Origin of the sequence: Paraburkholderia sp. CNPSo 3076 (assembly GCF_026343935.1) — a bacterium.
GTDB classification, from domain to species: Bacteria; Pseudomonadota; Gammaproteobacteria; order Burkholderiales; family Burkholderiaceae; genus Paraburkholderia; species Paraburkholderia nodosa.
Window position 1 is genome coordinate 1 of record NZ_JAPMAL010000045.1, and the last position, 55,338, is coordinate 55,338.

A 55,338-nucleotide genomic window follows, 5' to 3' on the forward strand; every position below is an offset into this window, starting at 1 on the left:
ATCGTGCGGGTAGGTGAGCACCGGTTGCCCGGTGCCAGAGGAGTGTGGAGCGTGCGTCATGACGATGCGGTCCAGAGAGGCGACATCGCAACGATACCCGAGCAAGCGCTCAGACGGCACGCCCCAGGCGCGCGGTGGACGGGCACGGCGGCGCGGCAACGCCGCACACGCGAGCGCCGCTCAATCGCGGCCCGGCTGGAGCGCCTTGATGGTATCGGCCGGCAGCTCAGGCGCGGTGTTCGAGATCTGCTGGGCGATGAGACGCGCCGAGCCGAGCGAAAGCGCCCAGCCTGCCGGCCCGTGGCCTGCGTTGACGTAGAGGCGCGGATGGCTCACGCTACCGACCGCCGGCAGGCCGTCGGCGGAGAGCAGCTTCATGCCCTCCCACGCGAGCGAGGCCGAAATGCGCGCGGCGCCCGGCGCCCAGTCGCGCGACGCCTCGCCGAGCAGCGCGAGGGCGTCTTCGGTGAGCGCCTCGGGCAGCGCGTCGTCGACTTCCTGCGCGCGCAGCAGCACGGCGGCGCCCGATATGCGCAGCCGGTGATTCATGCGCGCGATGGCGATGCGCTTGCCGGCATCGACGATCGTGGTCTGCGGCACGCATTCCTCGTGCGCCACCGGCGAATTGAGCGTGTGCATGCGCAGCGGATAGAACGGCATCTTGAGGCCGAGCGGCGTGAGAAGCCGCGGCGTTTGCGCGCCCGCGGCGACCACGACGGCGTCGCCCGAGATCACCTCGACGTCGCGCGAGCGGCCCGCTTCGTGCGCAGGCGGCGCGAGTTCCACGGCCGCGCGCCGGTCTTCCAGGCGGATCGCGCTGACCTCGCGGCTCATCTCGAACTGCACGCCGCCCTGGGCGTCGAGCACCTGCTTGAGCAGCTTCACGAAGAGCGGGCAGTTGGCTACCCGGCCGGTCTCGAAGCGCACGCCGCCCGCAAACGGCGGATCGGCGGGGATGGCATGGTCGAAAGCCACGCATTCCGCGGGCGAAAGCGCGTGGTGCGGCGTCTCGAAGCGGCGCAGCAGCTCGAGGGCCGGTTGCGTGAGCGACCATTCGTCGTTGCCGCGCACGAGGTAGAGCAGGCCGTCGCGCTGCTCGTAATCGAGCTGGAAGCGCGCGTCGATGTCGGCGAGCACCGCTTGCGCCGAGTCGATGAGCGGGCGCAGCAGCGCATAGCGCTCGGCGAACGCCTCGGAGCCGTGCAGCGTGGCAAGGCGCTTGGCGAAACCGTGCGCCTGGCCGCGCCAGCCTGTCTTGCTGATCACGCCGCCGGACGACTGACGGCCATTGCGCAGGAAGGTGGGGCCGAACCAGACGTCGAGCGGCGTGGGCAGCGCAATGCCGCTATGCCCGTAGGTCGCGCCTTGCGCGACAGTGGCGTGGCGTTCGATCACGCAGACGCGATGCCCGGCCGCGCGCAGCTGCCAGGCGGTAGCGATGCCGGCGATTCCGCCGCCGATGACGATGACATCCATGACGATACGATCTGCAGGCAGGTGGCGCTCGCTCGGGTGAGGGCGTCCTGCCGAAGGTGGGGCGTGCAGCGCGCCGAAGCCATGCCCGGGTGCGCCGATCAGACGAAACGCGCAATCATAGCAGCGAAAGCGTCCGCATCGCCATGCGCGAGGCCGGCTTGCCACACGCGTTGCGCATGGCCGCCGGGGCGGTCAGGGCAAGCCTTCCGGGTTATAATCGCGGTCTCCCTTCGCCTGACCGTCGCCATCCCCCGCGCGACGCATCGCCACCTTGCGACGTGTTTCGCGCGAGGCGAAGCCGTGACGCAACTCTGACGCAACCTCGACGCAACGCCCCAGTCCATGGCCCACTTCTCGTGTTTCCCCGGCGCTTCGGCCCTTTCCGACTTCCGTCAGACCCGCCTGCTCGAGACGCTTCAGCGTATCGACGCGAACATCGTCGGCGTGTACGGCCAGTATCTGCATTTCGTCAATTCGGCTACGCAGCTCTCCGCTGACGACAGCGCGAAGATCGAAGCGCTGATGCACTACGGCGCGCCGTTCGCGGCACCGCAGGAGCGCGGCAGCGCGCTCACGTTCCTCGTCGTGCCGCGCTTCGGCACCGTGTCGCCGTGGGCGAGCAAGGCCACGGACATCGCGCACCATTGCGGCCTCGAGCAGGTGCGCCGTATCGAGCGCGGCGTCGAATACACCGTGGTGCTCAAGTCGGGCCTGCTCGGCGGCAAGAAGACGCTTTCGGATGAGGCGCACGCCGCTGTCGCCGCGGCGCTGCACGACCGCATGACGGAGAGCGTGGCGCCGTCGCGCGACGCGGCGCTGCATCTGTTCGACGAACTGCCGGCCCGCCCGATGCAGACGGTCGACGTGCTCGGCCACGGCCGGGCGGCGCTGGAGGCGGCCAACGGCGAGCTGGGGCTCGCGCTCGCCGACGATGAAATCGACTACCTCGTCGAAAACTTCAAGAAGCTCGAGCGCAACCCGACCGACGTCGAGCTGATGATGTTCGCGCAGGCCAACAGCGAGCACTGCCGCCACAAGATCTTCAACGCGAGCTGGACGATCGACGGCCAGGATCAGGATATGTCGCTCTTCGCGATGATCCGCAACACCGAGAAGATCAGCCCGCAGGGTACGATCGTCGCGTACTCGGACAACTCGTCGATCATGGAAGGCGCGGTCGCGGAGCGCTGGTTCCCGCGCAGGGACAACGCCGACGGCACGCAGGGCGAGCCGGGTGAACGTTATGGCCGCCACACCGAACTCACGCACACGCTAATGAAGGTGGAGACGCACAACCACCCCACGGCGATCTCGCCGTTCGCGGGCGCGGCAACGGGCTCGGGCGGCGAAATCCGCGACGAAGGCGCGACGGGCCGCGGCGCGCGTCCGAAGGCCGGCCTCACGGGCTTCACGGTTTCGAACCTCGATCTGCCCGACGCGCGCGAAGCATGGGAAGACGCCCGCGACGCGGCCGTGCCGCTCGCGCTGCGCAACCCCGCCGACACGCAGGGCGCCTACGGCCGCCCGGACCGTATCGCGTCGCCGCTGCAGATCATGATCGACGGCCCGCTCGGTGGCGCCGCGTTCAACAACGAATTCGGCCGGCCGAACCTCGGCGGCTATTTCCGTACCTACGAGCAGAACGTGGCGGGCACCGTGCGCGGCTATCACAAGCCGATCATGATCGCGGGCGGCCTCGGCAACATCAGCGCGCAGCACACGCACAAGCACGACCTGCCGGCCGGCACGCTGCTGATCCAGATCGGCGGTCCGGGCATGCGCATCGGCATGGGCGGCGGCGCGGCCAGCTCGATGGCCACCGGCACCAACACCGCCGAACTCGACTTCGACTCGGTCCAGCGCGGCAACCCGGAAATCGAGCGTCGCGCGCAGGAAGTCATCAACTCGTGCTGGCAACTGGGCGAGCGCAACCCGATCCTGAGCATTCACGACGTGGGCGCAGGCGGCCTTTCCAACGCCTTCCCGGAACTCGTCGACGGCGCGGACAAGGGCGCGCGCTTCGAACTGCGCAAGGTGCAGCTCGAAGAGTCGGGTCTTTCGCCGCGCGAAATCTGGTCGAACGAATCGCAGGAACGCTACGTTCTCGCGATCGCACCCGCCGATCTGGCGGAGTTCCAGGCGATCTGCGAGCGTGAGCGCTGCCCGTTCGCCGTCGTGGGCGTCGCGACCGACGCGCGCGACCTGAAGCTCATCGACGCCGACGAGCACGCGCTCGCGGCCAACGGCGGCCACCAGCCCGTCGACATGCCGATGGACATCCTGCTCGGCAAGCCGCCGCGCATGCACCGCAATGTCGAGCATGCGAGCATGCCGCTCGCGCCGGTCGAAGTCACGGGCGTCTCGCTCGACGAAGTCGCGAAGAGCGTGCTGCGCCACCCGACCGTGGGCAGCAAGTCGTTCCTCATCACCATCGGCGACCGCTCGGTGGGTGGCACGACGGTGCGCGACCAGATGGTCGGCCCATGGCAGGTGCCGGTGGCCGACTGCGCGATCACCGCGCTCGACTACGCCGGCTACAAGGGCGAAGCGATGACGATGGGCGAGCGCACGCCGCTCGCCGTGATCGATGCGCCCGCATCGGGCCGCATGGCCGTGGGCGAGGCGATCACCAACATCGCCAGCGCTCCGATCCTCTCGCTCGACAAGCTCAAGCTCTCCGCGAACTGGATGGCCGCGTGCGGCGCACCGGGCGAGGACGCCGCGCTGTACGACACCGTGAAGGCGATCGGCATGGAGTTGTGCCCGGCGCTGGGCATCGGCATTCCGGTAGGCAAGGATTCGCTCTCCATGCGCACGAAGTGGAATGAGGAAGGCGTGGCAAAGGAAGTGGTCGCGCCGGTCTCGCTCATCATCTCGGCGTTCGCGCCGGTCGACGATGTGCGCCGCCATCTCACGCCGCAACTGCGCCGCGTCGACGAAGTGGGCGAATCGGTGCTGATCGCGATCGATCTGGGCCGCGGCAAGAACCGCATGGGCGGCAGCATTTTCGCGCAGGTCACGCAGCAGGTCGGCGACGCGGTGCCCGACGTGGATAGCGCCGAAGACCTCAAGCAGTTCTTCACGGCCATCCAGCAACTGAACGCGAACGAGCAACTGCTCGCGTACCACGACCGCTCGGACGGCGGCCTGTGGGCGACGGTCTGCGAAATGGCCTTCGCGGGCCGCACGGGCGTGTCGCTGAACGTGGACATGCTCGCGCTCGACAGCGAGCACGAGTCCGACTACGGCGACGCCAAGGACTGGGCGAAGCAAACGAGCGGCCGCCGCGAAGACCGCACGCTGCGCGCGCTCTTCTCCGAAGAACTCGGCGCCGTGATCCAGGTGCCCGCACAGCAGCGCGACGTCGTGATGGGCGTGCTGCGTCAGCATGGCCTCTCGGTATGCTCGCACGTGATCGGCACGCTGAATCCGCGCGACTCGATCGAAATCTACCGTGACGCCAAGCGCATCTACGAAGCGCCGCGTGCGGAACTGCAACGCGTGTGGAGCGAAGTGAGCTGGCGCATTGCGCGTCTGCGCGACAACCCCGCGTGCGCCGATTCCGAATACGACGCGCTGCTCGACGCCGGCGATCCGGGCATGCAACCGCATCTCACCTTCGATCCGGCCGAGGACGTCGCCGCGCCGTTCATCGGCAAGGGCGCGCGTCCGCGCGTGGCGATCCTGCGCGAACAGGGCGTGAACTCGCACCTCGAAACCGCGTACGCGTTCGACCGCGCCGGCTTCGACGCGCACGACGTCCACATGAGCGACCTGCTCGAAGGCCGCGCCACGCTCGCCGACTTCGCGGGCGCGGTGGCCTGCGGCGGCTTCTCGTACGGCGACGTGCTGGGCGCGGGCGAAGGCTGGGCCAAGACGATCCGCTTCAATGCGAAGCTCGCGGACATGTTCGCGGCGTTCTTCGCGCGCGAGGACACGTTTGCGCTCGGCATCTGCAACGGCTGCCAGATGATGTCGAGCCTCGCCTCGATGATCCCGGGCGCCGAAGCCTGGCCGAAGTTCACGCGCAACAAGTCCGAGCAGTTCGAAGCGCGCTTCTCGCTGGTGGAAGTGCAGGGCTCGCCGTCGATCTTCTTCAACGGCATGGAAGGCTCGCGCATTCCGGTGGCGGTCGCGCACGGCGAAGGCTTCGCGGACTTCGCGCAGCAGGGCGACATCTCGAAGGTTGCGGTGGCGATGCGCTACGTCGACCATCGCGCCCAGGCGACCGAAGCCTACCCGTTCAATCCGAACGGCTCGCCGCAAGGCATCACCTCGGTCACGACGCCCGACGGCCGCTTCACCGTGCTGATGCCGCACACCGAGCGCGTGCAGCGCACGGTGACGATGAGCTGGCACCCCGAAGCCTGGGGCGAGGCAAGCCCGTGGATGCGTGCGTTCCAGAACGCGCGCAAGTGGGTGGGCTAACGCGCCTCGCGGACGGTTGACGCCAGGGCACGCCAAAGGCGACTTGCCTTGGTGGAAAACCCCGGTCATGCCTCGATTGCGAGTGCGGGCCGGGGTTTTTGTCTTTTGGGCGTTGATCGGCGCGGTCTTGCGGCGAATAGCAGCGTTAATCGCCGCATTTTTTGCGGTGATTGGGTTGTGCATGCGGCGAATACGTCTCATAATCGCCGCATGAATAGCGGCGAATACTCCTACATCTGGCAAGCCGGCGACTGGCCTCAGTGGCGCTTCGATCTGGCGGCGCTGGCCGAGCCCATGGCCGAGGTCAGCCGCGCCCAGGGCTTGCTGGTGGGCAGGCTGGCCGATGTCGGCCTGGCGCTGCGCGATCAGGCGAGCCTCGCGGCCCTGACGGAGGACGTGCTCAAGACCAGCGAGATCGAGGGCGAGCAACTCGACGTCGCCTCCGTGCGTTCGTCGATCGCGCGGCGCATGGGCGTGGACATCGGTGCGCTCGCGCCGGTGGACCGCCACGTGGAAGGCGTGGTGGAGATGGTGCTCGACGCGACCACCAATAGCCGCGCGCCGGTCACGCGCGAGCGCCTGTTCGGCTGGCACGCCGCACTGTTTCCTACGGGCTACGCGGGCCTGTCGCGGATCAACGTCGGTGCATGGCGCGACGATGCGAGCGGACCCATGCAGGTGATCTCGGGGCCGATCGGCCGTCAACGCGTGCATTTCGAGGCGCCGCCCGCGAACCGGCTGGAAGCCGAAACGCGGGGCTTTCTCGACTGGCTCAACGGCCCGGCGCAAGAGCCGCCGCTGATCAAGGCCGCTCTCGGCCACTTGTGGTTCGTCACGCTGCACCCGTTCGACGACGGCAACGGCCGCGTGGCAAGGGCCATCGGCGACTTGCTGCTCGCGCGCGCGGACGGCAGTGCGCAGCGCTTTTACAGCCTCTCCGCGCAGATTCAGCGGGAGCGCAAAGGCTATTACGACATTCTCGAGCGCACGCAGCGCGGCTCGACGGATGTCACGCTATGGCTCGCGTGGTTCTTCGACGCGCTGCATCGCGCCGTCGATCAGGCGCAAATCACGCTGGACGCCGTGCTCGCCAAGGCGCGCTTCTGGCGCGAGTGGGCCACGACGCCGTTCAACGAGCGCCAGGTCAAGCTCCTGAACCGCTTGCTCGACGGCTTCGACGGCAAGCTCACGAGCGGCAAATGGGCGGCCATCGCCAAATGCTCGTCCGATACGGCATTACGCGACATCAACGACCTGGTGACGCTCGGCGTGCTGCGCAAGGCGGAGGGGGGCGGCCGCAGCACGAGCTACGAGCTCAACGCGTAGCCGCAAACAAAAACCCCGCGCCTTCGAAGGTCGCGGGGTTTTTAGAACAGCGAAAGCGGCAAATGCGCGGCAAACGAGCCGCCATGCAACCTTACTGAATCTTCGCTTGCTTGCGCAGGTTCTCTTCGAACGCCTGCAGCTTTTCCTGCTGGATCTGCTGGACGATCTGCGGGCGCACCTGTTCGAGCGGCGGCGGCGTGACCGGGCGGATGTCGTCCACGCGGATGATGTGCCAGCCGAACTGCGTGTGCACCGGCGTATCGGTCATCTGGCCTTTTTGCAGATGCGTGGCCGCGGTCGCGAATTCCGGCACATAAGCCTTCGGATCGGACCAGTCGAGGTCGCCGCCGTTCTTGGCCGAGCCCGGGTCCTTCGAGTACTGCTTCGCGAGGTCTTCGAAGCTGGCGCCAGCCTTGATCTTCGCGATCAGGTCCTTGGCCTGCTGCTCGTTGTCCACGAGGATGTGATGCAGGTGGTATTCGCTGCCGCCCGCATCCTTGGTCAACTGGTCGTAGCGCGCCTTGACTTCGGCGTCGCTCGGCTGGTTGTTCTTCACGAAGTTTTCGATCAACGCGCGCAGCACGACGGTTTGCTGTGCCACGGCGATTTGCGCCTTCACGTCCGGCTTGTTCGGAATGCCTTCGCGAATGGCTTCCTGCATGAGGATTTCCCGATTCACGAGCTCTTCACGCACGGCCATCTGAAGCTGCGGCGAATCCTGCTGGCCTTGATGCACGAGCTGGTCGATCAGCGCATCGGCGCGCGCTTTGGGAATCGGCGTGCCGTTCACGACGGCGATGTTCTGCGCAAAGGCGGGAGCCGCCGCAAACGCAGCCAGCAACACCCAAAGATGGGTTTTCTTCAAGGTCATCGGAAAGTCCTAACGGGGCGAACCAAAATGGCGAACAAAAGGATCAAGCAGGTCGGAATCTAACGTGGGCTACCGGGGCAGCGCCGCGGCTTCTTCGGGCGTGAGCGCCGTGATCGCGAGTGCGTGGATGCCGCGCTGCATGGCCTCGGCCAGCGCATCATACACCATGCGGTGCCTTGCCACGCGGGCTTTCCCCGCGAATGCGCCCGCAACGATCGTGACATGATAGTGACCGCCGGCAGCGGCGCCCGCGTGTCCAGCGTGCTGCGCGCTGTCGTCGCGCACGTCGATGGAAACGGGGGCGAGCGCCGCGGTCAGGCGCGTTTCGATGAGCGCCATGCGCTCGGCGGGGCTGGCGTTGAGAAAGACGTCGCTCATTCTTCTTCCTTCATGTAACGCGAAAGCCACAGGCTCTGGCCGACGATGAACACCACGAGGATGCCGGTCGCGCCGAACAGCTTGAAGTCGACCCACGCGTCGGTAGAAAAGTGAAAGGCCACGAAGAGATTGAGAATGCCGAGCAGCGCGAAGAAGATCGACCAGACGAAGTTCAGTTGCGTCCAGATGCGCGGCGGCAGGGTGATCTGTTTGCCCATCATCGCTTCGATGAGGTTCTTGCCGAATGCCACTTGCGAAACGAGCAGCACGACCGAGAACGCCCAGTAGAGCACGGTGGGTTTCCACTTGATGAAGGTCTCGTCGTGCAGCATCAGCGTGGCGCCGCCGAACACGACGACGATGCCGAGCGAAAGCCACAGCATCGGGTCGACCTTGCGGTGACGGAATGCGACCCACGCGATCTGCACGAGCGTAGCTCCAATCGCCACGGCCGTAGCCGTAAAGATGCCCCACAGCTTGAAGGCGACGAAAAAGAGGATGATCGGGAACAGATCAAACAGGAATTTCATTATCGGCCTGAGAGTTGACGAATTGAGCCCGGCAAAAGAGGGCACGACGCTGTCAAGGCCGCATTGCGCCCCGCGCGGGGCGCGGGGCTACCTTGCCAACGTTCACTTGGGCTCGAATTGTAGCGCAGCCGAATTGATGCAATACCGAAGGCCCGTCGGGGCCGGACCATCCTCGAACACGTGGCCGAGGTGCGCGCCGCAGTTCTTGCAGCGCACCTCGATGCGCAACATGCCGTGCGTGCGGTCGGTTTTCTCCTCGATCACCTCGCCGTTGATCGGGCGGAAGTAGCTCGGCCAGCCACAGCCCGCGTCGAATTTCGTGTCGGACTCGAAGAGCGGCGTGCCGCAACACACACAGTCATAGACGCCCCGATCGAAGTGGTCCCAGTACTTGCCCGTGAACGCGCGCTCGGTCGCGGCGTGGCGCGTGACCTGATACTGCGCGTCGTCGAGCTGCTCCCGCCATTGCTCGTCGGCTTTGTAGCCCGGGTAGGCGGTGGAGTTATGGTCGTCCTGGCTCATGTTGGGTTCCTGTCGGGTGGGAAACAAGGATCACGTAGATGGGGGCGCGCTCACGAAGAGCAACTGACTTCGAGCGAACTCGCCCAGTCGGGCGGCAGCCCTGCGTACGACGCGTTTTCGGGCTGCTCGTCGAATGGCCGCTCCAGCACCTTGGCGAGCCGCTCGACTTCGCTGAAGTCCTTTTGCGCGGCGCGCTCGATCGCCGTTTGCGCAAGGTGATTGCGCAGCACGTATTTCGGATTGGTGCGGTTCATCGCTGCTGCGCGCGCGGCGTCGTCGCGTGATTCGTGCGCGAGGCGCGCGCGGTAGTCGGCGGCCCAGGCGTCGAAGGCGGCTCGATCGAGAAAGAGATCGCGCACCGGCGTGTCGCCGCTCGCGTCATGCTTCGAGACGCCCGCGAGGTGGCGATATGTGAGCGTGAAATCGGCACGGTTCGCATGCATGATTTCGAACAGCTTGTTCGCGAGCGCGTCGTCGCCTTCGCGCTCGTGTTCGAGGCCGAGCTTCGCGCGCATGCGCGCTTCGAGCGCGGGCGCGAAGTGCCCCTTGAAGCGTTCGAGCACACCTTGCGCGTCGGCCACCACGCGTTCGCCGCGCTTCTTTTCGTCGGCGATCTCGTAGTGCGCGCCGAACAGCGGCACGAGCGCCTGCGCGAGGCAGAAGAGATTCCAGTACGCGATCTGCGGCTGCATGCGGTACGCGTAGCGGCCCTGCGAATCCGAATGATTGCAGATGTGGTTGGCGTCGAAGCCGTCCATGAAGCCGAACGGACCGTAGTCGATCGTGAGGCCGAGGATCGACATGTTGTCGGTGTTCATCACGCCGTGGCAGAAGCCCACGGCCTGCCACTCGACCATCAGCGCCGCCGTGCTGCGCACCGCTTCGTCGAGCAGGGCGAGGTACGGGTCGTCGGCGTCGCGCAGTTGCGGATAGAAGCGCGCGATCACGTGGTCGGCGAGCGCGCGCAGCGCGTCCACGTCGTCGTGAGAATAGAAGTGCTCGAAGTGGCCGAAGCGTACGAAGCTCGGCGACACGCGCGTAACGACCGCAGCCGTTTCCATGTCTTCGCGACGCACGGGCTGGTCGGAGCCGATTACCGTGAGTGCGCGCGTGGTCGGAATGCCAAGATGATGCATGGCCTCCGAGCACAGAAATTCGCGGATCGACGAGCGCAGCACCGCGCGGCCGTCGCCCATGCGCGAGTAGGGCGTGCGGCCCGCGCCTTTGAGCTGAATCTCGTTGCGCGTGCCATCGTGCTCGACCTCGCCGAGCGTGAGCGCGCGGCCGTCGCCGAGTTGGCCCGCCCACACGCCGAACTGGTGGCCGGAGTAGACCGTTGCGTACGACATGGCCGAAGGCGAGCGCTCGCGCGTGAAATTCCCGCTGAAGAACCCGGCGAACGCGGGATCGGCGACAGCGGACGCATCGAGCCCGAGTTGCGCGGCCATGGCGTTCGAGAAGCCGACAACGTAAGGCGCAGGCAGCGGCGCGCCGGGCAGTCGCGTGTAAAAGCGGGCGCCGAGTGCGGCAAAGGCGTCGTCGCGCGGCACGATCAATGCGCGTTCGAAGTCGGCGAGCGGACCGGTGGCGGGCGTGTGCGTAGCGGACGAGCCGCCTTGGGAGTCGGGAGTGCCTGGTGAAAACGACATATTGAGGGCCTGTTGAATACTCGATATTGTAAGTCCGCACCCGCCGGCGTGCTGGGGCGCGTTCGAAGCTTGCCGGCGCGCCAGCGACAGACGAGAACGTAGTACGCGAAAGACAACGACACCGAACGCCGATCAAACGCGAAGGAGACCGCTACCGATGAGTGCGCCGCTGCTGGGACAGATGATGGATGTGCCGCTCACGCTCCCGTCGTTGATCGCGCATGCGGCGCGCCATCATGGCAGCGCGCAGATCGTCTCGCGCCGCGTCGAGGGCGATATTCATCGTTACACGTACCGCGAGTGCGAGGTGCGCTCGAAGCAGCTTGCCCAGGCGCTGGTGGCGCTGGGCGTGGCGCCGGGCGAGCGCGTCGGCACGCTGGCCTGGAACGGCTACCGGCACCTCGAAGCCTATTTCGGCGTGACGGGCTTCGGCGCCGTGTGCCACACCGTCAATCCGCGGCTCTTTCCCGAGCAGGTCGCGTGGATCGTCAATCACGCCGACGACCGCTACGTGCTGTTCGACACCACGTTCGCCGCGCTCGTCGACGCACTCGCGCCGCAATGCCCGAACGTGCGCGGCTGGGTCGCGCTGTGCGACGAGTCGCACCGGCCGGCAATGCGCACGGAAGTGCTCTGCTACGAAACGCTGCTCGCCGCGCAGGACGGCAACTACGTGTGGCCCGAACTCGACGAGCGCAGCGCCTCGAACCTTTGCTACACGTCCGGCACCACGGGCAACCCGAAAGGCGCGCTCTACACGCACCGCTCTTCCGTGCTGCATGCGTATGGCGCGTCGCTGCCCGACGCAATGGGGCTTTCCGCGCGCGATGCCATTATGCCGGTCGTGCCGATGTTCCATGTGAACGCATGGGGCATTCCGCATGCGGCGCCGCTCACGGGCGCGAAACTCGTGCTGCCCGGCAAGGATCTCGACGGCAAGTCGCTCTACGAACTCATGGAAGCGGAAGGCGTCACCACCTCGGCCGGCGTGCCCACGGTCTGGCTCGGCTTGCTGGCGTATGTGCGCGGAGCCGGCGTGCGTTTTACCACGCTCCGGCGCACCGTGGTCGGCGGCTCGGCGTGCCCACCGGCGATACAACGCGCCTTCGAGGACGACTACGGCGTGCAGACCATCCACGCGTGGGGCATGACGGAAATGTCGCCGCTCGGCACGCTCTCGAGGCTCAACTGGGAGCAGTCGGAGCGCCCGCGCGAAGCGCAGCAGGCGCTGCTCGAAAAGCAGGGGCGCGTGATTTTCGGCGTGGACATGAAGATCGTGGGCGAAGACGGGCGGGAATTGCCGTGGGATGGCGTGACGTTCGGCGACCTGCACGTGCGCGGGCCGTGGGTGATCGACCGTTATTTCCGCCAGGAAAGCGGCTCGCCGCTCGTGGACGGCTGGTTCCCCACGGGCGACGTCGCCACGATCGACCCCGACGGTTTCCTGCACATCACCGACCGCAGCAAGGACGTGATCAAGTCGGGCGGCGAGTGGATCAGTTCGATCGACCTGGAAAACATCGCAGTGGCGCATCCGGCCATCGCGGAGGCCGCGTGCATTGCCTGCGCGCACCCGCGCTGGACCGAGCGGCCGCTCATCGTCGCGGTCAAGAAGCCCGGCGCCGCGGTCACGCGTGAAGAACTGCTCGCGTACTTCGAAGGCAAGATCGCGAAATGGTGGCTGCCCGACGACGCCGTGTTCGTCGACGAATTGCCGCACACGGCAACGGGCAAGCTGCAAAAGCTCAAGCTGCGCGAGCAGTTCCGCGCATACGTGCTGCCGACTGCGCTCGCGGTGGAGGGGTGTCCGTTCGACCCGGCGCAAGACGCCGCGAAGCCCGGGTAGGCCGCCCCGAGCCACCCGCGCAGCCGCGCAAGGTTCTCCGGCGCAGCCATCTGGCTGCGTTTTTTTTCTTCCGACTTTTGCCCGCCGACCCGCCAGATTCGTACGGTCAGTACAAACCCTGGCGTCCGCGGCGCAGCAAAAAATTGAACGAACGTTCTTTTTTGGGTATTCTGCCTGCTGACCGGGAATGTCGGACAATGATGCCGACGACGCACATCGCGGCCCGCAAGCATGGAGGCAGGCAAATGGCAGTGGACTACACGACTCGCGACGGCGTCGCCGTCATCACGCTCAATAATCCGCCCGTCAACGGCCTCGGGCATTCGACCCGCGCAGGCATTGTCGAGGGCCTCGCGCGCGCCGCGAGCGATCCGGCCGTTGCGGCCATCGTGATCACCGGCGCCGGCAAGGCGTTCTCGGGCGGCGCGGACATCACCGAGTTCAACACGCCCAAGGCGATGCAGGAGCCCACGCTCCACACCGTCATCAAGGAAGTCGAAAAGAGCGCGAAGCCGGTCGTGGCCGCGATCCACAGCGTGGCCATGGGCGGCGGTCTCGAACTGGCGCTCGGCGCGCACTACCGGGTCGCCGCTGCCGGCGCGCAGATCGCGCTGCCCGAAGTGAAGCTCGGCATTCTGCCGGGTGCGGGCGGCACGCAGCGTCTGCCGCGTGCGATCGGCCTTGAAGCCGCGCTCAACATGATCGTCACGGGCGCGCCGGTGATGAGCGAAAAGCTCGTGAATTCGGGGCTCTTCGACGCCATGACGCAAGGCGATCTGCTCGACGAGGCGATCGCATTCGCGCGCAAGGCGGCCGACAAACCGGGCCCGCATCCGCTCGTACGCAACCGCAAAATCGAACATGCGAACGCCGAAGGCTTCCTGCAGTTCTCGCGCAACTCCGTTGGCGCGATAGCGAAGAACTACCCCGCGCCGGTCAAGTGCGTCGACGCCATCGCGGCGGGTGTGAAGCAGGGCTTCGAAAAGGGCCTCGCCTTTGAGCGCGAATGCTTCCTCGAACTCGTGCAGACGCCGGAAAGCCGCGCGCTGCGCCACGCGTTCTTCGGCGAGCGCGCTGCGAGCAAGATTCCCGATGTGCCGTCGAGCACGCCCACGCGCGACATCCAGAAGGTCGCGGTGATCGGCGCGGGTACGATGGGCGGCGGCATCACGATGAACTTCCTCAACGCGGGCGTGCCGGTCACGCTGCTGGAAACGAAGCAGGAAGCGCTCGATCGCGGCCTTGCCACGATCCGCAAGAACTACGAAGCGCAGGTCAAGAAGGGCAAGCTCACGCAGGAGAAGGTGGAAGCGCGCATGGCGCTCATCAGCCCGACGCTCTCCTACGACGACCTCAAGCAAGCCGATCTCATCATCGAAGCCGTGTTCGAAGAACTCGGCGTGAAGGAGCAGGTGTTCAAGCGCCTCGACGAAGTCGCCAAGGCTGGCGCGATCCTCGCCTCGAACACCTCGACGCTCGACGTCGACAAGATCGCGGCGTTCACGAAGCGTCCGCAGGATGTGGTGGGTCTGCACTTCTTCAGTCCTGCCAATGTAATGAAGCTGCTCGAAGTCGTGCGCGGCAAGGAAACGGGCAAGGACGTGCTCGCCACCGTCATGCAGGTCGCGAAGAAGATCCGCAAGACGGCCGTGGTTTCGGGCGTGTGCGACGGCTTCATTGGCAACCGCATGATCGAACAGTACGTGCGTCAGGCGCTCTACATGCTCGAAGAGGGCGCGCTGCCCGCGCAAGTGGACCGGGCGATCGAGAAGTTCGGCTTCGCGATGGGTCCGTTCCGCATGAGCGACCTGGCCGGCAACGATATTGGCTGGGCTATTCGCAAGCGCCGTTATCAGGAACACCCGGACATGAAGTACTCGAAGATCGCCGACCGTCTGTGCGAGACCGGCCGCTTCGGGCAGAAGACCGGCGCGGGCTGGTACGACTACAAGGCGGGCGAGCGCAACGCGCTGCCTTCGAAACTCGTCGACGAGATGATCGTGGCGTACTCGAAGGAAGCCGGTGTGGAGCGCCGCAAGATCAGCGACGAGGAAATCGTCGAGCGTCTCGTGTTCTCGCTCGTCAACGAAGGCGCGAAGATTCTCGAGGAGGGCATCGCTTCGAAGGCGTCAGACGTCGACATGGTCTATCTCACGGGCTACGGCTTCCCGCTGTGGCGTGGCGGCCCGATGCTGTATGCCGACACGGTCGGCCTCTACAACGTCGAGCGCGCCATTCGCCGCTACGCGCAGCAGCGCAATGGCGAGGCGTGGGAAGTCGCGCCTTCGATTGTCGATCTGGCTGCCACGGGCGGTACGTTTAACTAAGCATCATTCACGGACGCAACAGCGGACGAACAGGCGAACGAACATCATGAGAAGCGCAGACGACGTGCTCCTGCTGATCGACCTGCAATACGACTTCATGCCCGGCGGCGCGCTTGCCGTCGCGCATGGCGATGAAGTCGTGCCGGTCGCGAACCGGCTCGCGCAGGGCTTCAGCCACGTGGTGCTCACGCAGGATTGGCACCCGGCACAGCACGTATCGTTTGCGGCCAACCACGCGGGACGCGCGCCGTTCGAGACGACGGCGCTGCCCTACGGCGAGCAGGTGTTATGGCCCGTGCATTGCGTGCAGGGCACCGAAGGGGCTGCGCTGCATCGCGACCTGAACGTGCCGCACGCGCGCGCGGTGATCCGCAAGGGTCATCACGCCGACGTGGACAGCTACTCCGCGTTTCTCGAAGCCGACCGCAAGACGCCCACGGGCCTCGCGGGTTATCTGCGCGACGTGGGCGTGAAGCGCGTGTACTGCTGCGGCCTCGCGACCGACTATTGCGTGGCGTGGTCGGCGCTCGACGCGTGCGCCGCGGGCTTCGAAACCGTGCTGATCGAAGACGCCTCGCGCGCCATCGACCTGAACGGCTCGCTTGCCGCCGCGTGGCAGCAGTTGCTTGCCGCCGGTGTGAAGCGCGCGCAATCGGCTGAGGTGCTGGCATTGTCCGCCTGAACGTCCAATCAAAGACATCCTCTGGATTCAATATTCGTAGTGGGAGACATCGCATGACTGACGCCGTAATCGTATCGACCGCCCGCACGGGCCTCGCCAAATCCTGGAAGGGCGCCTTCAACATGACGCACGGCGCCACGCTCGGCGGGCACGTGACGCAAGCCGCCGTCGAGCGCGCGAAGATCGACCCCGCGCGCGTGGAAGACGTGATCATGGGCTGCGCGAACCCCGAAGGCGCCACGGGCGCGAATATCGCGCGCCAGATCGCGCTGCGCGCGGGCCTGCCCGTGAGCGTGCCGGGCATGACCGTGAACCGCTTCTGTTCATCCGGACTCCAGACGATCGCACTCGCTGCGCAACGCGTGATCGCGGGCGAAGGCGACGTGTTCGTCGCGGGCGGGGTGGAATCGATCTCGTGCGTGCAGAACGAGATGAACCGCCACATGGTGGCCGAAGGCTGGCTCAACCAGCACAAGCCCGAAATCTACTGGAGCATGCTGCAAACGGCCGAGACGGTCGCGAAGCGCTATGAAATCTCGAAGGAGCGCCAGGACGAGTACGGCGTGCAGTCGCAGTTGCGCGCGGCGGCCGCGCAGGCAGCGGGTCTCTTCAACGACGAAATCGTGCCGATGACGGTGCTCGCCGGGGTTGCCGACAAGGCGACGGGGCAGCTCGTCACGAAGGAAGTGACGATCGCAGCCGACGAAGGCATTCGCGCCGACACCACGCTCGAAGGCGTTGCGAAGATCCGCACGGCGATGCCGGGCGGCGTCATCACGGCCGGTAACGCGAGCCAGTTCTCGGACGGTGCGAGCGCCTGTGTCGTCATGAACGCGAAAGTCGCGGAGCGCGAAGGCCTGCAGCCGCTCGGCATCTTCCGCGGCTTCGCCGTGGCGGGCTGCGAGCCGGACGAGATGGGCATCGGTCCCGTGTTCGCCGTGCCCAAGCTGCTCAAGCAGACGGGCCTGAAGGTCGAGGACATCGGCCTGTGGGAGCTGAACGAAGCGTTCGCGGTGCAGGTGCTGTATTGCCGCGACAAGCTCGGCATTCCCGCCGACCGCCTGAACGTGAACGGCGGCGCGATTGCCGTCGGTCACCCGTATGGCGTGTCGGGCGCTCGCCTCACGGGCCACGCGCTCATCGAAGGCAAGCGCCGCGGCGCGAAGTTCGTCGTGGTGACGATGTGCATCGGCGGCGGGCAGGGCGCTGCGGGCCTCTTCGAAGTCGTCTGACGCCGGGGCGCGGCAGTGGGCATGTCCGCTGCCGCACTCACGATTTCACCGCTTTCCCGCTGCTATACGCGCGCCGGGCCGCCCTCGCGCTCGAGTCGCTGCGGGTATCATGACGGCTGTCGGCGCGCGCACGGTGCGGCGCCTGTTCCCATGCAGACTGAAAGAGGTGAGTTCGTGATTCGTCATATCGTGATGTGGAAGCTCAAGGAGTCGGCAGAAGGCGCGACGCGTGCCGAGAACGTCGTGAAGTTCAAGGCGCTGCTCGAAGCCTGCCGCGATCTCGTGCCGGGCACGCTGCACCTCGAAGTCGGCGTGGCCGGCCCGGGCCTCGCTTCCACGTTCGACCTCGTGCTCGTTTCCGACTTCGCCGATCAGGCCGCGCTCGACGGCTATCAGGACCACCCCGAGCATCTCGTCGTGAAGCAGTTCGCGAAGCTCGTGGTCGAGTCGCGCCAGTGCGTGGATTACGTGGTCTGAAACGCATCATGACCGGTACCGCAGATCAATCGCAGGGCGGCGGCGCGCCAAAAGGCGAAGACGCTCAACAAGCGCAACCATCGCTCACGATCATCGAGAGTCCCTTCGTCGAGCATCTCGGCGCGCAACTCGTGAGCGCGCGTGACGGCGCGAGCGAAGTCGTGCTGCCGCTCGCCGAGCGGCATCTGAATACGTGGGACGTCGCGCACGGCGGCGTCACGATGACGCTCGCCGACATCGCGCTCGCCATGGCGGCGCGCAGCGTCGCCGCCGACGGCGTGGGCGTCGTCACCGTCGAAATGAAAGTGAACTTCATGCAGCCGGGGCGCGGCGAATTGCGCGCCACCGGCCGCGTGCTGCACCGTTCCACCACGATGGCCTATTGCGAAGGCGAGATTCGCGACAGCGAAGGCCATTTCGTCGCCAAGGCGCTCGGCACCTTCAAGTACATGCGCCGGCTTGCAGTGGGCCGCGACGTGACGCGTCAGCGTCTGCGCAGCGACCCCAGCGCGCGGCCAGGGCCGAGCGACGGTTAAACGCGCAATCGGGCGCGTGCGACGGCTTTGCTCGTGCGCGCCCGATTGCTGTTCTCTCGCGCGGCAGGCGTGCAACGCCTCGCCGCGCCCAACGAAGCAACACGGACGCCATGACCCAGACCAATCGCCAGATCCTGCTCGCTTCGCGCCCGGAAGGCGCCGCGAGCATCGATAACTTCCACCTCGTCAAAACGCCGCTCGCACCGCTCGAAGAGGGCCAGCTGCGCGTGCGCAACCACTACCTCTCGCTCGATCCGTACATGCGCGGGCGGATGAACGACAGCAAGTCGTATGCGGCGCCGCAGCCGCTCGACTCGGTGATGATCGGCGGCACGGTGGGCGAGGTGGTCGAGTCGCGCAACGCGAAGTTCAAGGTCGGCGACAAGGTCGTGGGCATGTTCGGCTGGCAGGAGTTCGGCACCTCGGACGGCAGTGACCTGCGGGTCGTCGATACGACGCATGTGCCGCTTTCCGCGTACCTCGGACCGGTGGGCATGCCGGGCGTCACCGCGTGGTACGGCCTGAATCGCATCATCGAGCCGAAGGCGGGGCAAACCGTCGTCGTGAGCGCGGCGAGCGGCGCGGTGGGTAGCGTGGTTGGCCAGCTTGCGAAGCGCGCGGGTTGCCGCGCGGTGGGTATCGCGGGCGGCGCAGAAAAATGCCGCTATGTCGTGGATACGCTCGGCTTCGACGCATGCGTCGATTACAAGGCCGGCAATCTCTATCCGGACCTCAAGGCCGCGACGCCGGACGGCGTGGACGGCTACTTCGAGAACGTGGGCGGCGCGGTGCTCGACGCTACGCTCGCGCGCATGAACGCGTTCGGCCGCATCGCGCTGTGCGGGATGATCGCCGGTTACGACGGCGAGCCGATGCCGCTCAGGTATCCGCAACTGCTGCTCACGCAGCGCCTGCTCGTGCAGGGCTTCATCGTGAGCGAGCACATGGAAGTGTGGCCGCAGGCGCTTACCGAACTGGGTACGCTGGTCGCGAAGCAGCAGCTCGCGTATCGTGAGACCGTGGCCGACGGGCTCGAGAACGCGCCCAGCGCGTTCCTCGGCATGCTCAAAGGCCAGAACTTCGGTAAGCAGCTCGTCAAGCTGATCTAACGGTTTCACTGTCAGTGCAAGCGCCCGGAAAGGGCGCTTCGCTTTTCCGTGCTCAGTATTCACAGCAACTTTCACCCCAGGATTCGCAATGTCCGAACCGTTTGAGTTCGACGGCCGCGTCGCCGTCATCACGGGCGCGGCAAGCGGCTTTGGCCGCGCGTTCGCGCAGCAGGCCGCAGCGCTCGGCATGAAGCTCGTGCTCGCCGATGTCGATCAGACGCTGCTCGACGAAACCGTCACTGCATTGCGCGAAGGCGGCGCGCAGGCCATCGGCGTGCGCACCGACGTGCGCGATGCGACGCAGGTCGACGCACTCGCGAAGGCCGCGCTCGACACCTATGGCAAAGTCCATCTGCTCTTCAACAACGCAGGCGTCGGCACCGGCGGCTTCGTGTGGGAAAGCAGCGCGCAGGACTGGGACTGGGTGTTCGGCGTGAACGTGATGGGCGTGGCCAACGGCGTGCGCAGCTTCACGCCAGCCATGCTCGCGCAGGGCGAGCGCGCGCATATCGTCAACACGGCTTCGGTGGCTGGGCTGCTTTCGCCGCCCGCCATGGGCGTGTACAACGCGTCCAAGCATGCCGTCGTCTCGCTCACCGAGACGCTCTATCACGACCTGAAGAACGTGACCGACAAGGTGAGCTGCTCGCTGCTGTGTCCGGCCTTCGTGTCGACCGGCATTGCGAACGCCGAGCGCAGCCGCCCCGACGATCTGCGCAACCAGGCGCCGCCCACGCGCTCGCAGCAAGCCGCCGATCTGCAGTTGCAGCGCGCGGTGCGTTCCGGCAAGCTCACGCCCGACGACGTCGCGAAGGCGACGTTCGACGCCGTGCGGGAAGGGCGCTTCTATATCCTCACGCATCCGCAGATTCTTCCTTCGGTGAAGCTGCGTCATGAGGACATCGAAACATTGCGCAACCCGACCGATCCGCTCTCGCTCAAACCTGAAGTCAAGAAAGCGCCGCAATAAACGCGGCGCACGGGGCCCGTGCCATGCCACTCACCGCGAAGATCGCACTCGTGCTCGACATGGCCGCCCGCACGGGCCGCGCGCCTTACCACGAGCAGACGGCGCGGGAGGCGCGCGCCGAGTATGAAAAGAGCGCGTCGGTGCTCGAAATCCCGTCTGCGCCGATGCATGGCGTGGAAGACCTGCAGGTGCCCATGCGTGACGGCGCGACGATCCGCGCGCGCCTTTATCTGCCGGTCGAGCCGCACTGGGCGGAACCGTTGCCCGTGCTCGTCTACTATCACGGCGGCGGCTTCACGATCGGCAGCGTCGACACGCACGCTGCGCTGTGCCGCATGTTCGCGCGCGACGCGCGCTGCGCCGTGTTTTCCGTGGATTATCGGCTCGCGCCCGAACATCGTTTCCCGACCGCGGTGCATGATGCCTTCGACGCCTACGCGTGGCTCCACGCGCACGCGGCCGAATACGCGCTCGACGCCTCGCGCTTCGCCGTGGGCGGCGACAGTGCGGGCGGCACGCTCGCCACGGTCTGCGCGGTGCTGGCGCGCGACGCGGGTATCGCGCCGGTGCTGCAGCTGCTGTTCTATCCGGCGGTGAGCGCGCATCAGCAGAGCGAATCGCACCAGCGTCTTGCCGATGGCCACTTGCTGACCGCGCCGACGATCCAGTGGTTCTTCGACCACTACGTGCGTAACGACTCGGACCGCGACGACTGGCGCTTCGCGCCGCTCGACGGCACGCGCGGCGAGCCCGATTTTCGCGGCGTCGCGCCCGCATGGATCGGCGTGGCCGAATTCGATCCGCTCGTGGACGAAGGCGAGGCCTACGCGCAAAAGCTGCGCGAAGTCGGCAACGAGGTCACGCTCGTGCGTTACGACGGCGTGATTCACGAGTTCATCAAGATGGGCGCGTTCATCGACGAGGCGCGGCGCGCACAGCAGCAGGCCGCCCACGCGCTGCGCGTGGCGTTCGGCACGGGCGACTGAAACGCGCTCAGCCTCTTTCGACGGTGTAGGTCTCGTGGCGCTCGAAGGCGCCCGGGCGGACGACGCGATGCGCGCCGTCGTCGTCGCTGCGCTCGAGCGCTTCCACATCCAGCAGGGTGCCGCGCAGCGTGACGCGCAGCGCCGTGGTGCCGCGCGTCCCATAGTCGGGCGTTTCGATGAATGCCGCGGAAAGCGCGCGTTCGCGTTCGAGCGAAATGCCCGTGGCGGGCAATTCGCGGTCGGGCGCGACCTGCGGGTCGCGCATCATGTCCACGAGCCGCGCGAGTGGGACTTGCGCGTCGCCCGTCGCGAGCTGCGCGAGTTCCGCGCGCTTGCGTACGAGCTTGGGCCACGGCGTGTCGAGCACGGCATTCGAAATGCCGTGCGTGCCTTCGGGCAGCAAGGCCGGCGCACGGTCCGTGCGATTGCAGTACCACGCCAGCTCGCGCCGCGTCCAGTCGCCGACGATCAGATTGAAGCCGTTGTAGAGATCGCCCGAGCGCGCGATCTCGTCGAGATAGCCGAGCGGCGTATCGGGGAGACCTTGCGCGCCGGTCAGCCAGCGCGAGACGAGCGTGCCGCGAGTGGGCGCGTCGGGGCGCATGTCGTTCGGCGCGCGATAGTTCGTGAGCGCGGCGAAGCGGCCGCCGCGCGTCATGCCGAGCCACGTGCCGCCGCCCACGAGATCGCGGCCCGCCAGCACGCCCGTTGCCGAACTGCCCGGCGACGTGACGTCGTCCGCGGCGTTCCACCAGTGCAGCGGGTCGGCGGTGCGGCGCAGGAACTCGTCGCGGTTGGCCGCGAGCGTGAAAAGCGTGCCGCCGCTCGCGCGTGGACGCCAGTCGAACACGATCAGGCACATGGAGTTGGCCCTTGCAGGGTCGGGTCTGGGGCCGCGCCCACGCAACGCGAGGCGCCAGGCGCCTCGCGCGCGGTGGACGCGGTGCGCAGCGTCAAATTTCGGCCGGCAACGCGTACGGCAGCGGCAACACGCGCAGCGCGGGACCGTCCGCAGCGCCGAGATGCACGCTGCCCGTTTCGAGCGCGGCAAGCTTGATCTCGGCGAGCAGATCGACACCGCCCTCGGGCGCGGCGGCGGCGTTCACGACCATGCCGCACGGCTGGCTCGGGTCGTCCGAATGAAAGAGTTCGGCGCCCGCATGCGCGGCGTCCAGATTCGCGGCCACATTGGCGAGCGCGGTGCGGCGCTTGATCGTGCCGCGATACTGGCTGCGCGCGACGATTTCCTGGCCAGGGTAGCAGCCCTTGCGGAAGTTCACGCCGCCCAGCACGTCGTAGTTGACCATCTGCGGCACGAACTGCTCGCTCACGGCTTGCGTGATGCGCGGCTCGCCCGCGCGAATGTCGAGCCAGTCCCACACCGCCGGCGACACGCGTTTCACCAAACCGTCGAGCTTCGCGAGGCGCTCCTGCACCGCTTCTTTCGGGCCGACCCACAGATAACGCAGCACGCCGGCCGCATCGGGCACGCGGATCAGCGTGCCTGCGGGGTCGTCCACCTTCACGTGCACGCCGTCGGGCAGCGCGTCGAACACGCTCGCGAGCGCGCCGCGCACGTCGCCGGCGAGGCCCACCACGAGCAGCTTGTCGCTGTCGTCGGTGAGCTTGGCCTTGGCGCGCAGCACGAACATCGACAGGCGTTTTTGCACTGATGCCTGCACGTCCTTCGAGATCAGGAGACGGATCGTGTCACCGGTCTTCCAGGTCAGGAACGAGGCGAGCAGACGGCCCTTGGGCGAGCAGTAGCCCGCGAGGCGCGCGCCGGCCACGTCGAGATGCTGGACGTCGTTGGTGAGCTGGCTGTGCAGGAAGGTCGCGGCGTCGTCGCCATTGGCGTCGATCACGCCGAACTGCGGCAGGATCGCGTAGGCGCCGCCTTTCAGAACGGCGTCGAAGTCGGCCGTGGATTCAGGAACGGAAAGCGTGGAAGCGGGATCGAGCGGTGAGTTCATGGATTCGGGGAACAGTCAATCCTGACTTTAGCGAGGGCAAGCAGTTATTATATGAGGTCCCCCTGAGTCGTGTTTCCATGTCCCTTCTGAAGAAATGCCTTGTTGCCGGCGCCGCGCTAGTCGTGATTGGCGCCGCCGCGGCAGGCGGTGTATGGCGCTGGGCCACCACGCCGCTCGAACTGGCCGCCCCGCAGCTCGACGTCACCATCAAGCCGCACAGCACCGTGCGCAGCGTCACCCTGCAATTGCGGCGCGGCGGCGTGCCTGTGCAGACGCAACTTTTCGTGCTCATGACGCGCGTGCTCGGCTTGCAGAGTCAGCTCAAATCGGGCAACTACGAGTTCAAGGCGGGCATCACGCCCTATGACGTGCTGCAGAAGATGGCGCTCGGCGACGTGAACGAGTCTGTCGCCACCATCATCGAAGGCTGGACCTTCAAGCACATGCGCGCCGAACTCGACGCGAACCCCGCGCTGCGCCACGACACGGCCGGCATGAGCGACGCCGGGCTGCTCGCGGCGATCGGCGCGCCGCCCGCGCCGAACGGCAGCGGCGAAGGGTTGTTTTTCCCCGACACCTATCTGTTCGACAAGGGCTCGAGCGATCTCGACGTGTACCGGCGCGCCTACCACCTGATGCAGACGCGTCTGAACGAAGCGTGGACCGCGCGTGCGCCCGGCTTGCCGCTGAAATCGCCCTACGAGGCGCTGACGCTCGCGTCGCTCGTCGAAAAGGAGACGGGCCGCGCCGCCGACCGCGCGCTCGTCGCGGCCGTGTTCTCGAATCGCCTGAAAGTGGGCATGCCGCTGCAGACCGATCCGGCCGTGATCTACGGTCTGGGCGACAACTACGCGGGGCATTTGCGCAAGCGCGATCTGCAGTCGGACACTCTTTACAATACCTACCTGCGCCTCGGGTTGCCGCCAACGCCCATTGCGCTGCCCGGCGTCGCGGCGATCCAGGCGGCGCTCAATCCGGCATCGACGGCTGCGCTGTACTTCGTGGCGCGCGGCGACGGCGGCAGCGTCTTTTCTGACAATCTTGTCGACCACAACAAGGCCGTCGACAAATACATCCGGGGAAATTAAATGGCGCGGGGCCGATTCATCACGTTCGAGGGCATCGACGGCGCGGGGAAGACCACGCATCTCGCCTGGTTTTGCGATCAGCTCGCCCAGAAACTCGCGCCGACAGGCCGTACGGTCGTCATGACGCGTGAACCCGGCGGCACGCCGCTTGGCGAGTCGATCCGGGAACTCGTGCTGCATCAACCGATGGACCTCGAAACCGAGGCGCTCCTGATGTTCGCGGCGCGCCGCGAGCACCTCGCCAAGGTGATCGAGCCCGCGCTCGCGCGCGGCGACTGGGTGCTGTCCGACCGTTTCAGCGACGCCACCTTCGCCTATCAGGGTGGCGGCCGCGGGCTGCCGCGTGACAAGCTCGAAACGCTGGAGCGCTGGGTGCAGGGCGGTTTCCAGCCGGACCTGACGGTGCTGTTCGACCTGCCGCCGGACACGGCGAGCGAGCGGCGCGGCGCGGCGCGCGAACCCGATCGCTTCGAAAGCGAATCCGACGCGTTCTTCAAGCGCACGCGCACCGAATACCTGCGCCGCGCGGAAGAGGCGCCGTATCGTTTCGCGATCGTCGATTCGTCGCAGGGCATCGATGCGATTCGCAAAAAACTCGAGCATGTGATCGCAGCGCTTTGATTTCAAGGCGATATTTGGCGTTTTTATAGGGCCGCGCGATCTGCATGTGAATTCTGCGGAAGGCCGCTTAACCGATTGATTCCGAAGATGATCTATCCCTGGCAAACCGACGACTGGCAACGCCTGCAGCAACTGCGCAGCCACTGGCCGCATGCGCTGCTGCTGCATGGGCAGGCGGGCATCGGCAAGCTCCAGTTCGCGCAGCATCTCGCGCAGGGGCTGCTCTGCGAAGCGCCGCAGGCGGGCGGCGAGCCGTGCGGCGCCTGTGCGGCATGCAACTGGTTCGTCCAGGGCAATCATCCGGATTACCGCATCGTCGTGCCCGAGGCCTTGGCGGGCGAGATCGGCCAGGCCGGCGACGATGACGCCAAAGCCGAAAAGGCGGACAAGGCCGACGGCGAAGAGGGCAAGAAGGGCCGCGCGCCAAGCAAGGAAATCCGCATCGAGCAGGTGCGTGCGCTGCTCGGCTTCACGGGCGTGGGCTCGCACCGCGGCGGCCTGCGCGTGGTCGTGCTGTATCCGGCCGAGGCGCTCAACGTCGCCGCCGCGAACGCGCTGCTGAAGACGCTCGAAGAACCGCCCGCGGGCGTGGTATTCCTCGTGGTGTCGGCGCGCATCGACCGCCTGCTGCCGACCATCATCAGCCGTTGCCGTCAGTGGCCCATGGGCACGCCCGCGCCTGAAGCCGCCGCGGCCTGGCTTGCACAGCAGGGCGTGGCCGACGCGCCGGCGCTGCTCGCGGAAGCCGGCGGCGCGCCCCTCGCGGCGCTCGCGCTCGCGCACGACGAAAACCGCACGCTGCGCGACTGGACCCTGGCCCAGCTCGCGGCAGGCCCTGCCTGCGACGCCTTCTCCTGCGGCGAAACGCTGCAGAAGCTGCCGGTGCCGCTCGTGCTCGGCTGGCTGCAGCGCTGGGTCTACGATCTGCTCGCCGAGCGCACGGCGGGCCGCCCGCGCTACTTTCCGCAGGCCGCCGGCGGCCTCGCGCGCTGCGCCGCGAAGCTCGACGCTGCGGCGCTGGCGCGCTACCTGAAGACGGTCACGCGCCAGCGCGCCGTGGAAAACCATCCGCTGAATGCGCGCCTCGTGTTCGAGGAACTCTTTCTCGGCTATCGTGAACTGTTCGCCTGACGTGCACGCCGACGTCCACGATCAGACCCGAATCCTCCATCGCAGGACCACCCATGTTTGTCGATTCACATTGCCACATTAATTTCGAGGGCCTCGGCGACCGCCTCCCGCAGGTGCTCGAGAACATGCGCGCGAACGCCGTCACGCACGCGCTATGCGTATCGGTGGACCTCGAAACGCTGCCTTCGGTGCTCGATATCGCGAGCCGCTACGAGAACGTCTATGCGTCGGTCGGTGTGCATCCCGACCACGAGCACATGCGCGAGCCGACGGTGGCCGAGCTGGTCGAGCTGGCTGAGCACCCGAAAGTGGTGGCGATCGGTGAAACGGGACTCGATTACTATCGCCTGGGCGAGCGCACGATCGCCGACATGGAATGGCAGCGCGAGCGCTTTCGCACGCACATTCGCGCGGCGCACGCCACGGGCAAGCCGCTCATCGTCCATACGCGAGCCGCTTCGGACGACACTCTCCGCATCATGGAAGAAGAGCGCGCGGGCGAACCGGGCGGCGTGATGCATTGCTTCACGGAGCCGTGGGCGATTGCCGAGCGCGCGCTCGCGCAGAATTTTTACATCTCGCTTTCAGGCATCGTGACGTTCAAGAGCGCGACCGATGTCCAGGAGGTGTCGCGCCGCGTGCCGATCGAGCGCCTTTTGATCGAAACCGATTCGCCGTACCTCGCGCCAGTGCCATTTCGTGGCAAACCCAATGAACCTGCGTACGTGAGCCATGTCGGAAGATTCATTGCGCAGCAACGCGGATTGCCGGACGCCGAACTTGGCGCTGTCACCACGCAGAACTTTTTCCGGCTCTTCAAGATCCAGCCGCAGGCCTGAATCGCGAACCGCATGCTGTCAATGGTGTTAAATATCAACGAGATAGCAGATAACGTTAAGGCTTGACATGAACTTGAAACCGCTCCCGCACGCCGCCAACCCTGTGCGCCGTACTGCCGCCGCGCTCGTGCTCGGCGTCGCCGCCACCCTGTTCGGCGCCCCGGCGCATGCCGCTCCGCTCGACTCGCTCATCAAGAGCGTCAAGTTCGACGACGACAAGGGCGTGCAAAAAGCGCTCGCGGGAGGCATGGACCCGAACGCCACCGACGACCAGGGCATGCCGCTCCTCGTGCTCGCCGCGCGCGAGAAGTCCGACAAGGTCGGGGCGCTGCTGCTCGACAACCCGAAAACGAACATCGCCGCCGAAGACCGCGCTGGCGAAAACGCGCTGATGCTCGCCTCGCTCAACGGCGACGTGGACTTCGTGAAGCTCCTCATCACCAAGGGCGCCGAGGTCAACAAGAAGGGCTGGACGCCGCTGCACTACGCCGCCGCGAACGGCAACGACGACGTCGCGAAGCTGCTGATCGGCTATTCGGCCGACGTCAACGCGCTGTCGCCCAACGGCACGACGCCGCTCATGATGGCCGCGCGCGGCGACCATCTCACGACGCTCCAGATGCTGCTCGAGCACGGCGCGACGCTTGGCGCGAAGAACCAGATCGGCATGACGGCGCTCGATTTCGCGCGCCAGTACAAGGCGCCGGACGCGATCAAGGACCTCACGGCGCGCATGACCCAGGCTGGCCTCTCCACGGCGAGCCCGGCAGCGCCGCAAAACAGTGCAAAATAATGGGGATGAAGACGGCCGCACTGGACCAACGCGGCCGCCCGGCGGCGCTAGATGCGCCGCTCCCCACGACAACTCAAGGAGAACCATGCTGCGGGTTCTGATCTGTGCGGGCGCGATGGCGTTGCCGCTCTCCGCTTTCGCATTCACGGCAAGCGACCTCAACCGGCTCTGCACGAAGACCGATGTGGCTTCGCGCAGCGCGTGCGCTGCCTATATCGAAGGTGCCGCGGACGGCATCTTTAACACCATCGACGCCATCGGCGGCACTACCGGGCCGCGCGTGGGTCAATACTTCTGCCTGCCGCCCGATGCGCGCTCGGCGCAACTCACCGACGCGGTGCGCAAGTACATTGCCGACAACCCGAACGTGGCCGGCTACAACGCCAGTACCGCCATTTCGCTCGGGCTCGGCAAGGCGTTTCCCTGCAAGACCGGCAACGGCAGTTGAAGCCGGCGGGTTCAAGTCGTAACCAGTAGTCCGTAGTTAGATATCGCTACAAACACGACGCGGCGACTACTACCGCCGCGCCGTTCATCATCGAGGCCGCAGCGAGGCCAGCTGTCACCATCGCCGTGGCCGTCCGCGGGCCTGCGCCCGTGCCGTTTCCAAGCGTCGCCCTTTGCTCAGGATGCTCAGGAGGAACTGGCCGCAGATGCCGACACTCGACGATCTCTCCCGTTTCACCGACGCGCCGCTGCAGGACTGGCTCGGCACGTTGCTCGTGAGCGCGCTCGCGCTCGTTTTCGCGTTCGCCCTGCACTGGGGCGGCGGCCGCGTCTTGCTGCGCATCGCACGCCCGTATCCGCGCGTCAGCGTGTTCCTGCGCTATATCCGCAAGCCTGCGCTCGCCGTGCTCGCGATCCTCGCGATCGAATTCGTCTGGTGGCAGGCGCCCGATACGCTCCGGCACATCAGCGGTCTGCGCGAGCTGTGCGCGTTCGCGCTGATCGGCGCGATCACCTGGCTTTCGGTGCGCTGCGCGGCGGCGATCGGCGAGGCCATCATCGCCGCCCATCCGCTCGACATCGCCGACAACCTCCAGGCCCGCCGCATCCACACTCAGGCCCGCGTGCTCGCGCGTACGGTGATGGTGCTCATCATCATCGTGGGTGTGGGCGCGGCGCTCATGACCTTCCCGAACGTGAGGCAGATCGGCGCGAGCCTGCTGGCTTCGGCCGGTGTTGCCGGTCTCGTTGCCGGTATCGCGGCACGCCCCGTGCTAGGGAATCTGATTGCCGGTTTGCAGATCGCGCTCTCGCAGCCGATCCGGCTCGACGACGTGGTCGTGATCCAGGGCGAGTGGGGGCGCATCGAGGAAATTACCGGCACCTATGTTTCGGTGCGGATCTGGGACCAGCGGCGGCTCATCGTGCCGCTGCAATGGTTCATCGAGAATCCGTTCGCGAACTGGACGCGCAGCAGCTCGCAGATCATCGGCACGGTGTTTCTGTGGCTCGATTACCGCATGCCGCTCGCGCCGCTGCGCGAGGCGCTCGCGCGCATCGTCGACGGCGCGCCCGAATGGGACCGCCGCGTGCAGGTTTTACAGGTCACCGACGCCAACGAGCGCGCGATGCAGGTGCGCGTGCTGGTGAGTTCGCGCGACTCCGGCCTGAACTTCGATTTGCGCTGCCGTGTGCGCGAAGGGCTGCTCGATTTCGTCAACGAGCACTATCCGCAGTTCCTGCCTCGCGCGCGCGCCGAAGTTTCGGCGGAGCTCGAAAGCAGCACCGGAGAACTGCCGTCCTTCGTGCGGCGCCCGGCGCGGCAGGCGGCGGCGAGCACGGCGGCACATACTGAGGCGGATCCCGTGACGGGCACGCGCGTGCCGGGGGACGGCGAGGAGCTGGAGACGCACCGGCAGGTGCGGCCGGCGTCCGAAGCGGCTAAGGGAGCGGACGCAGCGCAAGCCAATGACGCCCGCGAGCCGGCGACTGAAAGCCGCCGCGACAATCGTTGATAACCGCTGATAGCGGTCGTGAGGGAAAGGAGGAGGAACAGCAAGATGGGCAGACTGATAGTCGTCTCGAACCGCGTGGCGACGCCGACGGAGACCAAGGGCTCGGCAGGCGGCCTCGCGGTCGGCGTATTCGGCGCGCTGAAGGACGCGGGCGGCGTGTGGTTCGGCTGGAGCGGCGACGTGGTGAGCGAGACGGTGGCGAACGCGGGGCCGACGCTCGTCGAAGAAGGCCACGTCACCTTTGCGACCGTCGGCCTCACGCGCAAGGACTACGATCAGTACTACCGCGGATTCTCGAACGCCACGCTCTGGCCGGTCTTCCACTACCGCAACGACCTCGCGCGCTACGAGCGCGACGAATATGCGGGCTACCGCCGCGTGAACGCGTGGCTCGCGCACAAGCTCATGAAGCTGATCCACCCGGACGACAACATCTGGGTCCACGACTATCACCTGATTCCGTTCGCCGAGGCGCTGCGCTCGGAGGGCGTGCGCAACCGCATCGGTTTCTTCCTGCATATTCCGTTTCCTTCGCCGCAGGTGCTGCAGACCATTCCGCCGCACGACGAACTCGTCAGGTCGCTGTGCTGTTATGACCTGCTAGGCTTCCAGACGCAGAACGATCAGCAGGCGTTCCACGACTACATCGCGCGCGAGGCGCGCGGCAACGTCAGCGAGCGTGTCGGCAATCCGGAGCACGGCGAGGTCGAGGCGTATGGCCGCAAGCTGCGCACGGGGGTCTATCGCATCGGCGTGTTTCCGGACGAGATCGCCGAGCAGGCCGCGCGTTATGAAAGCCGCCAGCACGTGCTCGACCTCAAGCAGAGTCTGGAAGGGCGCAAGCTCATCATGAGCGTGGACCGGCTCGACTATTCGAAGGGTCTCGTCGAGCGTTTCCATGCGTTCGAGCAGTTGCTGGAAACGTCGCCCGAATGGCGCGGCAAGGTCACGCTCGTGCAGATCGCGCCGCCGACACGCTCGGATGTCGCGAGCTACAAGGTGATACGCGAGGAGCTGGAGCGGGAGGCCGGGCGCATCAACGGCCGCTACTCGGGCCTCGATTACACGCCGATCCGCTATCTGAGCCAACAGTACGACCGCTGGAAGCTGATGTCGCTCTTTCGCGAGTCGCAGATCGGCTACGTGACGCCGCTGCACGACGGCATGAACCTCGTCGCCAAGGAGTATGTGGCCGCGCAGAATCCAAACGATCCGGGCGTGCTCGTGCTGTCGATCTTCGCGGGCGCGGCGGCCGAACTCTCGGGCGCATTGCTCGTGAATCCTCATGATGCGACCGGCATGTCGGAGGCGCTGGAGCGCGCGCTCTCGATGCCGCTCGAAGAGCGCCAGGCGCGCTACCAGACCAACATGGAGGCCCTCAGACGCAACGATCTCGGCGTGTGGCGAGACACCTTCCTGCGCGATCTCGCGGCGGTGACCCAGCCGCGCTGATCGATACCGGCCACAGGCGGTTCGCGCGCTGGCACGATTGCGTATGATGCGTGGCTGATCCAGGCACCCGCCGAGCAACTGCCATGCAACCCCGCGCACCTCCATGCTGACTACGCTCGCCATCGCCAACTACCGCTCGCTGCGCGAGCTCATCGTGCCGCTCGGTGCGCTCAATGTCGTGACCGGTCCGAACGGCAGTGGCAAGTCGAATCTCTATCGCGCGTTGCGCCTGCTCGCGCTCACCGCGCGCGGCGGCGTGATTCCGTCGCTGGCGCGCGAAGGCGGCCTGCAATCCACGCTGTGGGCGGGCCCGGAGCGCTTCTCGCGCGCGGTCGCGGCGGGGGAATACGCGGTACAGGGCACGGTGCGCAAGGATGCGGTGAGCCTGCGCCTGGGCTTCGCGGGCGACGCCTTCGGTTACGCGATCGATCTGGGATTGCCGCTGCTTTCGTCCACTTCGCAGTTTTCGCTCGACCCGGTGATCAAGCGCGAGTGCATCTGGAGCGGGCCGACCCTGCGGCCCTCGGCGTTGCTCGTGGACCGCCAGGGGCCGATGATCCGCATCCGCGACGCCTCGGGCGAGTGGACGACACTCGCGCAGCCCGTGGCGAGCTTCGACAGCATGATGACCGAGTACGCCGACCCGCGTGGCGCGCCCGAAATGATCGCCGTGCGCGAGCAAATTCGCTCGTGGCGCTTCTACGACCACTTCCGCACCGACGAGCACGCGAGCGCGCGCCAGGTGCAGATCGGCACGCATTCGCCAGTGCTCGCCGACAACGGCGCAAACCTCGCTGCCGCGCTGCAGACGATCCGCGAGATCGGCGACGGCGAGGCGCTCGATACTGCGATCGGCGACGCCTTTCCGGGCGCGCGCGTCGAAATCGTGAATCACGAAGGCCGCTTCGAGGTGGCGCTGCGCCAGGAGGGGCTATTGCGGCCGCTGCGCGGCGCGGAACTCTCGGACGGGACCTTGCGCTACCTGCTGCTCGCGGCCGCGCTGCTGAGCCCGCGGCCGCCCGGCCTGCTGGTGCTCGACGAGCCCGAGACGAGCCTGCATCCGGACCTGCTGCCGTCGCTCGCGCGGCTCATCGCGCGGGCGTCGCGGCACTCGCAGGTCATCGTCGTCTCGCACGCGGCTCGGCTCGTGGCGGCGCTGGAGCGCGAGGCCGGCAGCCAGTCGGTCGTGCTCGAACGGCGCCTCGGCGCAACCGGGTTCGCCGATCCGGACACGCTCGAGGTGCCGGCCTGGAAATGGCCCGCCAGGTAGGCCGGTAGGGCAAACGCAGGGGTTGTTTCGGCATGTAACACCGTATAGAAATTGAAAGACTGGCGGCGCGCGCGCCCGGCTTGCCGAATAATGGGACAACTGCTGCGTCGCCGATGGCCGCCCGGACCTGGCTTAGAATGACCGGCACCGCAAGAACGGGCAACGCGGCCCCGTTTCCTGGAGACACTCGATGAGAATTGCGCAGATCGCCCCACTGACCGAATCGGTCCCGCCGAAGCTCTATGGCGGCACCGAGCGCGCTGTGTCGTATATCACCGAAGCGCTGGTCGAACTCGGGCACGACGTCACGCTGTTCGCGAGCGGCGATTCGCTCACGAGCGCGAAGCTCGAGCCCGTGTGGCCCCGCGCGCTGCGGCTCGACCCCGGCATCCGCGACCGCATTGCACCGCACATGCTCCTCATGGAGATGGTGCGCCGCCAGGCCGACCAGTTCGACGTGTTGCATTTCCATATGGACTACTACTCGTTTTCGGTGTTCAAGCGCCAGGAAACGCCGTTCGTGACGACGCTGCATGGCCGTCTCGACCTGCCCGAGCAGCAGCCGGTCTTCGATACGTTCAACACCGCGCCCGTCATCTCGATCTCGAATGCACAGCGCCAGCCCATGCCGCAGGCGCGCTGGCTGCGCACCGTATACCACGGCCTGCCCGAGACGCTTTACACGCCGCAGCCCGTCGAGCCGCGCTATCTTGCGTTTCTCGGCCGTATTTCGCCTGAAAAACGCGTCGACACGGCGATACGCATTGCCGGGCGCTGCGGGTTGCCCATCCGGATCGCCGCGAAGGTCGACGAAGCCGACCGCGAGTATTTCGAGCGCGACATCAAGCCGTTGCTTGCGCTGCCGCACGTCGAGTACGTGGGCGAGATCAACGACAGCCAGAAGGCCGAATTCCTCTCCGGCGCCCATGCGCTGCTGTTCCCGATCGACTGGCCGGAGCCGTTCGGCCTCGTGATGATCGAGGCGATGGCGTGCGGCACGCCAGTGATCGCGTTCAATCGTGGTGCGGTGCCGGAGGTGGTGGAGGAGGGCGTGACGGGCTTTATCGTCGAGGACGAGATCGGCGCCGTGGCGGCGGTGAACCGCATCGCGCGCGTTCCGCGCGCCGGCGTGCGGCGCCGCTTCGAAGAGCGTTTCACCTCGCACCGCATGGCACAGGAGTACGTGCAGGCGTATGAGGCGGTGATTCGCGCGAACAAGCGCTCGCGCTTCAAGGTGATCGATACGTCCGCGACCTGAGCGCGCGGACGTTCGCGCTGCGCTTAGAGGTCGAGTTTCGTGATCTTCGTGCCGCCGAGCGAGAGGTCGCCGATCAGCCCGCTATTGGTGAGCACGAAGACCTGCACGGGCTTGGTCGCCGTGGTGGTATCGATCGAGCCGTTCGCGCCGACCTTCACGAGCGCGACCGATGCGTCGCCGCCTGCCGACCAGCCGCTCGAATTGCGGAATTTCGCCAGCGCGTCTTCGGTCATGAAGAGATAGATGACGGACTTCGACTGCACGCCTAGCGTTGCGCCGACCGAAGCCGACGACGTGCTGTAGAAGCCAACCGTGCTGCCGCCCACGCGCAGCGCGCCGTCGCCGTGTTCGCCGCCGACGCCGATGCCCGCCTGGATCACACGCGGAAACACGAGAATGCCGCGAGCCTTGCCGACCAGCTCGCGCGAGCCCGGCACGGTCTGATAGAGGCGCGACAGGGTGGCGTCGACGTCGGAGTTGATCGACTGGGCGCGCGATGCATTGGTCGCGGCACTGGGTGCCTGGCTGCCGGTGGTGGTGCAGCCCGAGAGTGCCGCGACGCCGACGGCGATTGCGACAGAAGCCTTCAAAAGCATGCGAGATGCGGTCATCTTGTTCTCCGTTCTTGTTGCCGGGCGCCGCGATGTCACGGCGTCCTGTCGTTATACCCGAACGTCCCGACCCGCACTTTGAGGCTGCGCAGCACAAACGCTGCGCGCTGGAGCCTGCACGAGAAGCGCTAGCGCTCCGGCACTGGCTTGGCCGTGGGCCGCCGCAGGGCGCGCTTCACGCCGCCGATCAGCACGCCGATCGCGAGCAGCACTGCAGCGGGCACGACCCAGTAACCGACGAACGCGTGCCACAGGTAGCCCGCGAGCGTCGTGCGCCGCACGGCGTATTCGTCGCGCGCTTCCCGCTGCCGCTGCGCGTTCGCCGCAAGTACCCCGGCGGGGCAGCCGGCTGCACGCGCGGTTTCGGGCGTGCCGTGGCAGCGCAACGGGGCGCCGGCGTCGCGCTCGGCGTCGGTGAAGGTCCAGGTGGTCAGCGCGCGCTGCAAATCCGCGCGGTTATACGCCATCTCGTCCTGAACCTCGCGCACCACGACGATCATCACCGGCACGAGCCAGAAGGTGATCACCATGAGCCAGCGGCGAAACCAGCGGTTCTTGTGTCTCCATGCCATCTGCGCCTCCGTTCGATGCCATTGGCATCAACGTCAACGCGGCAGCCCGATGGCTAATGTGTGATTTTTCGGGGAGGGGCCGCCGCTGCAGCCATCATAGGAGAAAAACGGCACGTCCGAATGCGGGGGAATACGAAAACCCGCGCAAATCCGCACGATTTCGCATACTTCGGCGATGATTCGCACAATCGACGACACAGGCGCGCGGAGATCGAACAACCGTTGCAGCGCACAAAACCGGCGCATAAAAAACGCGCCACAGCAAACGTTGCGGCGCGCCGATCCTGCCGGTGCAAAAGGGTGCGGGAGGGTGCCCGAACCCCTTCGCTCAGCTCTTCGTCGAGAGGCAGGTCTTCATGAATGCCTTGCGGTCGTCGCCCTTCTTGTCGCCGGCCTGGGCGTTGCACGCCTTCATGCGCTCCTGCTGGGTCATGGTCGGAGCGGGAGCGCCGGTAGCCGAAAGGCACTGCTTCATGAATGCCTTGCGATCGTCGCCTTTCTTGTCGCCGGCCTGGGCGTTGCATGCCTTCATCTTGTTCTGCTGGCTGTTCGCCGCCGGCGCGGAAGCGGGTGCGGCGGTCTGTGCGAACGCCGGCGCGGCCAGCGCGCCGCCCAGCACGATTGCAGCAATGACGGATTGCATCTTCATCGTTCACTCCCTTGACTTTGGACGTTCTCAGTTGACGTGCGGCCCGCCGTGAATGGCCGGTGCGACTCTCGCGCGCCGCCATTATGGCAAAGCCGCCATTAAAACGACGCAGCAATGTGTTCGGTTGACGCGCGCGCTGCTGCACAATGTTCGCTATCGGCCGTCGACGCTGTCCGGCGCGGCCGCAACAGCACGGAGAACGCGGATGCATTACCTCTTGATGTACGAACTCGCAGACGACTACCTCGAACGCCGTCCCGAACACCGTCGCGCGCATCTGGAGCTGGCATGGGCCGCCGTCGAACGCGGCGAGTTGCTGCTAGCGGGGGCGATTGCCGATCCCGTCGACAATGCGCTGCTGCTTTTTCAGGGGGACAGCCCGGCCGCGGCCGAAGCGTTCGCGCGCGCCGACCCGTATGTGCTCTCGGGGCTCGTGAAGCATTGGCGCGTGCGGCCCTGGCAAACGGTAGTGGGCGAAGCGGCGTCGAATCCGGTGCGATAGAGCGCGAGGGCAGCGGTTGTGAGAGCGGCGGCACGTCCGGCGCGGCCTGGATCTACGCGTCGTCAGCCGCCGCTTGAGCCAACAGGTCGCGCACGGTGTCGTCGCTGACCTGATCGAAGTCGAGATAGAACTGGCCGACGCTGTAGAACGCCTCGGGCATGCGCGCGCAGACGAATTCGTCCACGGTCCCGCCGAGCCGGTCCTGCGAGCCCGCGGGCGCGACCGGCAGCGCCGCGACGATACGCGCGGGGCCCAGCGTGGCGAGCGCGAGCGCCGCTGCCTTGAGCGACGCGCCCGTGGCCATGCCGTCGTCGACGACGACCGCCACACGGCCCGCCACGGCTAGCGGCGCACGCTCGCCGCGATAGCGCGCCTCGCGCCGTCCAAGCTCGATGCGCGCAAGCGCCATGGCACTCTGCAACTGTGCCTCGCTCACGCCGGCGCTGCGCACGAGCGCGCTGTCCACGTACTGTGCGCCGTTCGACGACAGCGCGCCCATGGCGAGTTCCGTCTGCCAGGGCAGGCCGAGCTTGCACACGGGCAAGACATCGAGCGGCACATGCAGCGCCTTCGCGACTTCATAGGCTACCGGCACGCCGCCGCGCGGCAGCGCGAGCACGATGACGTCGCGTCTGTCCGCGTAGGCCGAGAGCGGGCCGGCGAGCAAACGGCCCGCCTCGCGGCGATCGGTAAAGGGGCGTTCCATGAAGAGGTCCTCCCATCTCGTTGCAGGCAAACAGGCAAATGGCCGCGCAACGATGCGTTCAGTTTGCCACTCGCGGGCACATGCTGCTGGTAAAAGAGCCACCCCCCGCAGGCCCCCACGAAGCGGCGCGCGGCGCGAGCGGGGCATGCATGCCACCGCCCGCGTGATCCAATGCGGGGCGGCGCTCATTTGCATACGCGGATTTCTCGTTTGGCGCTGGCGTGTCGCCTCGCTACGATGAAGTCGATCCCGCCACCGACGAGGTCTAGCCATGTCCGAATCCGCCGCCTTCAAGCCGCGCGTCGTCGAACCTGTCGTGCCCGATGCGCCCGACGGCCTCGGGCTCGCCGTCGAACTCTGGCTCGCGCGCCCGGTCGACGGCATTGCGGGCCGGGCGCTGCGCATTCACCTGCGCCACGGCGCGCGCATGGAGCAGGCCGAAACGCTGCGCGATCTGCTCCATGCCGTCGGCACCGCCATCGTGGTGTCCTGACGGTCCTGGCGCTGCTCAGTCGAGCGGAGTGGCAAAGAGCGCGTCAAGCAGATTCGACGAGGACGTGTCGGCGAGGCGCGTGAGCGATTCGACCATGCGCACCTGGCAGTTCACGAGCGGCAGCATGCGAATGCGCCGCGACTCGCCGAATTCCGCATGCGCGATCACGCCCACGCCCACGCCCTGCGCAATGGCCGTTTGCAACGCCTCGCGGCCGTCCACGTAGAGCACGGGCTGGACCTGCAGTCCTTTACGCACGAGTTCGGCTTCGAGCAACTGCTGCGTGACCGAATGCGTTTCGCGAAACACCATCGGCTCGAGCACGAGCTCCTCGTAAGTCATACGGCGCTTTTTCGCGGCGGGACTCTCGGCGGGCACGACCGCGACGAGCGGTTCCTCGCGCAGCACGCGCGCCTGCAGCCGGCTGTGCACCTGGCGCGCGGCCGTGATCGCGGCGTCGGCTTCGCTCGCGAGGACGCGGCGCATGCATTCGGTCGCGTTCGCAATCGAGAGCTTGATCACCACCCCCGGATAGCGCCGCCTGAACGCGCCGATCAGCTTGATGGCGAGGTCGGGCGCGTCGGCGGCGAGGGCAAGTTCGCCCGATTCGAGCGCCCCCGCCGCTTCGAGCAGCCGCCGCGCGTCGCGTTCGCACCCCACCATCTGGCGCGTCACCGCGAAGAGTCGTCGCCCCAGTTCCGTAAGTTCGACACCGCGAGGCCCGCGCTCGAACAGTTTGACCCCGAAATCCTGTTCGAGCCGCCGCACATGGTCCGATACGGCCGGCTGCGTGAGTGAGAGCGCCTGCGCGGCGCGTGAGAACCCGCCATGTTCGGCGACTGCGTGAAAGGCCCGCAACTGCGCGTATTGCATGTCGAAGCGCTCCGGCAACAGGGGGGAAACTGGGGATAAGTTCAACTTATATCGACATCGATTATATCGATTTTACCGATGGAGAGCGCTGCGTTAATGTGTCGGAATTGACAGTCCCGACGCCACTGGAGCCCGCATGACCACCCCCGCCGAGCCGTATCTCCTGACCCCAGGACCGCTTACCACTGCGGCTTCGACCAAGGCCGCGATGCAGCGCGACTGGGGCTCGTGGGACGCCGACTTCCGTGCCATGACCGCGCAATTGCGCGCTGCGCTGCTTCAGGTCGCGGGCGACGAGCAGGGTGAATACGACTGCGTGCCGTTGCAGGGCAGCGGCAGCTATTGCGTCGAGGCGATGCTCGGCAGTTTCGTGCCGCGCGACGGCCACGCGCTCGTGCTCGCCAACGGCGCGTATGGCAAGCGCATCGCCACGACGCTGCGCTACCTGGGCCGCCAGCACACCGTGCACGACACCGGCGACTACCTGCCGCCGCGCGCCGAAGACGTCGAGCAACTGCTGATCGCGAACCCGGACATCACGCATGTCGTCGCCGTCCACTGCGAGACCAGCTCGGGCATTCTGAACCCGATCGAAGAGATCGCGGCCGTGACGGCCCGCCAGGGGCGGCGCCTACTGGTCGACTCGATGAGCGCGTTCGGCGCGGTGCCGCTCGACGTGCGCACGCTGCCTTGCGACGCATTCGTCTCCTCGGCCAACAAGTGCATCGAGGGCGTGCCGGGCTTCGGCTTCGTGATCGCGAAAAAAGAAGTCCTGAACAACGCAAAGGGCGTGAGCCACTCGCTCGCGCTCGATATCTACGACCAGTGGGACGTCATGAATCGCACCGGCCAATGGCGCTTCACGCCGCCCACGCACGCGGTGGCCGCGTTCATCGAGGCGCTGCGCTTGCACGCGCTCGAAGGCGGCCAGCCGGGGCGCCTCGCGCGCTATGCGCGCAACCGCGACGTGCTCGTCGAGGGCATGCGCGAGCTGGGTTTCGAGCCGCTGCTGACCGAAGCATGGCGCTCGCCCATCATCGTCACGTTCTTTTCCCCGGCCGATCCCGCATTCGACTTCGCGCGCTTCTACGAACTGATGAAGACGCAGGGTTTCATCATCTATCCGGGCAAGCTGACAAGCGTGGAGAGCTTTCGCGTCGGCTGCATCGGCGCGCTCGACGAGACGGTCATGCGCCGCGTCGTGGCCGCGTGCGGCGAAGCGCTGCGCACGCTCGGCGTGGCAAGCGCCGCGCCCGCGCCGCTCGACCTCGGCGCACGCGAAGCGCTTGCCGCTTGATGCTCGCATACCGCCGTCAAGACGCCACATCATCGACTTTTTAGCAGGACGCATGCAATGAAACACGTCAAGGCAGTGATCTTCGACTGGGCCGGCACCGTGGTCGACTACGGCTCGCGCGCGCCAATGGGCGCCTTCGTCGAGACCTTCGAGCAATTCGGCGTGCCGATCACGATCGACGAGGCGCGCGGGCCGATGGGCATGGCCAAGCGTCCGCACATCGCGGCGCTGATGGCGCTGCCGCGCGTCGCGGCGGCATGGGAAGCGCGCTACGGCCACGCGCCGGGCGAAGCCGATATCGACGCCGTGTACGACGTCTTTGTGCCGAAGAACGTTGCCGTGGCCGCGCAGTACAGCGACGTGATTCCGGGCGTGGCGGCCGTGACCGCCGCGCTGCGCGCCGATGGCGTACGCATCGGCACGACCACGGGCTACACGCGCGAGATCATCGACCAGATCGTGCCAGGCGCGAAGGCTCAGGGTTTCGAACCGGACAGCATTGTTTGCACAGGCGACACGCCCGAGGGCCGGCCTTCGCCGTACATGATCTATCGCACGCTGCCGCAACTCGGCGTGTGGCTTGCGCGCGACGCGATCAAGGTGGACGACACCGAAGTCGGCATCGAGGAGGGCATCAACGGCGGGACGTGGGCGGTGGGCGTCGCGGTGAGCGGCAACGCGTTCGGCCTGTCCGAGGACGAAGTCCGCGCGCTCGCGCCCGACGAATTCGCGCGCCGCCGCGCCGCCGCGGCGGAACGCCTGCGCGCGGCGGGCGCGCACTATGTGATCGACAGCGTCGCCGATCTGCTGCCCGTGGTGAACGAGATCGAAGCGCGGCTTGCCCGCGGAGAGCGGCCCTGAGCCCACCTGAAGGGAACTGAGCGGTACGTTGCGAAAATCGCGCAGCCGGCCTCGCCGCTTGCGTTACGATGGGCGCCCCAGCCACTCGCCGCCGCCCATGAAGACGTTTGTGCTTTTCGTCGTGACCGCGTTCGCCGAGATCATCGGCTGCTACCTGCCTTACCGCTGGCTGCGCGAAGGCGCGAGCGCCTGGCTCCTCGTGCCCGCCGCGGCCTCGCTCGCGCTCTTCGCGTGGCTGCTCACGCTCCATCCCACGGCCGCCGGGCGCACCTATGCGGCCTACGGCGGCGTCTATGTCTGCGTGGCGATTCTCTGGCTCTGGGCCGTCGAGGCGATCCGGCCGAGCCCTTGGGACTGGGCCGGCATCGGCTTCACGCTCGCCGGCATGGCGCTCATCATGTTCCAGCCGCGCTGAGCGGGCTCGTGTGCGTCCTTCATGTCCTCGATGCCCGCGTCGAACAGAAAGCGCGCGCGCCTCGGAAACCATCGAGATCGGCGAACTCTGGAACCTGAAGGTGACGGTGGTGCCTGGGCCCGCGACCGTCGACGCCTGATTGCCAGGGCGCTCAATGGGGTGAGCGCCGGCACCGTGATCCCGTTCACGATCCGCCTGCGCGAAAGCGATCGCGCGGTGGGGAGCACGCGCTTCTGGAAGGTCGACCGGGAGAACCGCAAGCTGGAGATCGGCTCCACGTGGCTCGCGGCCTCGGCGCAGCGCACCATCGTGAACACGTAGGTGAAGTTCCTGATGCTGAGTTACGCCTTCGAAACGCTCGGCTGCGTCCGCGTGCAGTTCACGACCGACGTGCTCAACGCGAAGTCGCGCGCCGCGATCCTGCGCCTCGGCGCAAAAGAAGAGGGTGTGGTGCGGCGCGAACGCATCATGCCGGACGGCCGCAAGCGCGACTCCGTGCGCTTTAGCATCATCGAGGACGAATGGCCCGAGGTGAAGGCGGGCCTGTTGCGCCGGCTGCTGGGCGCCGACTGAGCGCTGCCGCGTCATGGCGGCCGGGAACGCTAGCGCAGGCGCTCGGGTGGCGCTTCAGGCGGCGGATCGCCTGCCGGCACGGGCGGCGGCTCGACGTCCGGCACCACCGGAGGCGATGGCGGCCGACGCGGATTATCGGGCTCCTCGGTCGGCAGATGAGCCTCGGGGCCGCGTCGAACACGGGCGGCGAGAAGGAAATTCGAACGCATAGACCTCTCCGGGATGCGCGAAGCGTGCGCCTGATGTGGCACCGCGGTACTCGGCGCCGCGTTCGCGCGAATCCATTTGCCCGACTGGCCGCAAACGCCGTGCCGGGCTCGGGCCCGGGCCGGTACGCGGGTTGCTGCCTTCTTTTTAAGCAGGGACCACCTTCGCCGTCAGCTCGCTGGGCGTCGCACAAGGCGTGCCCGCCAACAAAGGCGCGCAGGCCCCGCGAACGACGCATTCCTCGAAACACAAACCGCATCACGCGAAGCAGCCGGTAAAGGGCGCGGCAAAAGAAACGACAAACGGCGCAGCGAACGCGTCGGCCGCCAGCGATGCGAGGGAGTAAGACGATGCACGAAAATCGCGCCTTTCATTTTCAACGCCATCTGCGCGAAAGCCGTCTGGCCCAAGGCAAAAGCGGTGTGGAAACTTTCTTCCTGGCCGGGCACGGATGGGTGCCGAACAACGACCGGCTTCCCGTCATCGTCTATCGGCGCGCGCTGGCACCGGGCCCCCATGACCTTGCAAGGGCGTTCAACGAGCGCTTCGAGGCGAACGGCTGGCCGGTGCAATGGCTCGACGGCGTGTTCGACTATCACCATTTCCACTCCACGGCGCACGAGGTGCTCGGCGTGTTCGCGGGCACGGCCGAGCTGATTCTCGGCGGCCCGGGCGGGCGCGTGCTGCGCGTGCATGCCGGCGACGCGCTGCTGCTGCCGGCCGGCACGGGCCATTGCCTGCTTTCGCTGGCCGGCGGCTTCCGCGTGGCGGGCGGCTATCCGCGCGGGCAGCAGTGGGACATCCGCCGCGACGTTCTGACGTCGGCGGAGTTGCGCGCCATGCAGGCGCTCCCGTATCCCGCTAGCGATCCCCTTTACGGCGAACGCGGCCCGCTGATCGAGCACTGGCTCGCGCAAGCTTGAGTGCGCCAGGCACAGCGCTTGCATTCGTGCGGTATTCACCGTGCATTCGCACAAAGGAAGGGGATACCATGACGACACAATCGAATCGCCCACTGGATTTGTGTGACCTCGCTTGCCGCCGCGGAACTGCGCTCGTTGTCGCGTTTGGGTGCGTGTTCGGCTGTGCACTGGGCGTGCCGTCTGCCGCGCTCGCGCAAGGGGCTCCGCAATCGATCGCCGTGCAGCGCATGGCGACGGTGCAGTCGGGCACCGGCTTTCGCGCCTCGAAGCTCGTGGGCTCCGATGTCTACGACAATAGCGGCAGCAAGATCGGCGCGATCGACGACATCGTGCTCGAGTCGCCTAACCAGGGCGCCTTCGCGATTCTCTCCGTGGGCGGCTTCCTCGGTTTGGGCAAGCATCTCGTGGCCGTGCCGTTCAACGACCTGCGCATCGACCGCAAACAGATCGTGCTGCAGGCCGACAAGGACCAACTGAAGGCCATGCCCGAGTTCAATTACGCGCACGAATGACGCGCTCGTACGCGAGCGTGATTGCCGGACGTCAAGACGGCCAGTGCCTGAGTCTAAAGTCTTATTGCGCGCCCCTCGTCCACACACCATAGTGGATGGATGCCTCGTGTGAGGCGTCTGAAGCGGGGAGCGATTCAATGGCGAAGAAAGACGAAGTCAAGGCCGCGAGCGCAGCCGCGCCGACGGAAAAACTCAGCGAAAAGGCCTATCAAAAGGAACTCGAGCGCCTGCATGGCGAACTCGTTCGCTTGCAGGAGTGGGTGGTCCAGAAGCGCCTCAGGGTATGCATCCTGTTCGAAGGCCGTGACGGCGCAGGCAAGGGCGGCACGATCAAGGCGCTCACCGAACGGGTCAGCCCGCGCGTGTTTCGCGTCTTCGCGCTGCCCGCGCCCACGGAGCGCGAGAAGTCGCAAATGTACTTCCAGCGCTACCTGCCGCTGTTGCCCGCCGCGGGCGAGATCGTGGTGTTCGACCGCAGCTGGTACAACCGTGCGGGCGTCGAGCGCGTGATGGGTTTTTGCACGCCGGAACAGGCGAAGGAATTCCTGCGCGGGGTGCCGCTCATCGAGCGCGCCATCATCGACTCGGGCACGATCCTCATCAAGTTCTGGCTCGAAGTGAGCCAGAAAGAGCAGACCCGGCGCCTCGAAGGTCGCATCAACGATCCGCGCAAGATCTGGAAGCTTTCGCCCATGGACCTCCTGTCGTATAGCCGCTGGTACGACTATTCACGGGCGCGCGACGAAATGTTCGAAATGACGGATACGCCGGAATCCCCATGGTTCGTTGTCCGATCCGACGACAAGAAGCGTGCGCGTCTGAACGTCATCGGCCATATTCTGAACACCATTGCGTACAAAGCGCTGCCGCGCGAGAAGGTCACGCTGCCCGAACGCCAGAAGCCACAAGGCTACCGCGACCCGGACTATCCTTACCGCTACGTGCAGGAGAAGTACTGAGCGGCATTGCGTTCGATCCGGCGCAGCCTGTCGTCGTGCCGGATCAAACCACACTATCATCACGATTGAACGCTCACGAGGGGTAGACCATGGCCGAGCTGCTGCTGGGTAATATCGACGAACACGTCACGGACGCCGAAATCAACGAGTTTCTGGAGCGCTACGGTTTTCCGCCATACGACGCGATTCAGCGTATCGAGGGGGCGGGCCGTCCCGGCGCGCTGCTCACCTTCCACGCCGCGAGCGAGGAGGGGCTGCGCAGGTTGCAGGGCCGCATTAACAACCTGTTCTGGCGCGAGCACACCATCAGCGCCCAGGTCATGCCGCCGCCACGCGAGGAGTAGGCGCCACGCAAACGCACAACAGGGCGCGCACCGCGGCTTCGCCAGCTGCGGTGCGCGCCCTGCATTTTCAGGCGCCGTTTCGACGCGCCCGCTCCCAGGCCGAACAGGCCAGCCTTAATGGAAGATCAAGCCCGGCCTGCCCGTGCTCACGCGCGTGCCCGCCTTGCCCTGGGTAATCGCCACGATATCGGCCAGCGCGCCGATCACCGCATCCTTGCCGGTGTTGCGCGCGAACTCCGCGGCCGCCATGACCTTCGGTCCCATCGACCCGGCCGCGAAGCCCAGTTTCTCCAGTTCGTCGGGATGCGCGCTCGCAATCGCCTTTTGCGACGGCTTGCTCCAGTCGACGTACGTGGCGTTCACGTCGGTGGCGATGATGAGCATATCGGCCTCCAGTTCCTGCGCGAGCAGGGCGGAGCACAGATCCTTGTCGATCACGGCCTCCACCCCGCCCAGCTTGTGGCCTTCGCCGTAGAGCGTCGGAATGCCGCCGCCGCCCGCGCAAATCACGATCGTGCCGCGCTCCAGCAGCCATTTCACGGGGCGGATCTCGAAGATGTGCTTCGGCCGCGGGCTCGCCACGACACGCCGGAACTTGTCGCCGTCCGGGGCGATGGCCCAGCCGCGCTCGGCGGCGAGCGTCTCCGCCTGCTCCTTCGTGTAGACCGGGCCAATCGGCTTGCTCGGATGCTGGAATGCCGGATCGTTCGCGTCCACTTCGACCTGGGTGAGGATGGTCGCGAAGGGCACCTCGTACGGCAGGAGATTGCCGAGTTCCTGCTCGATCATGTAGCCGATCATGCCCTCGGTCTGCGCGCCGAGCACGTCGAGCGGGTAGCCGGGCACGTCCTTGTAGGCCTCTCCCTGCAGCGCGAGCAGGCCGACCTGCGGCCCATTGCCGTGGGCGATCACCAGTTCGTTGCCCTGTGCGATCTGCGCGATCTGGGTGGCCGCGAGGCGCACGTTCTCGCGCTGGTTCTCCGCCGTCATCGGCTCGCCGCGACGCAGCAGCGCGTTCCCGCCAAGCGCAATCACGATTCGCATGTCTGACTCCCAAGGTGATGCGTGTCGGTGAAGCGGGGCGCATGCACCGCGTTGCCGGGTTTGCAACCCGGCCGCGCGGCGCACGCGCGCCGTCAATCGGTACGGTTCAAATGTCGGCGAGCGTCGAAACGAGAATCGCCTTGATCGTGTGCATGCGGTTTTCCGCCTGTTCGAAGGCCAGATTCAGCGGCGACTCGAACACTTCCTCCGTGACCTCGACGCCGCCCTTGAGCTCTGGATACTTGTCTGCGATCTGCTTGCCGATCACCGTGTCGCTGTTGTGGAAGGCGGGCAGGCAGTGCATGAAGCGCGTATGCGGCGTGCCGCTCGCCTTCATGAGCGGCATGTTCACCTGATAGGGCAGCAGCGCCTTGATGCGCTCGCCCCAGGCTTCCATGGGCTCGCCCATCGAGACCCACACGTCGGTGTGCACGAAATCCACGTCCTTGACGGCGGCCTTCGGGTCCTCGGTCAGCAGGATGCGCGCGCCGCTTTCCTCGGCGAACTTCTTGCAGTCCGCCACGAGATCGTCGTGCGGCCAGAGCGACTTCGGCGCCGCGATGCGCACGTCCATGCCGAGCTTCGCGCCGATGAGCAGCAGCGAGTTGCCCATGTTGTTGCGGGCGTCGCCGAGATACGCGTAGCTGATCTGCGTGAGCGGCTTGTCCGAATGCTCGCGCATGGTGAGCACATCGGCGAGCATCTGCGTGGGGTGGTATTCGTCGGTGAGGCCGTTGAACACCGGCACGCCAGCGAACTTAGCCAGTTCCTCGACGATCTCCTGCCTGAAGCCCCGATACTCGATCGCGTCGTACATGCGGCCCAGCACACGCGCCGTGTCCTTCATGCTTTCCTTGTGGCCGATCTGCGAGGAGGTCGGATCGATATAGGTGACGTTCGCGCCCTGGTCGTAGGCCGCGACTTCGAACGCGCAGCGCGTGCGCGTGGAGGTCTTCTCGAAGATCAGCGCAATGTTGACGCCCTTGAGGTGCTGCTGCTCGGTCCCCGTGTACTTGGCGCGCTTGAGGTCGCGCGAGAGGTCGAGCAGATAACGCAGCTCGCGGGTGTTGTGGTGCATCAGACTAAGCAGGCTTCGGTTGCGCAGGTTGAAAGCCATGTCGTTTCTCCGTTGCGAATGCAGTGGGAATGCGGATAGGGGGCGACGCTCAGAGATCGACGGCGTCGCGCACGATCGGGCAAGTCATGCAGTGGCCGCCGCCTCGCCCGCGGCCCAGTTCGCTCGCCGTGATCGTGATGACCTCCACGCCGGCCTTGCGCAGCAGCGTATTCGTATAGGTGTTGCGGTCGTAGCCAATCACGACGCCGGGCTCGACGCACACGACGTTGTTGCCGTCGTCCCATTGCTCGCGCTCGGCCGCGAACGCGTTGCCGCCGGTCTCGACGATGCGCAGGCTCTTCAAACCCAACGCTTCGGCCACAACGTCCACGAAGGGCTTTTCCTCGCGGCGCAGGTCGAGCTTCGAGGGGCTCTTTTCGTCGGGGCGAATCGAGAACGGCACGATCTCGTTGACCACTTCGGGGAAGATCGTCACGAGGTCGCGGTCGCAGAAGCTGAATACCGTGTCCAGGTGCATGGCCGCGCGCGACTTGGGCAGGCCCGCCACGACGATGCGCTCGGCGCCGCCCTTGGCGAAAATGTTCTGCGCGAGACGGCCGATTGCCTGGCGGCTCGTGCGCTCGCCCATGCCGATCAGCACGACGCGGTTGCCGATCGGCATCACGTCGCCGCCTTCGAGCGTGGCCGCGCCATGGTCCTCGTCGGGGTCGCCGTACCACACCTGAAAGTCCTTGCCCGCGAACTCGGGGTGATACCGGTAGATGGCTGTGGTGAGCAGCGTTTCCTGCCGGCGGGCCGGCCAGTACATCGGATTGAGCGAAACGCCGCCGTAGATCCAGCAGGTCGTGTCGCGTGTGAAGGTGCTGTTGGGCAGCGGCGCGAGCACGAAGCTCGAATAGCCCAGATAACGGCGAAATTCCTTGAGGATCTTGCTTTGTTCGGTATCCGGAATATCTTCGGCAACCACGCCGCCAATGAGGAATTCCGCGGTCTTGCGCGGCTCGAGCCCTTCGAGCCAGCTGCGCACCTCGCCGGCGAGCGAAACGCCCACGGTCTCGGGGCGAACCTTGCGATCGAGAATGTACTGGAGCGCTTCGGGGTGTCGCACCGTTTCCGTGAGCAGATTGTGCATCTCGAGAACGTCCACGCCGCGCTCGCGCATCTTCGTCACGAAGTCGAAGTGGTCGCGCTTCGCCTGGCTGACCCAAATCACGTCGTCATAAAGCAGCTCGTCGCAGTTGCTGGGTGTGAGGCGTTGATGCGCGAGACCCGGCGCGCATACCATGACCTTGCGCAGCTTGCCTGCCTCGGAATTGACGCCGAAGGCGACAGTGTCCGTACTCATCATGAGACTCCTCGAATCAGAGGGTGAGAAAGCCCTTGTACAGGCCGAAAGCCGCCAGCAATGCGCCGATCAGCACAGCGGCGAAAACGAACTTCTCGATGTTGGTGAACACGGGCTGGCCGACCTCGCGTTTTGCGCGTGCGAACAGCACGATGCCCGGCGCGTAGAGCAACGCGGAGAGCAGCACGTATTTGAGGCCGCCGGCGTAAATCAGCCAGACCGCATAGATCACGGCGATGCCCGCGATGACGAGGTCCTTGTTGCGCCCGCCGCTGTTGGCTTCATACGTTTCGCCGCGCAGTGCGAGCAGGAATGCGTAGGCTGCCGACCAGAAGTAGGGCAGCAGGATCATCGAGGTCGCGAGATAGATGAGCGAAAGATACGTGCCCTTCGAGAACAGCGTGATGACGAGGAAGATCTGCACCATGCCGTTCGTGAGCCACAGCGCGTTGGCGGGCACGTGCTTCGCGTTTTCCTTGCGCAGGAAGTTTGGCATCGTGTGGTCGCGCGCGGCCGAAAAGATGATTTCGGCGCACAGCAGCACCCACGAGAGCAGCGCGCCCGCGAGTGACACGACGAGCCCCACGCTGATGAGAATCGCGCCCCAGTGGCCGACCACGTTTTCGAGCACGCCCGCCATCGAGGGATTCTGCAGGGCCGCGAGCTTCGGCTGCGTGAGCACGCCGAGCGAAAGGATGTTCACGAGCACGAGCAGGAGCAGCACGCCGACGAAACCGATGACCGTGGCCTTGCCGACATCGCTGCGCTTTTCCGCACGCGCGGAGAAAATGCTCGCGCCTTCAATGCCGATGAACACCCACACCGTCACGAGCATCATGTTGCGGACCTGGTTCGTCACGCTGCCGAGCTTGGGATTCATTTGTCCCCAGAAGTCGGCCGTGAAAGTGCCGGAGCGGAACGCAAACGCGCAGATGACGATGAAGAGGCATAGCGGCACCAGTTTCGCGACCGTAGTGATCTGATTGACGATCGCAGCCTCCTTGATGCCCCGCAGCACGAGAAAGTGCAGCGCCCAGAGCAGCACCGAGGCGCAGATGATGGAGATCGGCGTGTTGCCCTCGCCGAACACCGGGAAGAAGTAGCCGAGCGTGCTGAACAGGAGAACGAAGTAGCCGACGTTGCCGAGCCACGCGCTGATCCAGTAGCCCCAGGCCGAGCCAAAGCCCATGTAGTCGCCGAAGCCGGCTTTCGCGAAGGCGTAGACCCCGCCGTCGAGTTCGGGCTTGCGTATGGCCAGCGACTGGAACACGAACGCCAGCATGAGCATGCCGACCGCGGTGATCGCCCAGCCGATCAGCACCGCGCCGGCGTCGGCGCTCGCCGCCATGTTTTGCGGCAGGGAAAAGATACCGCCGCCCACCATCGAGCCCACGACGAGGGCAGTGAGCGCGCCGAGGCGAAGCCTGTTGGCAGCGGCTGGCGCGGCGGCGCTATCGGGCTTGGCGGCGGGGTGAGGCGTAGACGTCGATTCGGACATGCGCGATCTCCTGTACGAGCCGGCTGGGTTGCAGATCTCGCGCTGCGCGCGAGGCCATCAACATGCTTGTGCCTGAGTCTGCAGCGCGGTTCGCATGCCGCGAGAGCGGAACCCGTGCCGCTACGCGCTCAATCTGATAGGGGGCGCGCAATCTGACAATAAGACCTTGGTCCGATAGGGAGAGGCAAACCGGCGGGAATTAGCCAAATTAAAGGCGTCAGTGGATTGCAGTTTTATGACGGGCCTTATGCCAATTGCGTACGGAATGGGCCGTATTGCCGGACTTTCCCGGTAAAACAGGCGTTACGCGGCGCAAGGTAAATTAGCGGTTCGATCTATTTGTGCAGGACAACCCGGCATGTGAATTTGGATTTATCTTAGATTAAATCGGGAAACAAAATATTGATCGCGCGTAAGTGTTCAATTACCGCTTTTATTCGAAATATTGGAAATAATCACAACGTGACATGTCATTGCACGCGACGTTAGCGGACATCGTCGTCAGCAAACGCGGTTGGAAACCTTCCACTGGTTTCCCTGAATTGTTCGAGGCGCACCGGCTCCGGCACCATTAGGTCAAACGAACCCGCACGAGCTCACGCAACGAGATGAACGAAACTGTTCCCGCATCCGCTCCGGCCTGGACGCCGACACCGCAGCAAGTCGAATCAGCGCGCGTAACCCGGTTCATGAAATGGCTCGGCGAGACGCGCGGTCTCGCGTTCGACGACTACGACGCGCTTTGGCGCTGGTCCGTCGAGGACATCGACGGTTTCTGGAGCGCGCTGTGGGACTGGGCGCAGATTCCCTCGCGCGAGCCGCGCGGCGTGGCGCTCGCCGATGCGGCGATGCCCGGTGCACGCTGGTTTCCGGGTGTCGAATTGAACTACGTCGAGCGGGCCTTTCAGCTCGCGAGCGACGCGCGGCCCGCGATCGTTTCGCGCAGCGAGAGCGGCCCCATGGCGGGGCGCACGCGCGAATTGAGCTGGGCGGAGCTGCGCCGCCAGGTTGCGGCTTGCGCGGCCACGCTGCGGCGCATGGGCGTGACGCGCGGCGACCGCGTGGCGGCTTTCATGCCGAACACGCCCGAAACCGTCGTGGCATTCCTCGCCACGGCGAGCGTGGGCGCGATCTGGTCGGTGTGCTCGCCCGACATGGGGCCGCTCGCGGTGCTCGACCGCTTCCGGCAGATCGAGCCGAAGGTGCTGTTCGCCGTGGACGGCTATCGCTACGGCGGCAAGCCGCACGACCGGCGCGAGCTGATTCACCATCTGCTGCGCGAATTGCCGAGCGTGGCGCACCTCGTGTTCGTCCCGCAGCTCGACCCGGACGCCGACGCGAAGGCGTACCCGCAGGCCACGGCATGGCGCGACGCCATCGCTGGCAACGTCCCGCTGCAGATCGAACACGTGCCGTTCGATCATCCGTTGTGGATCGTCTATTCGTCGGGCACGACGGGCATGCCCAAGGCCATCGTGCATTCGCACGGCGGCATCGTGGTAGAGCACGTGAAGCTCACCGCGCTGCATCTCGACCTGAGCCCGGGTGACCGTTTCCACTGGTACGCCAGCACGAACTGGATCATGTGGAACTGCCAGGTGGGCGGCCTGCTCGCGGGCGCGACGCTCTGCCTCTACGACGGCAACCCCACGTATCCCGACGCGCAGGCGTTGTGGCGCTTCGTGGGCGAGACGGGCGTGACGTTCTTCGGCGCGGGGGCGGCGTACTTCCAGGGGTGCCTGAAGACCGGCGTCGAGCCGCGTGCGGCGGCCGATCTCTCGCGCCTGCGCGCGGTTGGCTCGACCGGCTCGCCGCTGCCGCCTGAAGCGTATGCCTGGATACTCGAGCAGGTGGGGCCTGTCTGGATCGATGCGATTTCGGGCGGCACCGACTTCGCGGGCTGCTTCCTCGCCGGCGTGCCGACCTTGCCGGTTTATCTCGGCGAAATGCAGTGCCGGTGCCTAGGCGCGTGCGTCGAGGCATTCGATGACGCCGGGCACGCGCGCATCGACGAAGTCGGCGAACTCGTGTGCACCGCGCCGATGCCTTCGATGCCGCTTTACTTCTGGCGCGACGAAGCGAACCTGCGCTACCGCGAAAGCTACTTCGACATGTTTCCTGGCATCTGGCGCCACGGCGACTGGCTGCGCATCACGCCCCGCGGCGGCGCGGTCATCTACGGACGCTCGGACGCCACCATCAACCGCCACGGCATCCGCATGGGCACGAGTGAGCTGTATCGCGCGGTGGAGTCGGTGCCCGAGGTGCTCGACAGCCTCGTGGTCGATCTGGAGTACCTGGGGCGCAGCTCGTCAATGCCGCTCTTCGTGGTGTTGCGCCCGGGTGTCGATCTGGGCGACGCGCTCGCGCAGCGCATTCGCGCGCGCGTGCGCGAGGCGCTCTCGGCGCGCCATGTGCCCGATGAGATCCATCAGGTTCAAGCCGTTCCGCGCACGCTATCGGGCAAGAAGATGGAGGTGCCGATCAAGCGGCTTCTGCTCGGGCAGCCGCTCGAGAAGGTGGCCAATCCGGACACCATGGCCAACCCGGAAAGTCTCGCGTGGTTTGCGGCGTTTGCGCGGACGAGGGGCCCGGCCGCGTGATTCTGGCCGCGCCGATTTAAAATGGCGCGCGGACCGACGCCGATGTCCGTCCGTTTCCGCGGCCTTCCATCGTCAATGCATGCCATCGCCTAGCGCCACCGTTCCCATCTCGCTCGTCAACGGCTTTCTCGCCGGCGCGGGCGCCGAGCCCACCGTGATCCGCCGCTATCTCAACGAGGCGGGCATCGCGCTGGAACTGCTCGCCAAGCCGGGTGGCCGTGTGACGGAAGAGCAGTTCTCCACGCTCTACCAGACGCTCGCCATCGAACTCGACGACGAGATGCCCGGCATCTTCAGCCGGCCGCTGCGCAGCGGCACGCTCAAGTTTCTCTGCCTGAGCCTGCTCGATGCGCGCAACCTCGAAACGGCGCTGCATCGCTTCGACCAGTTCTTCCACATCGTGCTCGACGATTTCCGGCTCGAATCGCGCCGTCAGGGGCTGGTGGCCCAGGTGGCATTACGCGCCAACCCGGCGTACGGCGCGATCGGGCCGCTCGGCCAGGAGCTGACGCTCAAGCTCGCGCATGGCGTGTCCTCCTGGCTGATCGGCCAGCGTATTCCGCTCCTGCAAGTCGATTTCGCCTGCGCGCAGCCGCCGCACGCGCTCGATCACCGCTACTTCTTCTCCGGGCCCGTGCGCTTTGGCTGCGAGGCCACGCTGATGCGCTTCAGCGCGGCCTATCTCGACATGCCGATCCGGCAGAGCAAACGCAACCTGCGCGCGTTTCTCGCGCGCTCTCCCGGCGACTGGATCTTCGAGACCTTCAGCGAGCAGCTCGTGAGCCACAACGTGCGTCAGTACCTGGCTACGCAACTGCCCGATCTGCCGACCATCGAAGCGGCGGCCGACAGCCTGCACTGCTCGGTGCGCACGCTGTGCCGGCGCCTCGCCGCGGAGGAGACCACCTTCCAGGCGCTCAAGGACGAACTGCGCCGCGACGTGGCGATCCAGCGCCTCACCGACACCCAGGACACGATCGCGGCCATCGGCGGCGATCTGGGTTTCGACGACCCCAGCGCCTTTCACCGCGCCTTTCGCCACTGGACGGGCAGCACGCCCGGCACTTACCGCCGGCGCGGCTGAGCGGCTGGGCGCCTGAGCGCCGCCCGGCGCAAAGTGCCGACACCCACCCATGATGGGTGGGCACAGCCGCCGACACCGTGGCCAGAATTGTCACCATGTGGTCCGGTTTGGACAATGGTATTGCGGCCCATTGACGCTACGATCCGTCCTGTACTGCCGCAAGGTAGCCACCCAGGTAACCCTGGCCCGGCGGCGCATCCAATTTGACCCCTGAGTGACTGGAAGGACCGATCATGAGCTACAACGCCCCTGTCAAGGACATGCTGTTCGTGCTGAAAGAGCTGGCCGGCATCGACGCCGTCGCAACCCTGCCGGGTTTCGAAGACGCTGGTTTCGACACTGCGCAGGCCGTGCTCGACGAGTGCGCGAAGCTCTCCGGCGAAGTCATCGCGCCGTTGAACGTAGAAGGCGACCGCGCGCCGAGCAGCTGGCGCGACGGCGAGGTCACGGCGACGCCTGGCTTCGCCGGAGCGTTTCGCCAGTATGTCGAGGGCGGCTGGCAGGGGCTGCAGCATCCGTCCGAATTCGGCGGCCAGGCGCTGCCCAAGCTGATCGCTACGCCTTGCATCGAAATGCTTAACGCGGCGAACCTCTCGTTCGCGCTGTGCCCGCTGCTCACCGACGGCGCCATCGAGGCGCTGCTCACCGCGGGCAGCGACGAGCTGAAGGCGCGCTACGTGCCGAAGCTCATCTCCGGCGACTGGACCGGCACGATGAACCTCACCGAGCCGCAGGCCGGCTCCGACCTCGCACTGGTACGCTCGCGCGCCGAACCGCAGGGCGACGGCACGTATAAGGTCTTCGGCACGAAGATCTTCATCACGTGGGGCGAGCACGACATGGCGGAGAACATCGTTCACCTCGTGCTCGCGCGTACGCCCGACGCGCCCGAAGGCGTGAAAGGCATTTCGCTCTTTGTCGTGCCGAAGTTCCTCGTCAACGAAGACGGCTCGCTCGGCGCGCGCAACGACGTGCATTGCGTATCGATCGAACACAAGCTCGGCATCAAGGCGAGCCCGACGGCCGTGCTCCAGTACGGCGATCACGGCGGCGCGATCGGCTACCTCGTGGGCGAGGAGAATCGCGGCCTCGAATACATGTTCATCATGATGAACGCGGCGCGCTTCGGCGTGGGCATGCAGGGCGTGGGCGTGGCGCAGAGCGCGTACCAGAAGGCCGTGGCGTACGCGAAGGAGCGTGTGCAGAGCCGCCCCGTGGACGGCTCGCTCAAGCAGTCGGCGACCATCATCCATCACCCGGACGTGCGCCGCATGCTCGCCTCGATGCGCGCGATGACCGAGGGCGCACGAGCGCTCGCGTATGTCGCCGCCGCCTATAGCGACCATGCTCACTACCACGCCGACCCTGAAGCGCGTGCGCGCAATCTCGCGATCTACGAATTCCTCGTGCCGATCGTGAAGGGCTGGAGCACCGAAATGGTCAACGAGGTGACGAGCCTTGGCGTCCAGGTGCATGGCGGCATGGGCTTCATCGAGGAAACGGGCGCGGCCCAGTACTACCGCGACGCGCGCATTCTCGCCATCTACGAAGGCACCACGGCGATCCAGGCGAACGACCTGGTAGGCCGCAAGACGGTGCGCGACGGCGGCGCGGTTGCGAAGGCGCTGCTTGGCGAGATCGCCCGGACTGCTGAGGAACTGGGTCAGGCCGGCGGCGCTGCGGCGGCATCGATGCGCGAGCAACTGGAGAAGGGCGCACGCGCGCTGGCGAATGTCGTCGATTACGTGGTTGCGAACGTCAAGCGCGACCCGAACGCGGTGTTCGCGGGCAGCGTGCCGTATCTCAAGCTCGCGGGCATCGTGCTGTGCGGCTGGCAGATGGCGCGTGCGTTGCTCGTCTCGCAACGCGAACTCGCGAACGACGCCGAGTTTTACGGCGCGAAGATCGCGATCGCGCAGTTCTACGCCGAGCACATTCTCGCGCAGGCAGGCGGCCTCGAGACGTCGATTCTGTCCGCAAAGGGCGACGCTGGCGTGCTCGCGCTGAGCGAAGTGCAGTTTTGATCGAGCGGCTTAGGGCGCTCAGTTAGCAAGCAAGGAAGAGGATATGTCGTCGAGTGATCTGATTGCACAGTACGGTCCACGCGAGTCGATGGAATACGAGGTGGTGATCGTCGGCGGCGGCCCCGCCGGGCTGTCTGCCGCGATCCGCCTGAAGCAGCTGGCCGCGGAGAAAGGCGCTGAAATCGGCGTCTGCGTGCTGGAGAAAGGCTCGGAAATCGGGGCGCATATCCTCTCGGGCGCGGTCATGGATCCGCGTGCCCTGAACGAGCTGATTCCGGACTGGAAGGAGCAAGGCGCACCGCTGAACGTGCCCGTGACCGAGGACAAGTTCCTTTTTCTTTCCGAAACGGGGGCTAAATCTGTGCCGAACTGGGCGCTGCCCGACAACTTCAAGAACCACGGCAACTATGTCATCAGCCTCGCGAACGTCACGC

The 55,338-nt window shown here is 66.3% G+C and carries 51 protein-coding genes and 1 pseudogene; 35 read left to right on the forward strand and 17 right to left on the reverse strand.

Annotation, left to right across the window (positions count from 1 at the left end; genetic code table 11):
* Nucleotides 1–180: 180 nt before the first annotated feature.
* Nucleotides 181–1,476, reverse strand: coding sequence for an FAD-dependent oxidoreductase (locus M3A49_RS36305; RefSeq protein ID WP_266233177.1), 1,296 nt, complete (start codon nucleotides 1,474–1,476; stop codon nucleotides 181–183).
* Between the two features lie 342 nt (nucleotides 1,477–1,818).
* Between M3A49_RS36305 and purL the strand changes: the two genes are divergently transcribed.
* Nucleotides 1,819–5,904, forward strand: coding sequence for a phosphoribosylformylglycinamidine synthase (gene purL / locus M3A49_RS36310; protein WP_266233178.1), 4,086 nt, complete (start codon nucleotides 1,819–1,821; stop codon nucleotides 5,902–5,904).
* Nucleotides 5,905–6,114: 210 nt separating this feature from the next.
* The gene (locus M3A49_RS36315) at nucleotides 6,115–7,230 is read left to right on the forward strand and encodes a Fic family protein (protein WP_266233179.1); all 1,116 of its coding nucleotides are present in this window, start codon (nucleotides 6,115–6,117) and stop codon (nucleotides 7,228–7,230) included.
* Nucleotides 7,231–7,321: 91 nt separating this feature from the next.
* On the opposite strand, the gene M3A49_RS36320 is transcribed toward M3A49_RS36315, so the two are convergent.
* From M3A49_RS36320 to M3A49_RS36340, 5 genes are all read right to left on the reverse strand, one after another.
* Complete coding sequence (locus M3A49_RS36320; protein ID WP_254314012.1) at nucleotides 7,322–8,101, reverse strand: peptidylprolyl isomerase; 780 nt, start codon at nucleotides 8,099–8,101, stop codon at nucleotides 7,322–7,324.
* A 69-nt stretch (nucleotides 8,102–8,170) separates the two neighbouring features.
* Complete coding sequence (locus M3A49_RS36325; protein ID WP_028206991.1) at nucleotides 8,171–8,479, reverse strand: BolA family protein; 309 nt, start codon at nucleotides 8,477–8,479, stop codon at nucleotides 8,171–8,173.
* Entirely contained in the window at nucleotides 8,476–9,009 is a 534-nt protein-coding gene (locus M3A49_RS36330; protein WP_042269484.1) for a septation protein A, read from the reverse strand. Before M3A49_RS36330 ends, M3A49_RS36325 begins: the two co-directional genes overlap by 4 nt.
* Before the next feature lie 102 nt (nucleotides 9,010–9,111).
* Nucleotides 9,112–9,531, reverse strand: a complete 420-nt coding sequence (gene msrB / locus M3A49_RS36335) for a peptide-methionine (R)-S-oxide reductase MsrB (RefSeq protein ID WP_201696977.1) — start codon at nucleotides 9,529–9,531, stop codon at nucleotides 9,112–9,114.
* A gap of 50 nt (nucleotides 9,532–9,581) precedes the next feature.
* Nucleotides 9,582–11,180, reverse strand: a complete 1,599-nt coding sequence (locus tag M3A49_RS36340) for a protein adenylyltransferase SelO (protein WP_266233181.1) — start codon at nucleotides 11,178–11,180, stop codon at nucleotides 9,582–9,584.
* A gap of 157 nt (nucleotides 11,181–11,337) precedes the next feature.
* On the opposite strand from M3A49_RS36340, the gene M3A49_RS36345 reads away from it, so the two are divergent.
* From M3A49_RS36345 to M3A49_RS36385, 9 genes are all read left to right on the forward strand, one after another.
* On the forward strand, nucleotides 11,338–13,026 hold the full coding sequence (locus M3A49_RS36345; RefSeq protein ID WP_266233182.1) for a 3-(methylthio)propionyl-CoA ligase: 1,689 nt from the start codon (nucleotides 11,338–11,340) through the stop codon (nucleotides 13,024–13,026).
* Between the two features lie 245 nt (nucleotides 13,027–13,271).
* Nucleotides 13,272–15,353, forward strand: a complete 2,082-nt coding sequence (locus M3A49_RS36350; RefSeq protein ID WP_266233183.1) for a 3-hydroxyacyl-CoA dehydrogenase NAD-binding domain-containing protein — start codon at nucleotides 13,272–13,274, stop codon at nucleotides 15,351–15,353.
* Nucleotides 15,354–15,399: 46 nt separating this feature from the next.
* Nucleotides 15,400–16,035 carry a bifunctional nicotinamidase/pyrazinamidase gene (gene pncA, locus M3A49_RS36355; protein ID WP_266233184.1) on the forward strand — a complete coding sequence of 212 codons (636 nt, stop codon included), beginning with the start codon at nucleotides 15,400–15,402 and terminating at the stop codon, nucleotides 16,033–16,035.
* 53 nt (nucleotides 16,036–16,088) lie between these two features.
* Nucleotides 16,089–17,267, forward strand: coding sequence for an acetyl-CoA C-acyltransferase (locus M3A49_RS36360; protein WP_266233185.1), 1,179 nt, complete (start codon nucleotides 16,089–16,091; stop codon nucleotides 17,265–17,267).
* 174 nt (nucleotides 17,268–17,441) lie between these two features.
* Nucleotides 17,442–17,744 (forward strand): Dabb family protein, encoded by a 303-nt coding sequence (locus M3A49_RS36365; protein ID WP_028206999.1) that lies wholly within the window; start codon nucleotides 17,442–17,444, stop codon nucleotides 17,742–17,744.
* 8 nt (nucleotides 17,745–17,752) lie between these two features.
* Complete coding sequence (locus tag M3A49_RS36370) at nucleotides 17,753–18,280, forward strand: PaaI family thioesterase (protein ID WP_266233186.1); 528 nt, start codon at nucleotides 17,753–17,755, stop codon at nucleotides 18,278–18,280.
* Nucleotides 18,281–18,390: 110 nt separating this feature from the next.
* The gene (locus M3A49_RS36375) at nucleotides 18,391–19,389 is read left to right on the forward strand and encodes an NADP-dependent oxidoreductase (protein ID WP_266233187.1); all 999 of its coding nucleotides are present in this window, start codon (nucleotides 18,391–18,393) and stop codon (nucleotides 19,387–19,389) included.
* 88 nt (nucleotides 19,390–19,477) lie between these two features.
* The gene (locus M3A49_RS36380) at nucleotides 19,478–20,359 is read left to right on the forward strand and encodes an SDR family oxidoreductase (RefSeq protein ID WP_266233188.1); all 882 of its coding nucleotides are present in this window, start codon (nucleotides 19,478–19,480) and stop codon (nucleotides 20,357–20,359) included.
* Nucleotides 20,360–20,382: 23 nt separating this feature from the next.
* Nucleotides 20,383–21,345, forward strand: a complete 963-nt coding sequence (locus tag M3A49_RS36385) for an alpha/beta hydrolase (RefSeq protein ID WP_266233189.1) — start codon at nucleotides 20,383–20,385, stop codon at nucleotides 21,343–21,345.
* Between the two features lie 7 nt (nucleotides 21,346–21,352).
* On the opposite strand, the gene M3A49_RS36390 is transcribed toward M3A49_RS36385, so the two are convergent.
* Nucleotides 21,353–22,207 carry an NRDE family protein gene (locus M3A49_RS36390; RefSeq protein WP_266233190.1) on the reverse strand — a complete coding sequence of 285 codons (855 nt, stop codon included), beginning with the start codon at nucleotides 22,205–22,207 and terminating at the stop codon, nucleotides 21,353–21,355.
* Between the two features lie 91 nt (nucleotides 22,208–22,298).
* Nucleotides 22,299–23,318: a YgfZ/GcvT domain-containing protein gene (locus M3A49_RS36395; RefSeq protein WP_028207005.1), complete on the reverse strand. Its 1,020-nt coding sequence runs from the start codon at nucleotides 23,316–23,318 to the stop codon at nucleotides 22,299–22,301.
* A gap of 77 nt (nucleotides 23,319–23,395) precedes the next feature.
* Between M3A49_RS36395 and mltG the strand changes: the two genes are divergently transcribed.
* The 10 genes from mltG to M3A49_RS36445 all read left to right on the forward strand — a co-directional run bounded on the left by mltG (nucleotide 23,396) and on the right by M3A49_RS36445 (nucleotide 33,731).
* Nucleotides 23,396–24,406, forward strand: a complete 1,011-nt coding sequence (gene mltG / locus M3A49_RS36400; RefSeq protein WP_266233191.1) for an endolytic transglycosylase MltG — start codon at nucleotides 23,396–23,398, stop codon at nucleotides 24,404–24,406.
* The gene (gene tmk, locus M3A49_RS36405; protein WP_028207007.1) at nucleotides 24,407–25,027 is read left to right on the forward strand and encodes a dTMP kinase; all 621 of its coding nucleotides are present in this window, start codon (nucleotides 24,407–24,409) and stop codon (nucleotides 25,025–25,027) included.
* A gap of 87 nt (nucleotides 25,028–25,114) precedes the next feature.
* A complete protein-coding gene (locus M3A49_RS36410) occupies nucleotides 25,115–26,158 on the forward strand; it encodes a DNA polymerase III subunit delta' (RefSeq protein WP_266233192.1) in 1,044 nt (347 codons plus the stop codon).
* A gap of 53 nt (nucleotides 26,159–26,211) precedes the next feature.
* Nucleotides 26,212–26,997, forward strand: coding sequence for a TatD family hydrolase (locus M3A49_RS36415; RefSeq protein WP_028207009.1), 786 nt, complete (start codon nucleotides 26,212–26,214; stop codon nucleotides 26,995–26,997).
* Between the two features lie 67 nt (nucleotides 26,998–27,064).
* Complete coding sequence (locus tag M3A49_RS36420) at nucleotides 27,065–27,790, forward strand: ankyrin repeat domain-containing protein (RefSeq protein ID WP_266233193.1); 726 nt, start codon at nucleotides 27,065–27,067, stop codon at nucleotides 27,788–27,790.
* An 85-nt stretch (nucleotides 27,791–27,875) separates the two neighbouring features.
* Nucleotides 27,876–28,238: a Rap1a/Tai family immunity protein gene (locus tag M3A49_RS36425; RefSeq protein WP_028207010.1), complete on the forward strand. Its 363-nt coding sequence runs from the start codon at nucleotides 27,876–27,878 to the stop codon at nucleotides 28,236–28,238.
* Between the two features lie 205 nt (nucleotides 28,239–28,443).
* On the forward strand, nucleotides 28,444–29,751 hold the full coding sequence (locus tag M3A49_RS36430; protein ID WP_266233194.1) for a mechanosensitive ion channel family protein: 1,308 nt from the start codon (nucleotides 28,444–28,446) through the stop codon (nucleotides 29,749–29,751).
* Between the two features lie 45 nt (nucleotides 29,752–29,796).
* The gene (otsA, locus tag M3A49_RS36435; protein WP_266233195.1) at nucleotides 29,797–31,203 is read left to right on the forward strand and encodes an alpha,alpha-trehalose-phosphate synthase (UDP-forming); all 1,407 of its coding nucleotides are present in this window, start codon (nucleotides 29,797–29,799) and stop codon (nucleotides 31,201–31,203) included.
* A gap of 103 nt (nucleotides 31,204–31,306) precedes the next feature.
* Nucleotides 31,307–32,473, forward strand: a complete 1,167-nt coding sequence (locus tag M3A49_RS36440; protein WP_266233196.1) for an AAA family ATPase — start codon at nucleotides 31,307–31,309, stop codon at nucleotides 32,471–32,473.
* Nucleotides 32,474–32,663: 190 nt separating this feature from the next.
* Nucleotides 32,664–33,731 carry a glycosyltransferase family 4 protein gene (locus M3A49_RS36445; protein ID WP_254355895.1) on the forward strand — a complete coding sequence of 356 codons (1,068 nt, stop codon included), beginning with the start codon at nucleotides 32,664–32,666 and terminating at the stop codon, nucleotides 33,729–33,731.
* Between the two features lie 23 nt (nucleotides 33,732–33,754).
* On the opposite strand, the gene M3A49_RS36450 is transcribed toward M3A49_RS36445, so the two are convergent.
* From M3A49_RS36450 to M3A49_RS36460, 3 genes are all read right to left on the reverse strand, one after another.
* On the reverse strand, nucleotides 33,755–34,342 hold the full coding sequence (locus M3A49_RS36450; RefSeq protein WP_254355896.1) for a YSC84-related protein: 588 nt from the start codon (nucleotides 34,340–34,342) through the stop codon (nucleotides 33,755–33,757).
* A 128-nt stretch (nucleotides 34,343–34,470) separates the two neighbouring features.
* Nucleotides 34,471–34,914 carry a hypothetical protein gene (locus tag M3A49_RS36455; protein WP_266233197.1) on the reverse strand — a complete coding sequence of 148 codons (444 nt, stop codon included), beginning with the start codon at nucleotides 34,912–34,914 and terminating at the stop codon, nucleotides 34,471–34,473.
* Nucleotides 34,915–35,242: 328 nt separating this feature from the next.
* Nucleotides 35,243–35,563, reverse strand: a complete 321-nt coding sequence (locus M3A49_RS36460) for a PsiF family protein (protein ID WP_266233198.1) — start codon at nucleotides 35,561–35,563, stop codon at nucleotides 35,243–35,245.
* 205 nt (nucleotides 35,564–35,768) lie between these two features.
* Between M3A49_RS36460 and M3A49_RS36465 the strand changes: the two genes are divergently transcribed.
* A complete protein-coding gene (locus M3A49_RS36465) occupies nucleotides 35,769–36,065 on the forward strand; it encodes a YciI-like protein (RefSeq protein WP_266233199.1) in 297 nt (98 codons plus the stop codon).
* A gap of 52 nt (nucleotides 36,066–36,117) precedes the next feature.
* Here the strand turns inward: M3A49_RS36465 and M3A49_RS36470 are convergent, their stop codons facing one another.
* Nucleotides 36,118–36,771, reverse strand: coding sequence for a phosphoribosyltransferase (locus M3A49_RS36470; protein ID WP_266233200.1), 654 nt, complete (start codon nucleotides 36,769–36,771; stop codon nucleotides 36,118–36,120).
* Nucleotides 36,772–37,042: 271 nt separating this feature from the next.
* Between M3A49_RS36470 and M3A49_RS36475 the strand changes: the two genes are divergently transcribed.
* Entirely contained in the window at nucleotides 37,043–37,264 is a 222-nt protein-coding gene (locus tag M3A49_RS36475) for a hypothetical protein (RefSeq protein ID WP_266233201.1), read from the forward strand.
* A 15-nt stretch (nucleotides 37,265–37,279) separates the two neighbouring features.
* Here the strand turns inward: M3A49_RS36475 and M3A49_RS36480 are convergent, their stop codons facing one another.
* Nucleotides 37,280–38,137, reverse strand: a complete 858-nt coding sequence (locus M3A49_RS36480; RefSeq protein WP_266233202.1) for a LysR substrate-binding domain-containing protein — start codon at nucleotides 38,135–38,137, stop codon at nucleotides 37,280–37,282.
* 136 nt (nucleotides 38,138–38,273) lie between these two features.
* Between M3A49_RS36480 and M3A49_RS36485 the strand changes: the two genes are divergently transcribed.
* The 8 genes and pseudogenes from M3A49_RS36485 (at nucleotide 38,274) to M3A49_RS36520 (ending at nucleotide 44,228) form a co-directional block, all read left to right on the forward strand.
* Nucleotides 38,274–39,434 carry a 2-aminoethylphosphonate--pyruvate transaminase gene (locus M3A49_RS36485; protein ID WP_323183469.1) on the forward strand — a complete coding sequence of 387 codons (1,161 nt, stop codon included), beginning with the start codon at nucleotides 38,274–38,276 and terminating at the stop codon, nucleotides 39,432–39,434.
* Between the two features lie 57 nt (nucleotides 39,435–39,491).
* Nucleotides 39,492–40,295: a phosphonoacetaldehyde hydrolase gene (gene phnX / locus M3A49_RS36490; protein WP_266233203.1), complete on the forward strand. Its 804-nt coding sequence runs from the start codon at nucleotides 39,492–39,494 to the stop codon at nucleotides 40,293–40,295.
* A gap of 97 nt (nucleotides 40,296–40,392) precedes the next feature.
* Nucleotides 40,393–40,710, forward strand: coding sequence for a YnfA family protein (locus tag M3A49_RS36495; protein WP_028207023.1), 318 nt, complete (start codon nucleotides 40,393–40,395; stop codon nucleotides 40,708–40,710).
* A 10-nt stretch (nucleotides 40,711–40,720) separates the two neighbouring features.
* A pseudogene (locus M3A49_RS36500) lies at nucleotides 40,721–41,283 on the forward strand (GNAT family N-acetyltransferase).
* Between the two features lie 629 nt (nucleotides 41,284–41,912).
* On the forward strand, nucleotides 41,913–42,413 hold the full coding sequence (locus M3A49_RS36505) for a cupin domain-containing protein (RefSeq protein ID WP_266233204.1): 501 nt from the start codon (nucleotides 41,913–41,915) through the stop codon (nucleotides 42,411–42,413).
* A 68-nt stretch (nucleotides 42,414–42,481) separates the two neighbouring features.
* Nucleotides 42,482–42,925: a PRC-barrel domain-containing protein gene (locus M3A49_RS36510; protein WP_266233205.1), complete on the forward strand. Its 444-nt coding sequence runs from the start codon at nucleotides 42,482–42,484 to the stop codon at nucleotides 42,923–42,925.
* Nucleotides 42,926–43,062: 137 nt separating this feature from the next.
* Nucleotides 43,063–43,884 carry a polyphosphate kinase 2 gene (gene ppk2, locus M3A49_RS36515; protein WP_266233206.1) on the forward strand — a complete coding sequence of 274 codons (822 nt, stop codon included), beginning with the start codon at nucleotides 43,063–43,065 and terminating at the stop codon, nucleotides 43,882–43,884.
* Nucleotides 43,885–43,973: 89 nt separating this feature from the next.
* The gene (locus tag M3A49_RS36520; RefSeq protein ID WP_028207030.1) at nucleotides 43,974–44,228 is read left to right on the forward strand and encodes a hypothetical protein; all 255 of its coding nucleotides are present in this window, start codon (nucleotides 43,974–43,976) and stop codon (nucleotides 44,226–44,228) included.
* Between the two features lie 114 nt (nucleotides 44,229–44,342).
* On the opposite strand, the gene arcC is transcribed toward M3A49_RS36520, so the two are convergent.
* From arcC to arcD, 4 genes are all read right to left on the reverse strand, one after another.
* The gene (gene arcC / locus M3A49_RS36525; protein WP_254355911.1) at nucleotides 44,343–45,272 is read right to left on the reverse strand and encodes a carbamate kinase; all 930 of its coding nucleotides are present in this window, start codon (nucleotides 45,270–45,272) and stop codon (nucleotides 44,343–44,345) included.
* 106 nt (nucleotides 45,273–45,378) lie between these two features.
* Nucleotides 45,379–46,389 (reverse strand): ornithine carbamoyltransferase, encoded by a 1,011-nt coding sequence (locus M3A49_RS36530; RefSeq protein WP_266233207.1) that lies wholly within the window; start codon nucleotides 46,387–46,389, stop codon nucleotides 45,379–45,381.
* Between the two features lie 49 nt (nucleotides 46,390–46,438).
* Complete coding sequence (gene arcA / locus M3A49_RS36535) at nucleotides 46,439–47,698, reverse strand: arginine deiminase (protein ID WP_416339084.1); 1,260 nt, start codon at nucleotides 47,696–47,698, stop codon at nucleotides 46,439–46,441.
* 13 nt (nucleotides 47,699–47,711) lie between these two features.
* Entirely contained in the window at nucleotides 47,712–49,193 is a 1,482-nt protein-coding gene (gene arcD, locus M3A49_RS36540; protein WP_416339085.1) for an arginine-ornithine antiporter, read from the reverse strand.
* A 608-nt stretch (nucleotides 49,194–49,801) separates the two neighbouring features.
* Between arcD and M3A49_RS36545 the strand changes: the two genes are divergently transcribed.
* From M3A49_RS36545 to M3A49_RS36560, 4 genes are all read left to right on the forward strand, one after another.
* The gene (locus M3A49_RS36545; RefSeq protein ID WP_266233209.1) at nucleotides 49,802–51,796 is read left to right on the forward strand and encodes an acetoacetate--CoA ligase; all 1,995 of its coding nucleotides are present in this window, start codon (nucleotides 49,802–49,804) and stop codon (nucleotides 51,794–51,796) included.
* 79 nt (nucleotides 51,797–51,875) lie between these two features.
* Entirely contained in the window at nucleotides 51,876–52,880 is a 1,005-nt protein-coding gene (locus M3A49_RS36550; RefSeq protein ID WP_266233210.1) for an AraC family transcriptional regulator, read from the forward strand.
* Nucleotides 52,881–53,113: 233 nt separating this feature from the next.
* Nucleotides 53,114–54,904: an acyl-CoA dehydrogenase gene (locus tag M3A49_RS36555; protein WP_266233211.1), complete on the forward strand. Its 1,791-nt coding sequence runs from the start codon at nucleotides 53,114–53,116 to the stop codon at nucleotides 54,902–54,904.
* A 43-nt stretch (nucleotides 54,905–54,947) separates the two neighbouring features.
* Nucleotides 54,948–55,338 (forward strand): NAD(P)/FAD-dependent oxidoreductase (locus M3A49_RS36560; RefSeq protein WP_266233212.1); only part of this gene is annotated, 391 nt, incomplete at its 3' end.

Bases quoted from the DNA above. Each gene is read 5' to 3' on its own strand.
- M3A49_RS36470 (WP_266233200.1), bottom strand. From the start codon at position 36,771: ATGGAACGCCCCTTTACCGATCGCCGCGAGGCGGGCCGTTTGCTCGCC.
- phnX (WP_266233203.1), top strand. From the start codon at position 39,492: ATGAAACACGTCAAGGCAGTGATCTTCGACTGGGCCGGCACCGTGGTC.
- M3A49_RS36460 (WP_266233198.1), bottom strand. From the start codon at position 35,563: ATGAAGATGCAATCCGTCATTGCTGCAATCGTGCTGGGCGGCGCGCTG.
- msrB (WP_201696977.1), bottom strand. From the start codon at position 9,531: ATGAGCCAGGACGACCATAACTCCACCGCCTACCCGGGCTACAAAGCC.
- M3A49_RS36440 (WP_266233196.1), top strand. From the start codon at position 31,307: ATGCTGACTACGCTCGCCATCGCCAACTACCGCTCGCTGCGCGAGCTC.
- M3A49_RS36555 (WP_266233211.1), top strand. From the start codon at position 53,114: ATGAGCTACAACGCCCCTGTCAAGGACATGCTGTTCGTGCTGAAAGAG.
- M3A49_RS36520 (WP_028207030.1), top strand. From the start codon at position 43,974: ATGGCCGAGCTGCTGCTGGGTAATATCGACGAACACGTCACGGACGCC.
- M3A49_RS36485 (WP_323183469.1), top strand. From the start codon at position 38,274: ATGACCACCCCCGCCGAGCCGTATCTCCTGACCCCAGGACCGCTTACC.
- M3A49_RS36420 (WP_266233193.1), top strand. From the start codon at position 27,065: ATGAACTTGAAACCGCTCCCGCACGCCGCCAACCCTGTGCGCCGTACT.
- M3A49_RS36360 (WP_266233185.1), top strand. From the start codon at position 16,089: ATGACTGACGCCGTAATCGTATCGACCGCCCGCACGGGCCTCGCCAAA.
- M3A49_RS36530 (WP_266233207.1), bottom strand. From the start codon at position 46,389: ATGGCTTTCAACCTGCGCAACCGAAGCCTGCTTAGTCTGATGCACCAC.
- M3A49_RS36495 (WP_028207023.1), top strand. From the start codon at position 40,393: ATGAAGACGTTTGTGCTTTTCGTCGTGACCGCGTTCGCCGAGATCATC.
- arcA (WP_416339084.1), bottom strand. From the start codon at position 47,698: ATGATGAGTACGGACACTGTCGCCTTCGGCGTCAATTCCGAGGCAGGC.
- M3A49_RS36475 (WP_266233201.1), top strand. From the start codon at position 37,043: ATGTCCGAATCCGCCGCCTTCAAGCCGCGCGTCGTCGAACCTGTCGTG.
- M3A49_RS36320 (WP_254314012.1), bottom strand. From the start codon at position 8,101: ATGACCTTGAAGAAAACCCATCTTTGGGTGTTGCTGGCTGCGTTTGCG.
- M3A49_RS36370 (WP_266233186.1), top strand. From the start codon at position 17,753: ATGACCGGTACCGCAGATCAATCGCAGGGCGGCGGCGCGCCAAAAGGC.
- M3A49_RS36430 (WP_266233194.1), top strand. From the start codon at position 28,444: ATGCCGACACTCGACGATCTCTCCCGTTTCACCGACGCGCCGCTGCAG.
- M3A49_RS36550 (WP_266233210.1), top strand. From the start codon at position 51,876: ATGCCATCGCCTAGCGCCACCGTTCCCATCTCGCTCGTCAACGGCTTT.
- M3A49_RS36510 (WP_266233205.1), top strand. From the start codon at position 42,482: ATGACGACACAATCGAATCGCCCACTGGATTTGTGTGACCTCGCTTGC.
- M3A49_RS36380 (WP_266233188.1), top strand. From the start codon at position 19,478: ATGTCCGAACCGTTTGAGTTCGACGGCCGCGTCGCCGTCATCACGGGC.
- M3A49_RS36325 (WP_028206991.1), bottom strand. From the start codon at position 8,479: ATGAGCGACGTCTTTCTCAACGCCAGCCCCGCCGAGCGCATGGCGCTC.
- M3A49_RS36415 (WP_028207009.1), top strand. From the start codon at position 26,212: ATGTTTGTCGATTCACATTGCCACATTAATTTCGAGGGCCTCGGCGAC.
- M3A49_RS36330 (WP_042269484.1), bottom strand. From the start codon at position 9,009: ATGAAATTCCTGTTTGATCTGTTCCCGATCATCCTCTTTTTCGTCGCC.
- M3A49_RS36410 (WP_266233192.1), top strand. From the start codon at position 25,115: ATGATCTATCCCTGGCAAACCGACGACTGGCAACGCCTGCAGCAACTG.
- M3A49_RS36315 (WP_266233179.1), top strand. From the start codon at position 6,115: ATGAATAGCGGCGAATACTCCTACATCTGGCAAGCCGGCGACTGGCCT.
- M3A49_RS36545 (WP_266233209.1), top strand. From the start codon at position 49,802: ATGAACGAAACTGTTCCCGCATCCGCTCCGGCCTGGACGCCGACACCG.
- M3A49_RS36395 (WP_028207005.1), bottom strand. From the start codon at position 23,318: ATGAACTCACCGCTCGATCCCGCTTCCACGCTTTCCGTTCCTGAATCC.
- pncA (WP_266233184.1), top strand. From the start codon at position 15,400: ATGAGAAGCGCAGACGACGTGCTCCTGCTGATCGACCTGCAATACGAC.
- mltG (WP_266233191.1), top strand. From the start codon at position 23,396: ATGTCCCTTCTGAAGAAATGCCTTGTTGCCGGCGCCGCGCTAGTCGTG.
- M3A49_RS36305 (WP_266233177.1), bottom strand. From the start codon at position 1,476: ATGGATGTCATCGTCATCGGCGGCGGAATCGCCGGCATCGCTACCGCC.
- M3A49_RS36480 (WP_266233202.1), bottom strand. From the start codon at position 38,137: ATGCAATACGCGCAGTTGCGGGCCTTTCACGCAGTCGCCGAACATGGC.
- M3A49_RS36375 (WP_266233187.1), top strand. From the start codon at position 18,391: ATGACCCAGACCAATCGCCAGATCCTGCTCGCTTCGCGCCCGGAAGGC.
- M3A49_RS36390 (WP_266233190.1), bottom strand. From the start codon at position 22,207: ATGTGCCTGATCGTGTTCGACTGGCGTCCACGCGCGAGCGGCGGCACG.
- M3A49_RS36425 (WP_028207010.1), top strand. From the start codon at position 27,876: ATGCTGCGGGTTCTGATCTGTGCGGGCGCGATGGCGTTGCCGCTCTCC.
- arcD (WP_416339085.1), bottom strand. From the start codon at position 49,193: ATGTCCGAATCGACGTCTACGCCTCACCCCGCCGCCAAGCCCGATAGC.
- M3A49_RS36385 (WP_266233189.1), top strand. From the start codon at position 20,383: ATGCCACTCACCGCGAAGATCGCACTCGTGCTCGACATGGCCGCCCGC.
- M3A49_RS36455 (WP_266233197.1), bottom strand. From the start codon at position 34,914: ATGGCATGGAGACACAAGAACCGCTGGTTTCGCCGCTGGCTCATGGTG.
- otsA (WP_266233195.1), top strand. From the start codon at position 29,797: ATGGGCAGACTGATAGTCGTCTCGAACCGCGTGGCGACGCCGACGGAG.
- M3A49_RS36445 (WP_254355895.1), top strand. From the start codon at position 32,664: ATGAGAATTGCGCAGATCGCCCCACTGACCGAATCGGTCCCGCCGAAG.
- M3A49_RS36340 (WP_266233181.1), bottom strand. From the start codon at position 11,180: ATGTCGTTTTCACCAGGCACTCCCGACTCCCAAGGCGGCTCGTCCGCT.
- M3A49_RS36450 (WP_254355896.1), bottom strand. From the start codon at position 34,342: ATGACCGCATCTCGCATGCTTTTGAAGGCTTCTGTCGCAATCGCCGTC.
- M3A49_RS36345 (WP_266233182.1), top strand. From the start codon at position 11,338: ATGAGTGCGCCGCTGCTGGGACAGATGATGGATGTGCCGCTCACGCTC.
- M3A49_RS36465 (WP_266233199.1), top strand. From the start codon at position 35,769: ATGCATTACCTCTTGATGTACGAACTCGCAGACGACTACCTCGAACGC.
- arcC (WP_254355911.1), bottom strand. From the start codon at position 45,272: ATGCGAATCGTGATTGCGCTTGGCGGGAACGCGCTGCTGCGTCGCGGC.
- tmk (WP_028207007.1), top strand. From the start codon at position 24,407: ATGGCGCGGGGCCGATTCATCACGTTCGAGGGCATCGACGGCGCGGGG.
- purL (WP_266233178.1), top strand. From the start codon at position 1,819: ATGGCCCACTTCTCGTGTTTCCCCGGCGCTTCGGCCCTTTCCGACTTC.
- ppk2 (WP_266233206.1), top strand. From the start codon at position 43,063: ATGGCGAAGAAAGACGAAGTCAAGGCCGCGAGCGCAGCCGCGCCGACG.
- M3A49_RS36350 (WP_266233183.1), top strand. From the start codon at position 13,272: ATGGCAGTGGACTACACGACTCGCGACGGCGTCGCCGTCATCACGCTC.